Raw genomic sequence first — 56,751 nt, forward strand, 5'->3', positions numbered from 1 at the left:
GGGTTCGGGCTTTTCCGAGGCGCTGATCAACGAGGTGGGCCAACTGGTTGGCCAAGCCGGCGGAAAGACGCCTAGTGCTCATGTTCCCACCAAGGACACCGACCTTCGCTCGGCCACGTGGTTTGAGCCGAGGTTCGTGGTGGAGGTGTTTTATCGCGGCATCGGCGGGCAGCAACTGCTGCGCCAGGCCTCGCTCAAGGCGGTCAGGCGAGACAAGGATGTGGCCGATTTGGCGGACTCCGACAGGGCTGCCGCAGTCGAAAAGCCCGTCGACGCCTCCAAGCTCAAAAGCCTTGGCAAGCAGCTCAAGAGCGATTCAAAGAACGGCAATGCTTCAAAGCACAGCACGGCCCCGACAGGAACCCAAGGCCGCACGCCCCCTCGGCTGTCCAGTCCGACCAAGGTGATCTTTCCTGACACCAAGGCCACCAAACAGGACGTGTGGGATTACTACACCGCCGTGATCGACCACGTGTTGCCCGAGGTCATCGGCCGCCCCTTGTCGATCATCCGGTGCCCCAGCGGTACCGCCAAACCGTGCTTCTTCCAGAAGCACCACACCGCCGGCCTGGAGCTCGTGGATGCGGTGCGGCTGAAAGAAGACAGCGGGATCAACGCCCACTACCTGGTGGTCAGGGACGCGGCAAGCCTGCTTGAGCTGGTGCAGTTCAACGCGCTGGAGTTCCACCCGTGGGGCAGCCACGCGGAAGCGCCTGACCGGGCCGACCGCGTCGTCTTTGACCTGGATCCCGGCCCTGACGTGCCCTTTTCCGAAGTCAAAAAGGCAGCCGTGGATATCCGCAAGCTGCTCGAACAGCTGGAACTGGCGTCGTTCCTGCGGGTGTCAGGAGGGAAGGGGTTGCACGTGGTGGTGCCGTTGAACCCGGGATGCGATTGGGACCTGACCAAGCGCTTTGCCAAGGGGTTTGCCGACGCGTTGGCACAATCGGAGCCGACCCGTTTTTTGGCCACGTCAACCAAGAGCCTTCGCAACAAACGCATTTTTGTGGACTACCTGCGTAACGGCCGCGGGGCGACAGCGGTCGCGTCGTATTCCCTGCGCGGCCGCCCTGGCGCCCCGGTGGCCATGCCCATCGCCTGGAGCGAGCTTGCCAAGCTGACCCGTGCGGACGCGTTCACCATGAAGGACGTGCCGGCGAAGTTGGCCAGACGCAAGAAAGATCCTTGGGCGGACATCAACACGATCCAGCAAAACCTGGCCCGGTGGGCGCAAGACGCCTGACCTGGCCGCCTGCCTCGATACTGATTTGGGAGAGAAACCGATGCGTCGATCCATCCTATCCGCTGCGGCAGCCGTCGTCCTAACCGCGTGCGGGGGCGGAAACACCGAGTCCAGTGTGCAAGCGCCCGGAGCGGAGGAAACGGCCAAGACGAAGGCCCTGGAAACGGGCGCAGCAGTGATGCAGGATCGGCCGCCGATCGATGCCGTCAACGCCTACCTGGACGGCTTTCATTTCTACAATGGTCAGATGAAGGCGCAGATGGAGGCGCATCACTACTGCTCAATCCTCAATGAGGATGTCATCCAGTGCACCATCTACGATGGCAATGTGAAAGACGCCAAGCTCATGGGCGTGGAGTACATCATCAGTGAGAAGCTGTTCGCGGGCCTGCCTGAGCAGGAGAAGGCGCTCTGGCATAGCCACGTCCAGGAAGTGACATCGGGGCAGCTGGTCGCGCCAGGGATCCCGGAGGTGGCCGAGCATGAGCTTATGGAAAAGCTCATCCGCACGTACGGGAAAACCTGGCACACCTGGCACACCGACTTGGACAAGGACCTTCCGCGAGGCATGCCGCAGCTGATGATGGGCTTCACTGCCGATGGTCAAGCAAACCCGGAGATGGTGGCCACTCGCGATGCGCGGCTTGGCGTCAGTAGCGAGGACAAGCGAAAGCGTCGCGCCGATATCCCCGTGCCGAACATAGATCCGGGGGCAGACGCCTGGCAACAGGGGACGGTGATCCAAATCCAGGACCCAAGCAGTGGACACGCGCACGGAGCCGAGAGTCGGGATAAGCAGCCCTCCGATCAGAAGGAGAACGCGACGTCCAATGGTTCGACCCACCGGTAGCTGTGGAGGCCTGGGCGGGCGTGGTCGGCCACACCCGGCGCACGCTCCGCTCGCATGGTGCTTGCAGTCTGTTGATAGGGGCCGCTGGGTGACGCGGGTCCTCGCCAAGCCCGGACCATCGTGCATGAAGCGGATCTCGTAAACGCGGCTCTTCTGCGCGTTTTATCTACCCCTGCTGGCCCCGGCAAAGTGACAAGACAGGGACATGTGGATGATCAGCAAAGCGGGACGGCCTGACTCCCTCAATCGCCCGTCTGGCTGTGCGGGGCGGCCAGTGGTTTTGACTGAGGCGAGTCCTTCTGGCGTAGGAAGATGGTCAAGATGACCAATGAAAGCACAGCCAAAAATTCGCTTTGCCAGTTCTGGAAGGACTCGAACCAGAAGCTGCTGCTCCAGAGGTGTTCCCAGCACGTGGGGGCGGGCTGTCCAAGCGCCACCTGCTCATCCACTTCCGCACGCCAGCTGCCTGCCAGGTGCAAGGAGAAGCTCATGAGGAACAGGGCCCCGAAGGCAATTGCCAGGGAATGACCATACAAGGTCTTCCAGATCCCACCTTTGCGAACGGCCCAAGGCGTCGTTCCAGCCTCGATGCGCTGTTTTTCCTGAGCTTCGTCCAAGGGGCGTGATTCAGCCGAGCCCTTCTGGCGGAGGCTGACGGTCAGCAGGACATACATGCCCATCTGAAGAAACTCGCTTTCCCAGTTCTCGAAGGTGGCGCTGACGAAGTGCCCGCTGTGCAGGTAGTTCCACAGATCCAATGTTGCACGGTGTGTATCAGCGAGTTCTTGATTGTGTGCCAGGAAGCCGGTCCACACCTGGCCTGCAAAGAAGCAGAGAAGCAAGAAGAGGAGCACGATCGATAAGCCATTTCGTTTCCACATGCCCATACGCCCTAGAGGTAAAGCGAGCGATCCTACGTTAGTCCCGCCAGCGCAGGAATTCGTGAAGGAGCGGCATCGCGTGCCGCCCCTCAACGGGCACGCCGGGATCTGGGAACCCTGCCGCGTTGATCAGGTCGGTGAGCATGGCGGGCTTGGGCAGGAGCGCCCATCGGTGGCGGCCGGGACAGGCGACATGCGACGACACCGAGGCAACCAGGGAGAGGACTCGGAAAATGTCGAAAAAAGCGGCTGCCACGGCCTGTTCCTGCGCGATGATGAGCCAAGTCGCAACTCTGGTGGGCCCAGAAAATCTGGGCCCACTTCGGCTCGGTCAGAACTCCTTCCAGCCTGCACTGTCCGTTGAGCCAGTGAGTGACTCGAATTGGCGCGGTGCCTGATGCGGGAGGCGTTTTGCAGGTGTCTTCAAAAGCGCTGCCGTCTTCTTGCTGCCTGGGTTGGCGAAGACGGTTTTAGGGGGGATTGCTTGGACCCGACGAACTGTCTCATTGTCGATCTTGAAGATCGCCACGGCCTCGGTCAGCTGGGTGGCTTGCTCTTCCATGGCGCGGGCTGCAGCGGTCGCCTCCTCGACCAGTGCGGCGTTCTGCTGGGTCGCTTCATCCATCTGCGTCACGGTGGTGTTGACCTGCTCGATGCCGGCCGACTGTTCCTGCGAGGCTGCAGAGATTTCGCCCATGATGTCGGTCACGCGCTGCACGCTGGCGACCACTTCGGTCATCGTGGTTCCGGCGCTGCGCACCAGGGCCGAGCCTTCCACGACGCGCTGCACCGAGTCGTCGATCAGGTCCTTGATCTCCTTGGCCGCGCCGGACGAACGCTGTGCCAGCGTACGTACTTCCGAGGCGACCACGGCGAAGCCGCGGCCTTGCTCGCCGGCCCGCGCCGCTTCCACGGCGGCATTCAATGCCAGGATGTTGGTCTGGAACGCGATACCGTCGATGACCGAGATGATGTCGGCGATCTTCTTGGACGACGCCTCGATACCACTCATGGTTGCGACCACCTGGCCGACGACTTCGCCGCCCTGGGATGCCACGCCTGCGGCGCCGATCGCCAGCTGGTTGGCCTGGCGCGCATGTTCGGCGTTCTGGCGCACGGTGGAGGTCAGCTCTTCCATCGAGGCAGCGGTTTCTTCCAGGTTGGCCGCCTGCTGTTCGGTGCGGTGGGACAGATCCTGGTTGCCTGCCGCAATCTCGCCCGCAGCAGAGCTGATCGTGGTCACTGAGTGTTGGATACGGCCCACGATAGTCGCGAGTTGCCCGGCAGTTGCATTGGCATCGTCACGCATCTTGGCGAAGACACCGTTGAATTCACCATCTATCCGCGCCGTGAGATCGCCGTGTGCGACTGCCTCAAGAAGCCCGGACAGCCTGGCCAGGTTGGTATCGCTGATATGCATCATGGAATTCAGGTCGTCGATCATGACTTGGAAGTCGTGCTGGAACCGATCCCTGTCACCCCGTGCAGCAAAATCGCCGTTGGCCGCAGATTGGGCCAATCGCTTAATTTCCGTATTGATCGCAAGCAGGCTGGCTTTGGCTGCATCCATGGATTCATGCAGAAATGCTCGCGAGGCGGGCAAGCGGCGCGCATCCCGGCGAAGATCTCCGCGTGCATACTCTTCAAGAACCGCTATGGCGTCGACGATCGCGTCGAGGTGCTCAAACATCATTGTATTGATGCCTTGTGCAAGCTCTCCATATATCCCCGGAAAAGATTCAGGCATCCGGTGGCTGATGTCCTCGCCCGCATGCTTGTGAATCATTAGCGTTGTTTGATGAGAATAGCGTTGTAGCATCGCCACCATCTCGTCAGAGGCTCGCAGCATTTGGCCGATCTCATCTTGAGTTGTGTCATTGCTCATGACGCTCAGGTCGCCTCGCGCGACTGCGTTAACCGAAGCAAGTGCCTGGGAGAGTGGCTTCGTCAGACTCTGCGTGATGATCCAGGCTGTCAGGCCGCCCAACAGCAGACTCAAGGTGCCAAACACCCAGATCATTGTGTTGCTGCTCTGATTGGCGTCGTTTGCCTGTGCAGCTGATGCGGCAATCGCCTTTTTTTGCTCCGCGACGCTTTCGGCGATGGCTTGGTTCCATGCCCGCATCGCGGGCCTGGCTTTTTCCAGGGTGATAGCGACCGCACTATCGTAATCACCAGCTGCCAGCCGCTCGCCGATTTGACGATTGATTGGCATTGCGATTGCGCGCATTTCCTCGATACGCGTGCGCCGAGCCCGGGCAGCTGCGTCCGGCGCTGGAAACTTTTCGTTGTAGTCCTTCCAGGTCAGCTCGTAGCGCTCAACCAGCCCCTTGATGCGGGCCTGGTAGTCTCCGAATTTTTCGGGATCGCGGAGCAGCGTCATCTCGCGACGCGCCACAATCATGTCGTTGTTGATATCCAATAGCGTTGTGAGTGCCACCATCTTGGCCAAACTCACATCTACAACCTTGTTGAGCTCTTTGTTCTGTGTCCTGTTGCCTTGTAGCGCAACGATGCTGATCAATGTGATGAGGGCGAGGAGTAAGCCAAAACCGGTCGCCAGTCGCGCTCCGATCCGGAGGCGGCGTGTGAAGTTCATTAAATGAAATCCCAATGCAGGTAGGGGAGGGGCGGTCGACCCTGGCCCGGGCCAGGGACACGTCAGTCAACGCTTATGCGGTCGCGGCATGCGTAAGGCGTATACGATAATCGGCCTACGTGTGATTATCTTTAACGCATGCATGACGGTTCAGAAAGGCGTGGTTACGCCGGCAAGCATTATGATGAGGTGTTTTGATTCAGCGAAGGAAGGCGTCGCGTAGTTCAACCAGGCGGCGGTGCAGATGGAGAAGACGCCCCGGTAAAATGCAGCGCTGGTGAAGAAGCGGCAGTCGCAGGCTGGGCTCACGCGCCGACGGTGACGCAAAAAACAAAGCCTTCGGCAATGGCGAAGCGGATCGAGGTCTACACACTCAAACGTGCGGCGCGTGTCGCAGAGTGTGCTCAGACGGCGAAGGGACCTGTTTGCGTTGCGTACGCATGGCGTAGACCCGGATGACAGGGGGGGGGAGTGCTGGCTGACAGATCGCGCAGCCGTGGGACGCGGTCTGGCCAGCGCATGGATTGATCCGCGACGCGCTGGAGATCGCCGAACCAGATGTCGTGGTCGCGCTGATAGCGCGCTCCATCAAGCACGCCATCGAGCAAAGCGAAGCCACGCTCGCGCGAGCGTTGCACCGCAGTGGACCATCGATAGAAAGACTCGGGTAGCCGGGACCTCCATCTTCAGGCCGGAGGCACCGCTCAGGTCACGCGAGGGCTGCCTCGGCGCCACGAGCTCTGGCGCGCTGCAAGCGAGCGTCCCGGCCATAAATTGTTCATGAAATGATCAAGATCAGCGGCTTGGACGACTGGGCACCGCCTGCTTCGTTGAAGCGGCAGCTCCGGGTACAAAGAGCGAAGGGCTGCTGTGCGCGGGCTGGATATCTGCCCACTTGCGGTTTCGATTGCATGGGCAGGGCAAGGCGACATGCACAGCATCCACCGTTGATCCGCTTGTTGGTTTCGACGGGGCGTAAACAGGGCGTGTAGCACAGTGGCCTTACCAGCCATAAAGCCAGGAACCGCATGAACCCGCCCGTCGAATACCGCCCCGATTTGGAAACGCCCAGCGTCAGTGAGCAGGAAACCATCCGTTCCCTGGAAGCGCTGTTCGTTGACATGGCAACGACCGTGGCTGAGAAGGAGGGGCATGCGCACCGCGCGGTCCATGCGAAAGGGCAGGGCCTGCTGACCGCCAAATTCACCGTGCTCAACGATCTGCCGGAAGAGCTACGGCAAGGCCTGTTCGCAGAACCCGGGCAATACGATTCATATATCCGCTTGTCATCGCCGCCTGCAGAACAGTTGAGCGATGCGGTTTCGACTCCGCGTGCGTTGGCGTTGAAGGTATTGGGCGTGAGTGGCGAGCGCGTGCAGGGTGGAGACGAAAAGCACAGTCAGGATTTTTTGATGGTCAATGGCCCTTCCTTCACCACGCCGGGTCCTGACGGTTTTCTGCGTAATTTTCGTGTTCTTGCGACGACCACTGAGAAGGCGCCGCGTGCGAAGGCAGCGCTCTCAAAAGTGCTTCGAGGGGTGGAAAACAGCCTTGAGAAGATCGGCGCTGGAAGTGGCAGCATCAAGCAGCTGGGCGGGCAGCCGCAGATTCATCCGCTGGGCGAAACCTTCTTTTCGCAGGTGCCGTATCTCTACGGCCGCTATATCGCCAAGTTCTCGCTTGCGCCGGTGTCCAGCAATCTCCTCGCACTGGATGGTGAAGACGTGGGCGACTCCCAGGACGCGCAACGCGATGCCGTTCATCACGCCATCAGCACCCTGGACAGCCCCGCCGAGTGGGAGCTGCGCGTGCAGCTGTGCCGGGATGTGGACAAGATGCCGGTCGAGGATGCCTCGACGGAGTGGCCGCAATCCATCAGCCCCTTTGTCGCAGTGGCGCGTGTGGTCGTCGAGCGCCAGGCCGGCTGGGACGGGGAGAACTCGCAACGGCTGGAAGACCGCATCGCCTTCTCGCCGTGGCATGCCTTGGCCGCTCACCGGCCGCTGGGTGCCATCAACCGGGCGCGCCGTGTCGTGATGGCAGCATCACGCCGATTCCGCGCCGAGTTCAATCGCTGCCCGATCCACGAGCCAACTGGCGTCTAGCGCGGTCGTTGCTTGACCTTGCCGTGTGGCCCGATGCCTCCGCGTGGTCTGCGTGCCCCGGACTGCAGCTGCCAGCCAGGAGTGTTTGAGAACTCGCAAAAGATGGACGACGACGTCAGTCCACGTGGTGTGCCGGGGTTGGCCCGGCCCCCGTAGCAAGGACGTTGCTGGTGATAGCCCCTCTCCACCAGCGCTGCCGGTCGCGTCCAGCTGAATGCTAGACCCATCCGGGCTGTCAGATCGGGACGCCACTATCAAGAAGGACCGATCGCTGCCGCTAGGGACGCATCCCTAACGCAAGTAGCAGAGGTCGCCATGTTTTTCTCCGACAGCCACAAGGTGGACGCGCTGACCAAAGCGGTTGATGCCACGTTGAACGGCGGCACTGCGCAATGGCCGAACAACGGGCCGGCTCTGCTTCTCAGGAAGCTGGCCGAGTCGCTATATGCGGCGCAACAGGAGCGCGATCTGGCACAGGCCCGGGCGGAAGAGGCGACGGCCGCGTTGCGCCATCTGGAGGGGCGCTTCGAACTGGTCGCCAGCGGCACCACTGACGGGCTCTGGGATATCGGCGTCATCGGCGGAGATCCCACGCACCCGGACAGCCCGGTGTGGTGGTCGCCGCAGATGCGCCGGCTGCTGGGTTTTGCGTCCGAACAGGATTTCCCCAATGTCCTGGACAGCTGGGTCGCGTGCCTGCACCCGGACGACAAGCAGCCGACGCTGGATGCCTTCGCGGCGCACCTTGCCGATCGCAGTGGTCGCACTCCCTACGACGTGGAAAACCGCCTGCGCCTGAAGTCCGGCGAATACCGCTGGTTCCGCGCATTCGGCACGACCGAGCGCGATGCGCAGGGCCTGCCGCTGCGTGTGGCCGGGTCGCTCACCGACATCACCGAGCGCCGTGACCGGGAGCAGTTCCTCGACATCACGCTGACGCGCTTCGAGCTCGGCTCGCAGATGCTCAGCGATGGGTTGTGGGACATGAGCGTGATCGCGGGTGACCCGATCAATCCAAGCAACGAGTTCTGGTGGTCGCAGCAGTTCCGCCACCTGCTTGGCTTCGAGTCCGAGCAGGAGTTCCCCAATGTGCTCGATAGCTGGGCGTCACGGCTTCACCCGGAAGACAAGGCGCGTTCTCTGAATGCGTTCGCAGCGCATCTGAACGACCGCAGTGGCCGCACCAACTTCGACATCGAGTATCGCCTGCAGCTCAAGAACGGCCAGTACCGCTGGTTCCGCGCACGCGGTCTGACCAAGCGCGCGGCAGATGGCACGCCACTGCGCGCGGTGGGCGCGTTGATGGACGTGGAAGCCGGACGTCAGTTGGGCGAGGTGGCAAACACGCTCAGCAACGCGGCAGGCGATATCGTGCGCAGCAACGATGACCTGTCACGGCGCACGGAACAGCAGGCGGCCGCCCTCGAGGAGACCGCAAGTTCCATGGAGGAGATGACCAGCATCGTTCGCAAGAACGCCGAAGGCGCGCGTCAGGCCAATTCGCTGGCGAGCCAGGCCGCAGAGACCGCGCTGCATGGCGGCGAGCTGGTCAATGGGGTGGTCAGCACGATGGCAGCGATCCAGGCGTCATCGCGCAAGATCGGCGAAATCATCACCGTCATCGACGGCATCGCGTTTCAGACCAACATCCTCGCCCTGAATGCGGCCGTGGAAGCAGCGCGGGCCGGCGAGCAGGGACGCGGCTTTGCGGTCGTTGCTTCTGAGGTGCGTAGCCTTGCTCAGCGCTGCACCATGGCCGCCAAGGAGATCCGCGACCTGATCGCCGATTCGGGTGCGAAGGTGGGGCAGGGCGCGGAGCAGGTCAACGTGGCGGGCAAGGCCATGGAAGAGCTGCTGTCGTCGGTGAGGCAGGTCAACGACATCATGGGTGGCATTGCGGCGGCCAGCCACGAGCAGAGCGCCGGCATCGAGCAGATCAATCAAACGATCTCCCAGATGGATGCGGCCACGCAGCAAAACTCCGCGCTCGTCGACACCATGGCATCGTCGGCCCGCGCACTGGAAGATCAGGCGACCGCGCTGGTGGAGAGTGTTGCGAACAGTTCACGCAGCGTCAGTGGCAAGGCGAAACTCGCACTGGCTGCATGACGCATGCAGCCAGCGCGCCGCCCTGCGACCTGGTGACGCCGGGATGCAGGGCGGTGCGCTGAAAACCAGAATGCAGTCGCTGGCTTTTTTACGCTCGGCCTGAAAAGGCGCACGGTGCAAACCGCTCGCCTGGGATGTTTCATCGCGCAGGTGCAGTGGCAATGCGTGCGCCGGTAGCGAATGAGGCCCTCTGGATTTTTCCATCGGCCACCTCGTAGATGCAGAGCATCTCAACAAGACTGGTCCCGTCAGCAAGGTTGCGGGTGATCAGCTCCGAATCGGCGACGATGTTGCCGACGACGGTCCGCGACAACAGCCGCGCATGCAGGTCCGGCTCTTCAAAGCGGGCGAGAAAGCGCTCGCGAAGCATGGCGTGTCCTTTCGCCAGTCGGGGGCCGTGCAAGGTGTAATGCTCGGCATCGTCGGCATAGGTCGCCAGCAATGCGTCGATATCCTTGGCGTTGTAGGCGTCCAGCTGCGCCTGAACGATCGAGAGCACGTTATCGGTGGTCATGTCTGGGCAATCTTCTCGTGTCGGGAAGGCAAGTCGCCACCGCACAGCAGGTGCGGACGACGTGGCAAGGACTCCTGGCAGTCAAGCACTGGAGCAAGCGGATCAGGGTGCGTGCTTCCTAATACCAGCCCAGGTACAGCGTCGCAATGCCCCAGGTATCGATCAACCCATGCGCCAGGACCGTCGCCCACAGGTTGCGTCCTGATCGCAGGTAGACATAGCCAAACAAGGCGCCGACAAGCCCGGTCAGCAGCACCCCCGAGATGCCTTGGCTCAGGTGCATCGCGCCGAAGAGTGCTCCCCCTGCCACTGCCGCCATCACCTGGCCCCCACGATAGCGGCCCAGCACGTGATCGAGGTGGTGCATCAAGAACGCACGGAAGACCAGTTCTTCGCCCAGCGCGGCGCTGAGCCAGGCACCGCCTGCCAGCTGGGCGGCCGCGTTGAAGTTGCCACGCAATGCACCGTAGCCGCTGTAATCGGCCTTGGTCCCGGTCAGGGCATCGATCAGCGGTTGCACGAACGGATTGACCAAGCCGATGACGAGCGCGAGCAGCAGCAGTGTCCAACCAAGCCAGGCGCGAAAGGGCCGGCGCTGCAGTCCGCAGGCACCCAGCGAGCGCGTTTCCAGCCAGACCAACGCGATCCCGAGTACGCCGACCACCGGCATCCGCCAGGGAAATTGCAACCAGCGGTAGTGCGCCAGCGCGAGGATGACTGCGATCGCTGCGATGCGTGCCAAAGGATGTCCCAGCGCAGGACTGCCCGGGCGGTGATATGCGGTTGCGTCGCCTTGTTGAAACATGCTGGAAGGAGGATCGAGTAGGTCCTTGAACGGTAGCAACAGGAGCGACAAGCGTCCTGTGCCAGAGGGCATGGGCTGCTATCTGCGAAGAGGGATGGGGCATGGACAGGGTCTCGGCCATGATCCGGTCACCGTCATGGGGCCGGCCAATGACGCAGGCAGTCAGCCGGCGTCGATCATCAACACGCCCGCCCGGTGTAGCACTGGCATGTATCTCTTCGTGCGATGGGTCTATGCCGCAGCGACTGCGCCGGCCACCGGCGCCTGCAGACGTATGTCGGGCCAACGCCCTGCTTGAACCCCGCATCACCTTGCTGGTTCAGCTGTGTTTGCAACGAGGAACACATGGCGCCACCAATAGCCTGTGGATCCGGATACGCTATGCGCTTCCCACAGCGTTGTTGACAGGTATGGAGCAGTTGAACGAGCAATGGATGACAGCGGTTGTGGATGCATTGAGCGACCTGCAGGCAGCAAGGGTGGCTCAAGGTGCGGTGCTTGAGGCAGTGGTTGCTTCGCATCCATCTCCCGTGCTGCTCATGCGTTGCTGGGATCGCCTTTCTTCGTCGTTGATTGCAACTGCTTCACAACATAAAGCCGCGTCGACAATGGCAAAGCCCATCGAGGCGTATACGCTCGAGCAGCTGGCAGCGTGGACGGATCGAATGGAGCGCTGTTTTCCCCAGGCCAGAGGTCAATCCTAGCTGGGATCGCGACCAGGCCGCGCTTGCGATGCCCGTGCTTGATGCACGGCACTTGGCGACGCGGTGCATAGCGGAGCCGTACGTCGCGCTTGGATCGGCGAAGGCAACGGTGAGCAGCTACTGCAACCGTGTGCCGATCAGGCTCCTGCCGGCCGGCAAGCTCCCATTCCGTGCCTTGATGGACTATTTGCAGTGCCAAGCATCGCGGGCAACCTGCATTGATGGCCTATCTGGTTGTCCCCAAGGCCCAGATCGAACGTTTCACCGATGCAGCCGGGCAGCTTGGCGGTGTGGGATCCTTCGTGTCACAGGCCACGGTCGCCGAGTTCATGGAGCAAGGGCACTTCTCCCGTCACTTGCGCAAGATGCGTGCGCTCTACAGTCAGAGGCGCAGCTATTTGGTCGATGCGCTCACCGATATCTTTGGTTCCCGCATGGCGATCCAGCCCCAGGCAGGCGGACTCCAGGTGCTGGCCTATCCCGCGACAGGGCAACATGATGAGTTGCTGGCGCAGGCCGCCCAATCCCACGGACTGCCACTTCAGGCATTGAGCAGGTGGCGAATCCGGCCCTCATCGACGGGCGGTTTGCTCATGGGATTCTCGAGCTTTGCAACGCGAGAGCAGGCATATGCCTCGGTTCAACGGCTACGAGCAGCGCTGGATGACGTGCTGGCACCTGTAGGACCCCGTGTTCGTGCTGCATCGCCAAGGGTCTGAAGTAGTGTGATTAACGGCCACCCTGAAAGCGGAAGGTGAAGCGCATGGCCGACGTGGAGGCCGTTGCCGAGTCTGCTGGTGGAGCAGTGGCGTCGACCAACGTCAACTGGCCATCGGCGACAGGCACCGGCACGCCAAGCGTGAGATCGATCTGTTTGGACCAGCCCCCGCCGAGCACGGTTGCCCTGACGATCAACCGGCCCGCCACGACGCACTGCACCTCGGCCGGGCAACGGCTGTCTTCGATGACGCGGTCGGGACGTACCCTGGGGCCATCGACCGCCGCGATGTCTCCCAGCCGTACAGGACCTTCGATGGGCCGGGCAGTGATGGGGCCAGCCGCCGCGCATCCGGCAAGTGAAACGGCCAGAAGCGTTACAAGTACTGGTCTGCGGAAGAGGCGGATACGTTGCATGGCGGTCATGCTCGCATGTTGTCCAAATAAAAGCTGATGTTCGGCGAGCTGCACCTGGGTAGCAATCACATCACGGCGATGTGGCGTCACTTCGCCGTGGTGCTCTCGCGCAGGCGCCAGCAGTGTGCGAGCGCTGGCAGCGAAGGCGGGCCGACTGATCTGTGCACCTGGCAACGACACTGTGTGACCCGGCGAGCCGGGATGTCATGAACCAGCGCATCAGCGGCCGATCCACCTCGTCCCGGCATCCCCGTGCGATTGCCGTTGTCGTTTTCCCCCTTTTCCCGAGCGGCCATCCGGCGCCGGGCGGCGCAGGTTGGCCGATCACCAATCGCTGCACGTCGGCTCTGGTCCGGACCGGCGGCAGGCCACGCTATCCGCCCGGTTAGATCACCGACGCATTGATCTTGAATACCTCGACCGCCCGCGTCAGTTGCGTCGAATGCGCTTCGAGCGAACGTGCGGCGGTGCTCGCCGCTTCGACCAGGCTGACGTTCTGCTGGGTGGTTTCGTCCATCTGGGCGATGGTCCGATTGACCTGTTCGATGCCGCCGGCCTGTTCCAGCGAGGCGGCGGAGATGTGGCCCATGATGTCGGTGACGTGCTGGACGCTGGTGACGACCTCGCCCATGGTGGTGCCGGCCTTGTGCACCAACGTTGCACCGTCGGCGACGCGTTGCACGGAGTCGTCGATCAGGCGTTTGATCTCCTTGGCGGCGTCCGATGAGCGGTGCGAGAGGGTGCGCACTTCCGAAGCCACCACGGCAAAACCGCGGCCTTGTTCGCCGGCGCGTGCGGCCTCGACGGCGGCATTGAGGGCGAGGATGTTGGTCTGGAAGGCGATGCCGTCGATGACCGAGATGATGTCGGCGATACGCCTGGACGAGGCCTCGATGCCGGACATCTGTTCGATGACCTGGCCGACCACGTCGCGCCCTTCCGAGGCGATGGCGGCGGCGCCCAGCGCGAGCTGATTGGCACGGCCGGCGTGCTCGGCATTCTGCTTGACGGTGGAGGTCAGCTCTTCCATCGAGGCGGCGGTTTCTTCCAGGCTGGCGGCCTGCTGTTCGCTGCGGCGGGACAGTTCCTGGTTGCCGCTGGCGATGTCTTCGGTGGCGAAGCCGATGCTGTTGGAGGTGGTCTGGATATGCGTGACGATGTCGGTCAGGCGATGCACGGTGCTGTTGGCATCGTCGCGCATGGAGGCGAACACGCCGTGGAAGTTGCCGGTCATGCGCACGGTCAGGTCGCCATCGGCGATGCACCGCAGCAGGTCTGAAAACCTGGCCAGGTTGGTGTCGGAGGTGGCCATCATGGTGTTGAGGTTTTCGACCATGAGGCGGAAGTCGTGCTCGAACTTTTCCGGCTGGCCGCGCAGCGCGAAGTTGCCGGCGCATGCAGCCTGGGTGAGCTGCTGGATCTGCGCGTTGATGGCGCGCAGGTTCTGCTTGACCTGCTGCATGGTGGCGGTGATGGCGGCCTTTTCGCCGGGGTATTGCTCGATTTCCGGTGCCAGGTCGCCGATGGCATAGCTGCCCATGACCTCGGTCATGCGCAGCTGGGTCTGCACGTGCGCATGCACCAGGGCGTTGGTGTCCTGCACCATGTGCCCGTATTCACCGGGGAACTGCTGGGCGTCGGTGCGGTAGCTGATCTCGCCGGCATCGTGGCGGGCCGCCATGCTGCGTTGGGCGGAGATCACATCCTGCAGGCGGCGCTGCATCTGCTGCATGGCGCGCAGCAGCTGGCCGGATTCGTCCTTGCCGGTGGGCAGGTCCTGGCTGCGCAGGTCGCCGTCATTGATGCGCTCGGCCAGCCGCAGCGATTGCCGCAACGGCAGCACCACGCTGCGGGTCAGCAACAACGCAATCGTTGCGCCCAGCAGCAAGGCGATGACGGTGGAGACCACCATCAGCATCGCAAAGCCGCGCGCAGTGGTGACCGCATCCTTGGCAGCCGCACGGTTCTTGGCTTCCTGCAGGTCGATGAAGGCGTTGATGCTGGCCAGCCAGGCGACGAAGGCAGGGCGCGCCTGCTGCAGCAGGCGTTGTTCGGCATGCGGCTTGTCGGCACCATCGCGGAACGCACGCACCTGCGCGATCAACGGCATGGTGCGCTGCTCGATGGCCTTGATCCGCTGGAGGATGGCCTTTTCTTCCGCGTCCGTGGAGGCCGCGATCATGTCGTCCAGCGGCTTGGCGGAGCGGGCGTAGTCCGCGGCGAGCTTGTCGATCGATTGCTCTGCCGTGTGCCGGTCTGCCGGGTCGTCCAGCAGCACGACATCGCGCAGGGCGATCGCGCGGTCGTGCACGCTGCCGCGGAAATTGATCGCATAGCGTTGCTTGACGCTGTTCACTTCGTTGATGGCGGTGAGCTGCTGGTCGATGCTGCGCACGCGCTGGATGCCGACGACGGTGAGGATCACCATCAGGACAATGATCGCGAGGAAGCCGAGGGCCAGGCGCTGACCGATACGCAGATTCGAAAGCAGGGACATAGGGAGTTTGATCGGTGATCCGGCGAGCGGAAGAGCGGGGAGAATCCCAGCAACAGCTGGGAGGCGATGCGCCCGGGACACCGATGGGGCCGGCAGCGTTGCCGCTGCACGAAGGATGTCTCGACCTGTTCGTTAGCGGCTTCGGCCATCGGAAATGAAACCGTCTGGCCGGAGGGATTCATCCACGGTTGGCCTCGCGCTGGCGCCGGGCCAGGGCGGGCGAGGTCGCAAGCGGCGGGCATGGCCGAAGTGACGCGCTGCGGCGCCTCTCAGTCCCAGGAGATACGCCGATCCAGCTCGATGAGGTGTGGCGCGGGGAGGCGGCCGCTGCGAGGGAACTGCGGCCGATGGCCGGTGTTGAGCTCAGCACGCGCACTGCCGCCATGGCAGCGCAGCCACTGATCCATTTGGTTCAGTCGTAGTGCGACAGGTCCGGCGCCTGCATCGACGGCGTCATCAGCTTGGTGGCGATGTTCTGGATGCTGGGTTGGCTGGCAAATTTCAGTGCGCCGTGCAGCAGCTGGATGCCAAGCCGGCTGTGCGGATTCATCAGCCGTGGGCCGATCTTCGGCACGCCCTGGCCCTTGTCGACCATCGGCCGCATGGCCGCGGCGTAGGCGGCAAACGCCTGTTCCAGCGTCTGGGCGCGTGCGATCTCATTGGCCAGCACATAACCACCGGTGACTGCCAGGGTGGCGCCGATGCCGGCCAGCGGGGTTGCGCACCAGGCCGCGTCGCCGGTGAGCACGACACGGCCGGCGTGCCAGCGCGGCATGCGGACCTGCCGCAAGGCGTCGAAGTAGAAATCCTCGGTGCTGTCCATGCCGTCCAGCACCCGCGCCGCCTGCCAGCCGGCATCGGCGAAACGTTCGCGCAAGTAAGCCTTTTGGGTCGCCACGTCCCAGTCCTGTTCGTCCTCTGAGGCTTTCTGCAGCGAGAGCATGGCGCGCGTGGTGCCGTGCCGGTCCGGGCGCAAGGAGATGCTGCGCCCGCCGGTGGTGTGATACCAGCGCCACAGGCGGTCATCGTCGGCGGTGCGTGCGATGGTGAAGTAGGCGATGGTCAGATCCATCCAGCGCGGCGCGTTCTCGCCGGGAAACAGCAGCTCGCGCGTGGCCGAGCCGACCCCTTCGGCGACGATGACGGCATCGAAGCGCTCGCTGTGCCCGCTCCGGAAGTGGACGGTGGCGGCATTGCCGTCGTCGGCGATGCTGGCGATGCGGTCGCCGAACCGATACTCCGCGTGCTGGCGGGCGGCCGCATAGAGCAGGCGGGCGAGGTCGCCACGCAGGATTTCCAGTTCCGCGGTCGGGCCATCGCCGTCGATGTCGTCGGTCTTGAAGGTCGCCACCGCGTGGCCGTGGTCGTCGACCCAGGCGGTGCCTTCCTCGCCGGTGCCGTGGTCGAGTGCGGCCTGCTCCAGGCCCATGCGCCGCAGGACCTCGCGGCCGACGCCGCGCACGTCGATGTTCTGGCCGCCATCGCGAAACTGTTCAGCCTGCTCGACGACGGTGACCTCAAGGCCTTGTTGGGCCAGTGCCCACGCCACGGTGTTGCCGGCGACACTTGCGCCGGTGATGAGGATGCGACGCGGCATGACAGATCACCCGAAGAATTAATATCAGGGGTGATATTACATGCCCTGGTCGCGCTGCTCCAGGTTGGCGATCAGGCGCTGCATGAACGCGACGGTCTGCTGCGCCTCCTCGGGGGAGAAGTCTTTCAGCGCATCGGCATTCAGATCGGTCAGGATCCTGCCGCCGATCTCGGCGATCCTGCGCCCGGCAGGCGTGAGCGACACCACCGCGGCGCGGCGGTCCTGCGGCGTTGGGGCGCGCTTGATCAGCTTCAGGCCCTCCAGCTTGTCCAGCAGGGCCACCATTGCCGGCTGCTTCACGGCCGAGGCGATCACCAGGTCGCGTTGCAGCATTGGCCCTTTCCAGGACAGCAGCATGATCGGCCCGATCAGTGCCAGCGACATGCCGTGCGGCCGCAGTTGCGCATCCACCAGGCGATTGAAGACCCGCGCAGCATGGTTGGCCAGATACCCCGGTGCTACCGCTGCCAGGGGGTGAATGAGTACGTCGCGATCCTGCATCTGCGTTACCGTGCCACGCCTTTTGGGCCAGCTGGCGATTTTATCCGGGCACCCGCGCCACGGGGCACTGCCTGCGCGCCATGGCGAGGTCTCCCAGCCAAGCATGCCGGGCAGCGACGCGCGCGGTGCGGTGGGCCGGTGCGCAGTCAGGTCACGTCAGCCACCTGGGTGTTGTAACGTAGGCGGGCGCTGCACGCTGCGCGCGGTGCCGACGGCGATGCCGGAGGGCGTTGCGCTGGCAGGTCAGGCCGGCATGTCCGACCCTGCCGGCCGGCGATGCGCGGCGTTGGCCCCTGATTCCTCTTCAATGGTTTTGTCAAAGATGCTTGTTTGGGTGACTGGTAAGCTGGCCGCACACCGCGTTGCGCGCTGCATGCATGACGCCTGCCGCTGGACGGCAGCACGCCCGGGCGCCGCATGAGCGCGCCGTTTCCTTATGGCCAGAGCGCCATGGCCCAGGCCGTGCGCGCATACGACTGGGCCGCAACCTCGCTAGGGCCCACCACGCAGTGGCCGTCGCCGTTGCGCAATGCCGTCAGCCTGATGCTCAGCTCGCCGGAAAGCATGTATGTGGTGTGGGGCGATGCGCTGACCTTTTTCTACAACGATGCGTATGCGCCCATCCTGGGGCCGCGGCAGCCGCACGCCCTGGGTGCGCCGTTGCGGGACTTGTGGGCCGATGCCTGGGAGGCCGTGCGTGCGCCGATCGAGGCCGCGTTCGCCGGGCGCGCCTCGCGCTTCGATGAAGTGCCGATCGGCATGAACCGCTACGGCACGCCGGAAGACACCTGGTGGACGTTCTCGTTCTCGCCGATTTATCTGGACGATGGACGCGTGGGCGGCGCGTTTTGCGTAACCAACGAAGTGACCGCCCGCAAGGTGGCGCAGAACCGGCTTGCCGATGAACACGAGCGGCTGATCCGCTTGTTCGAGCAGGCGCCGATGTTCATGGCGTTCCTGAGCGGTCCGCAGCATCGGGTGGAGTTTGCCAACCCGTGCTATTCGCGCCTGATCGGCCACCGCGACGTGATCGGCAAGCCCCTGGCCGAGGCCTTGCCCGACCTGGTCGAGCAGGGGCATCTGCGTCTGCTGGACGAGGTGTATCAGTCCGGGCGCGCCTACACGGCCAACGCGCTCGCCTACAACGTGCAGGCGGAGCCGGGCGGCGCGGTGGAGCGGCGCCTGCTGGACCTGGTCTACCAGCCGATCGCCGGTGCCGACGGCACCGTCTCCGGCGTCTTCGTGCAGGGCCTGGACATCACCGATCGCATCGGCCTGGAACGCGCGGTGCGCGAAGCCGAAGTGCGCAACCGGCAGATCCTGGACAGCGTGATGGACTACGCGATCATCGCCACCGACCTGTACGGCCTGGTGACGTCCTGGAACGAGGGCGCGCAGCGCATCCTGGGCTGGAGCGAGGCCGAAATGCTCGGCCAGACGCTGGAGCGCACCTTCACCCCGGAAGACGTGGAGCGCCGGCAGATCCTGATCGAGGCGGCGGCGGCGCTGGAAAGCGGCAGCGGCATGGACGAGCGCTGGCATGTGCGCAAGTCCGGCCAGCGCTTCTGGGCGAATGGTTCGCTGATGGTGCTGCGCGACGAAACCGGTGCGGCGATCGGCTTTGTCAAGGTGTTGCGCGACCGTACCGCCGAGCGGCTGGCCAGCGAAGCCTTGCGCAAGAGCGAGCGCCGGCTGGATGCGTTGGTGCGCGCGTCCTCGCAATCGATTTTTTCGGCCACGGCCGATTGGCGCGAGCTTCGCCAGCTGGTGGGCGAGGGCGCGCTGAGCGATGCGCTCTCGTCGAGCCTGAACTGGCAGCAGGAGATGGTGCACCCGGACGACCGCGCACGGCTGTCCGAAGCCATTGCGCATTCGATCGTCAACAAGTCCGGGCTGGATCTGGAATACCGCGTGCTGGATGCCGATCAGCAGGTGGGGTGGACCCTGATGCGCGCGATCCCCTTGCTGGACGAGCGCGAGCAGATCGTGGAGTGGTTCGGCACCGCTGCCGACATCACCGACAAGCGGCTGGCCGAACAGCAGCTGCGCCAGCTGACCGAAACGCTGGAAGAGCGTGTGCGCGAACGCAGCGCGGCGTTGTTGCTGGCCGAAGAGAAGCTGCGCCAGAGCCAGAAGATGGAGGCGGTTGGCCAGCTGACCGGTGGGCTGGCGCACGACTTCAACAATCTGCTGACCGCGATCAGCGTCGGCCTGGAGCTGTTGCAGACGCGGATCGAACAGGGCAAGTACGACCGCCTGGAACGCTATGTGGAGATGGCCCAATCCAGCGCCGCGCGCGCCACCGCGTTGACCCAGCGGCTGCTGGCGTTTTCGCGCCGGCAGACCCTGGCGCCCACCGCGCTGGAGGTGCAGGCACTGGTGCACGGCATGCACGACATCATCGCGCGCACGCTGGGGCCGTCGATTGCCTTGCGGCTGCGCCCCGCACCCGATGCCTGGAAAGTGCTGGTGGATGCGCCACAGCTGGAAAACGCGCTGCTGAACCTGTGCATCAATGCGCGCGATGCGATGCCCGATGGCGGCGAGCTCACCATCGGTATCGCCAACCGGGTGTTGGAGGCCGAAGCCGCCCAGCAGCTGGACCTGCCGGTCGGCGAGTACGTGTGCCTGAGCGTGCAGGACACCGGCACCGGCATGAGCGCCGAGGTGATGTCCAAGGTCTTCGAACCGTTCTTCACCACCAAGCCGATCGGGCAGGGCACCGGTCTTGGGCTGTCGATGATCTACGGATTCACCCGCCAGTCCGGCGGGCACGTGCGGATCGACTCGGAGGTGGGCGTGGGCACCACGATGGCGCTGTACCTGCCGCGCTTCAACGGCGCGCTGCCGCAGGACGAGGCGGTACCGGCGAGCGAGCAACCGGTGCACTCGGCGGCGCAGAGCTGCACGGTGCTGCTGGTGGAAGATGAAACCGCGATCCGCGTGCTGATGTCCGAAGTGCTGGGCGAAGCAGGCTACCGCGTCATCGAGACCGCCGAAGGCAGCGCGGCGGTGGAACGCCTGCGCTCGCAGGAAGCGATCGACCTGCTGGTGACCGACGTCGGCCTGACCGGCGGGTTGAACGGACGTCAGGTTGCCGACGCGGGCCGGCAGTACCGGCCGACACTGCCGGTGCTGTTCGTCACCGGTTATGCGGCAACGGCGGCGGTAGGCGCCGGGCAGCTGGACGAGGGCATGGAAGTGTTGACCAAGCCATTCCTGGCGGTGGACCTGGAGCGCCGTGTGGCGCAACTGCTGGAGCGCAAAGCGCCGTGACGCGGAGGTGGAGCACGTTGCGGGCGGTTGGGTGCGCCTACAGCGCGGTGCGCACGATGCCGAGCAGGTCACGCAAGGAAAATGGTTTGGTCAACAGGCGCATGCCGGTATCGAGAAAATCCGCGCGCTTGGCAATGGAGCCGGCGTAGCCGGTCATGAACACGATGGGCAATGCGGGATACAGGCGGCGCGCGCTGTCTGCAAGGTCGCGCCCGTTCATGCCGGGCAGGCAGATATCGGAAAGCAGCAGATCGAACGGGCACGACCGGTTGAGCTGCTCCAGCGCCTGCTCGGCATCGGGCGAAGCGGTGACCTGATAGCCCTCGTCACCCAGGATATCGGCGGTCATCGCACGAATGGCATCGTCGTCTTCGACCAGCAAGATACGGGCGTTACATGATGCGTGATTCACCGCAGTCCTCGAGCGATCGCAACCACGCGATGCACTTCAGCTGCAACGCTAGGCCTGCGCGCGTGACGAACGTGTCGGAACTGTCATAAAGCGCGGCACCGATCACGGCACGATGCCGGTAGTGCAGGTGCGCAGGTGCACCAAGCAAGCTGATCGATTCACGCGCGCGCAGCGGCGCATGACGCGCCCGTGATAAATTTAGGTCCATGGGAAATCTGAAGCCGATGATCGCAAACCGCATTACGACTGGTACGACAGGGCTTGACACCATCTTGCGCGGCGGGCTGCCGCCCAACCGCCTGTACCTGCTGGAAGGCCAGCCGGGCTCGGGCAAGACCACAGCGTCGCTGCAGTTCCTGCTCGATGGCGCGGCCAAGGGCGAGAGCTGTCTGTACGTGACCTTGTCGGAAACCATCGACGAGCTCAACGAGGTGGCCACCTCGCACGACTGGTCGCTGGAGGCGCTGCATATCTTCGAGCTCGCTTCGGCTGAGGCGTTTCTGGGCGATGGACGCCAGCAGTCCATTCTGCACCCGTGGGAAATGGAGCTGGACGGCACCATCAAGCTGATCCAGGCCGAGGTGGACCGGGTCAAGCCGACGCGTGTGGTCTTCGATTCGTTGTCCGAGTTGCGCCTGCTGGCACAGGATTCGCTGCGCTACCGGCGCCAGGTGCTGGCGCTCAAGCAGTTCTTTGCGCCGCGCAATATCACCGTGTTTCTGGTCGATGACCTCACCGGCGAGAATGGCGAACGCGACGCGCATCTGCACAGCCTGTGCCATGGGGTGATTTCGCTGGAACGCATGACGCTGGATTTCGGTGCGGCGCGTCGGCGCATGCAGGTGCAGAAATTGCGTGGCGTGGATTTCATCGCCGGCTATCACGACATCACCATCACCACCGGCGGCATGCGAATCTATCCGCGTCTGATCGCCTCCGACCACCACGTGCCGTTCATTGGCGATGCGGTGTCCAGTGGCGTCGAGCGAGTCGATGCGCTGCTGCACGGTGGGCCGTTGCGCGGCACCAGCACGCTGTTGACCGGGCCTGCCGGGTCGGGCAAGACCAATATCGCGCTGCAGTACGTCACCGCCGCCTGCGAGCGCGGCGAGCATTGCTGCATCCTGGAGTTCGACGAGCGCACCGGCACCTTGCTGACGCGTGCCGAGAGCCTGGGCATGGATCTGCGCAAGTATCTGGACGCGGGCCTGCTGGAACTGCATCAGATGGATCCGGCCGAACTGACCCCGGGCGAGTTCGCCTGGGCGGTGCGCGCCAGTGTGGAAGAGCGCGATTGCCGCTTGCTGGTGATCGACAGCCTCAACGGCTATCTCACCTCGATGCCGCAGGAAAAGCAGTTGATGCTGCAGATGCACGAGTTGCTTTCCTATCTCAACCAGAGCGGCGTGACCACCTTCCTGGTCAATCCGCAGCATGGCCTGGTCGGCACGATGTCCACCGGCAACCTCAACATCTCCTACATGGCCGATACCGTCATCCTGTTCCGCTTCTTCGAGGCGCAGGGGCGCATCCGCAAGGCCTTGTCGGTGATCAAGAACCGCAGTGGCGCGCATGAGGATTCGATCCGCGAGTTGCGCATCGGGACGAGCGGTATCCATCTGAGCGAGCCGCTGGAGAAATTCCACGGCGTGCTGACCGGTACGCCGCACTTCGTCGGGGACGATACGCCATTGCTGGATCGTCCCCTTGACTACCTGTGACCCGGATGGATCCATCGTCCACATCATCGCGCCATTCGGCCGCGATGCGGAAAGCATTGCCGGCATCGTCGGCCAGCGCGGACTGACACGCCGGGTGTATGGCTCGCTGGCAGCGCTGGCGGACAACCTGCTCGATGCCTCCGGTGTGGTGGTGTTGACCGAAGAAGCGGTCGGCGGCGATCTGCAGCGGCTCTCGTACATCCTGCAGAGCCAGGCTGCCTGGTCGGATATTCCGTTCGTGCTGCTGCGTGCACCCCGCGGCGCCCACGGCGGGCGCCAGGCCACGCTGCCGCCGGAAGTGACCAATGTCATCGAGCTGGAACGGCCGCTGAGTTCGTCGTCGTTGCTGAGCGCCATTTCCACTGCATTGCGCTCGCGCCAGAAGCAGTTCGTGATCCGCGACCAGATGGCGCAACTGGCCGAAAGCAAGACCGCACTGATGTCGAGCGAGGCCGAATTGCGCCGGGTCACCGATGCGCTGCCGGTGCTGATCGCCTTCATCGACAAGGACCTGGTGTACCGCTTTGCCAACCGCTCGTACGAGGACTGGATCGGCATCCCGCCTGCAGAAGTGATCGGGCAGCCCTTGGTGGACGTGGTCGGACCTGCGGTGGTGCAGGAGCGTCGCGCCTGGATCGAAGCCGCGTTGGCCGGGCAGGCGTTGACGGTGGAGGCGAGTTGGCCGCACGCCGACGGGCGCCGGCGGGATGCGGAGATCCGCTACATGCCGCGCCTGGATGCGGACGGCAAGGTGGACGGCTTTCATGTATTTGCCACCGACATCACCGCGCGCGCGCTGGCGCTGGAATCGATCCAGCAGCAGGCCAGTCTGCTCGAGATCAAGGTGGCCGAGCGCACCGCCGAGCTGCAGCAGCAGATGCTGGCGCGCGAGTCCAGCGAGGCGGCATTGCGCCAGGCGCAGAAAATGGAAGCAGTGGGCCAGCTGACCGGCGGCATCGCGCACGACTTCAACAACATGCTGACCGGCATCCTGTCGGCGCTGGATCTGGCGCGCCTGCGCATCGACCAGGGTCGCACCGAGGGGCTGGGCCGCTTCCTGGATGTGGCGTCGGCATCGGCCCTGCGCGCGGCTGCACTGACGCAACGGCTGCTGGCGTTTTCGCGCCGGCAATCGCTGGAAGCGCGGCACCTGCATCTGAACGATCTGGTGGTGTCGCTGCAGGAGTTGCTGGCGCGTACGCTGGGCGAATCGGTGCGCCTGGACACCGACCTGCAGGCCGACCTGCCGCAGGCGTATGTGGACGAAAACCAGCTGGAAAGCGCGCTGCTCAACCTGGCGATCAATGCCCGCGATGCGATGCCCGACGGCGGGCAGTTGCGCATCGCCACCCGCCAGTTGCAGGTCGAAGGGCAGCCGCTGGCACTCGGGCGCGGGGTGACGCTGGCGCCGGGCAATTACGCGGTGGTGTCGGTGACCGACAGCGGCGCCGGCATGCCGGCCGATGTGCTGGAGCGTGTGTTCGAACCGTTCTACACCACCAAGCCGATCGGGCAGGGCACCGGCCTGGGCATGTCGATGATCTACGGCTTCATGCAGCAGTCCAACGGGCAGGTATGGGTGGAATCCGAACTGGGGGTGGGCACCACGGTGAGCCTGTATCTGCCGGCTGGTCTCCATCCGCAGGCGGTGTCGCCGCAGCCGCAAGCCGGCGCGGTGGTGGCCGGGCGCGGCCAGCAGGTGCTGGTGGTGGAAGACGACGAACAGGTGCGGCTGCTGGTGACCGAGCTGCTCAACGAGTTGGGCTATCAGGCCGATGTGGTTGCCGATGCCGATGCGGCGCTGCCGATCCTGGCCTCACCGCGGCGGATCGATCTGCTGGTGACCGATGTGGGCCTGCCTGGACTGAACGGACGCCAGCTCGCAGAGATCGCGCGGCAGTCGCGCGGCGATCTGCCGGTGATCTTCATGACCGGCTATGCGGAAACCGCGCGCGATCGCGGCGAGTTTCTTGCCGAAGGCATGAGCATGATCGCCAAGCCATTTACGCTGGGCGAGTTCAGCGGAAAGCTGCACGAGGTGCTGGGGCCGTCGGCCTGAGTGGGTTGTGCGGGCGATCGCACCCGCTGCCATGGCGGCGCTGCGGTCGGCTGGCAGCGTGGTGTCTTTGAACGCGGACACAGTCCGCAGCTGGCTTCAGGGCGCTGCGCGCCTGGATTGCCGCGCGCTTGCCAGCGCTTCGGCCACGGCGATCTTGTCGGCCACCGCTTTCTGCATCGGCGAGCCGGCGTCGAGCAAGCCATGCAGATGGCGCCAGTGCGCACTGGCCGCGCGGTAGTCGTGCTGCTGAAAGTCGCTGATGCCCAGCAGCCACAGGCCGCGTTGATGATCCGGCTCGCGTGCGACCACCTGTTGCAGGCGGGCGCGCGCGTCGGCGTCGATGGCGAAATCGCTGCGCGTGGCCATGTCCGCAGCCACCCAGCCGACCAGGGCAGCGCTGAGATCGGGCGCGATCTTCAGCGCTTGCGCATAGGCTTCACGCGCATCGGCGGGGCGGTTGTCCTGCTCGTGCGCTTTAGCTTGCTGCATCAATGCTTCCAGCCTCTGCTCCTGCGCAGCGTCAGCGGGATCGTCGGCCTGGGCGGCCCGCGTTTGCTCAGCACCGGCAATGGACGGCGGCGCGGCGGCCGGTTGCGCCAGGGGCTGCGCCGCCGCGTACACGCGCCGCGCGATCGCCTCCGGCGTGCCCACCAGCCGATACAGACCGGCCGTGGCGATGGGCACACCGAGCACCAGGGCAATCGGCAAGATGTAGCGTGCGTTGCCATTGCGTGTGGGCCGGCGCAGCAACGGCACCAGCAACAACAGCAAGGCAACCACCACCAGCGCGGCGCTTGCGACATAGAAACCCGTCATCACCACTCTTCCTCCGCCTGCGGCGCCATCGGGGTGCCGGCACGCGCACGTTTGCGCACGGTATGGATCACCACGCCCGCACCGGCGCCCAGCAGCAGCAACGGACCGAACCACAGCAGCCAGGTGCCGCGCTTGACTGGCGGGTCGTACAGCACGAAATCCGAATAGCGATCGACCATGTACTGCTTGATCTGCGCATCGCTCCTGCCGGCCTGCAGTTGCGCAAACACCTGATGGCGCAGGTCACGCGCCAGTGCGGCGTTGGAGTCGGCCAGGTTCTCGTTCTGGCACACCAGGCAGCGCAGCTGTGCGGTCAGGCGCTGGTAGCGCGCTTCGTCGCTGCGGTTCTTGAACGGCAGCGGGTCCACCGCCTGCGCCGCCAGCGGCGGTGCAAGCAGCGCGCCCAGCAGCAGCAACAGCAGCAAACGCAATGGCCGGCCCTGCATGCGCCAGTACCAGCGCCATGCGCGGCGCGCCGCCATCACGGCGTGGTCCTGGGCAATGCGGCGATGGCGGGCAGCAGCGCGTCGTCGATGACCTCGGGCGTGAGCACGCCGATGTGCTTGTAGCGGATCACGCCTTGCGCATCGATCAGGAAACTTTCCGGTGCGCCGTAGACGCCGAAGTCGATCGCGGTCTGGCCGGTTTCATCGGCGATGACCAAGGCATAGGGGTTGCCATGTTGCGCAAGCCAGGCGGTGGCGTCGGCAGGCGCGTCCTTGTAGTTGTAGCCGATCAGCGGCACCCCGAGCCGGCTGGCGCGGGCCATCAGCACCGGATGTTCGTGCACGCATTCGGCGCACCAGCTGCCGAACACATTGAGCACGTAGGCCTTGCCCAGCAGCTGATCGCGGCTGACGCGTTGCCCGGGCTGATCCAGCAGCGGCAGCGAGAACGCCGGCGCCGGCTTGCCGATCAACGGCGAGGGCACCTCGCGCGGGTTGTGCTGCATCGACCAGTAGATGCCGAAGCCGAACAGCGCCGCCAGCAACAGGAAACCCAGCAAGGGCAGCAGGCGGTTCATGCGTGCGATTCCTGTGCGGTGACCAGGGCGCCGTGTGCCGGTGCCGTGGCCGCCGTGCCGGCGAGGGCCGGCGCACGGAAACGGCGGGCGCAGGCGCTGACAAAACCGCCCAGCATCATCAAAAGGCCGCCGGCCCAGATCCAGCGGATGAAGGGTTTGTAGTACAGCCGCAGCGTCCAGTCGTATTCGATGTGTTGATCGTCCAGCGGCTCGCCGAGTGCGACATACAGATCGCGCGTGATGCCGGGGTCGATCGCCGATTCGGTCTGGATGCGCTCGCTGCTGTACAGGCGTTTTTGCGGATGCAGTTGCGCCACCACCTGGCCATCGCGGCTGACCTGCACGCTGCCTTGTTCGGCCTTCCAGTTCGGCCCGTCGATCAGTTGCACGCCATCGAAGCGGAATGCGTAGCCGGCGATCTCGGCGGTCTGCCCGGGTGCCAGACGCACGTCGCGTTCGACCGACAGGCTTTCGGACACCAGCACGCCGGCCACGAACACCGCCACGCCCGCATGCGCGAGCAGCATGCCGGCCATTTCCGCAGGAAAGCGCCGGCCGGGCGGCATCTCGCGCCAGCGCTTGTGCATGTACAGCGCGGTGCCGGCTGCTACCCATGCGGCGACCCCGATCCCGGCAATCGCCTTGACCTGGCCATCGGCAAACAGGCTGCCGACCAGCGCACAGGCAATCGCGGCGATGCCGGCGCGCGTGCCCAGTGCCCGCAACGGCGCCGCCTCGGCCTTGCCCCAACGCAGGTACGGGCCGAACGGCAGCAACAGCATCACCGGCACCATCAGCAGCGGGAACAGCAGGCCGAAGTAGGGCGGCCCCACCGACACCTTGCCCAGGCCGAAGGCATCGGCCACCAGCGGAAACAAGGTGCCCAGCAACACCATCGCCGCGGCCACGGTGAGCAGCAGGTTGCCGATCAGGATCGCGGTCTCGCGCGAGGCGGCGGCGAACGGTTTGCCGCTGGCGATCCTGGGTGCGCGCAGCGCGTACAGCAGCAACGAGCCGCCGACCACGGCGATCAGGAAGATCAGGATGTACAGGCCGCGGCGCGGATCGGCGGCGAAGGCATGCACCGAGGTCAGCACGCCCGAGCGCACCAGGAAGGTGCCCAGCAACGACAGCGAGAACGCCAGGATCGACAGCAGGATGGTCCAGGCGCGCAGGCTGCCGCGTTTTTCGGTGACCGCCTGGGTGTGGATCAGCGCGGTGCCGACCAGCCACGGCATGAAACTGGCGTTTTCCACCGGGTCCCAGAACCACCAGCCACCCCAGCCCAGTTCCGCGTATGCCCACCAGCTGCCGGCAACGATGCCGGCGGTGAGGCAGGCCCAGGCCACGTTGGTCCACGGCCGCGCCCAGCGCACCCAGGCCTGCTCCAGTTCGCCGCCGAGCAGGGCCGCCACCGCGAACGCGAACGCCACCGAGAACCCCACATAGCCGGTGTACAGCACCGGCGGGTGGAAGGTCATGCCCGGATCCTGCAGCACCGGATTGAGTTCGTTGCCATCCAGCGGAATTGGCGACAGCCGCCCGAACGGATTGGAGGTGAGCAGGATGAAGGCCAGAAAGCCCAGCGACACCAGCCCCAGCACCGCCAGCACGCGCGCGGCGAACTGCTGCGGCAGATGCCGGCTGAAGGCGGCCAGCAGCACCGTCCAGGTCGACAGGATCGCGATCCACAGCAGCAGCGAGCCTTCGTGCGCACCCCACACCGCGGCGAAGCGGTAGTACCAGGGCAGGGCGGTGTTGGCGTTGTCGGCGACATAGCGCACCGAAAGATCCAGCGACAGCAGCGACCAGGCGAGCAGGCCGAACGCCATCCACACGAACAGCGCCTGGCCGACCGCGGCAGGCCGCGCAATGCCCATCAACGCGGTGTTGCCGCGCCAGGCGCCGACCAGCGGCAACACGCCCTGGGCCAGCGAGAGCAGTAACGCCAGGATCAGTGCGATCTGGCCGAGTTCAGGCGTCATGGGCAAACCGCATCGTGCAGCGAAGAGAGATCATCGATTGCTGGAACACCGTGCGCGCCGCATCAGCGCGGCGCAGACAGCGGCACGGCGGTGGCGGGCATCGGCTTGCCGACATGGCCTTCGGCCATCGCGTCCTTCAGTTCCTTCGGCATGTAGGTTTCGTCGTGCTTGGCCAGCACTTCGTTGGCGACAAAGCGCCCGCCCTGCATGCGCCCGTTGGCGATCACCGACTGGTTGTCGCGAAACAGGTCCGGAAGAATGCCGGTGTATTCGACCTGCGTCGCGGCGTGCTTGTCGATCACGGTGAAATGGACGGTGAGGCTGTCGGTGGCGCGCTGGATCGAGCCAGCCTTGACCATGCCGCCGAGGCGGAACTGCTGATAACTCGCCGCTGCGCCAGCATGCACCTGGCTGGGCGTGAACAGATAGCTCATGTTCCGTTGCAGTGCGAGCACGATCAGCGTGACGGCCAAAGCGGCGGCGGCGAGTGCGCCGAGCACCAGCCACAGGCGTTGCTTGCGGGTGGCGTTCATGGGGCCTCACGCTCCAGCGGCGCTGCAGACGCCACATCGCGTGGGCGCCGCGGCGTCTGCCGTTGCAACTGGCCGCGCAGTTCGCGCGGCAGGCGGCGCCGACGCAACCACGGCGATGCCAGATCGGCCAGCAGCACCAGCACGAACACGGCGTACGCGGTCCACACGTATTGCCCGTAACCGCCCATGGCCAGCAAGGTGGTCATGCGGTGCGCCCGGTCAACACGATGCGGCGTGCCCAGTCCTTGCCACTGTCCAGGGCGAGCAGGTCCACGCGCACGCGGCCGAACAGGCTGGCCACGTAGTAGCACTTGGTGGCCAGCAGCATCGTCAGCAGCGGCCACAGCATGTCTGCGCTCATCGTGGAGGGGCCGAGCAGGCGCACGGTGGAGCCCTGGTGCAAGGTGTTCCACCACACCACCGAGTAATGCACGATCGGCAGATTGACCAGGCCCACCAGCGCGAGCAGCCCGGCCGCGCGCATCGCCTGGCGGCGCTCTTCCACTGCGTGGTACAGGCCGAGCACGCCCAGATACAGGAACAGCAGCAGCAACTCGGAAGTCAGCCGTGCATCCCAGGTCCACCAGGTACCCCACATCGGCTTGCCCCACAGCGCGCCGGTGCACAAGGTGATGAAGGTGAAGGCCGCGCCGATCGGCGCCGAGGCCATGGTCACCACCTCGGCCAGCTTGATCCGCCATACCAGCGCGATGAACGCCGCCACGCCCATCGCCGCGTAGATGAAAAGACTCATCCAGGCGCTGGGCACGTGGATGAAGATGATGCGGTAGGCATCGTGCTGCTGGTAATCCGGCGGCGCCAGCACCAGCCCACCGTAGACGGCCACCGCACCCAGCAGCAGCGCCAGGCCCAATGCCCACGGGCGCACGCGTCCGGCGACGCGATAGAAGACGGGCGGCGAGCTGAGTTTGTGCAGCCACAGGGGAATCCACTTGGCCATGCCGGTGTCGTCAGTTGGGATGTCGGGCGGGAGGCGCCAGTGCCTGCACGGCGGCGCCGGCGTTGACCTGCAACTGGCCGTCGGAGATCTTGCTGGTGCGCTGCATCAGCTCGCGCAGTGCCTTGGCATCGAGCGAGGGCGACAGCGACAGCAGCAACGCGACCATGCCGCTGACATGCGCGGTGGCCATCGACGAGCCGGAGGTGAAGTCGTAGCGGCCGTTCGGCTGGGTGGTCAGGATGTCCTTGCCGGGGGCGCTGAGCACGCCGGGCATGGCGGCGCTGGAACTGCTGCTGCGGACCACCAGCACGCCCGGCACATCGTTGGGAAAGCCGTCCAGGCGCCCGTTGGGCGGCATTGCGGTGACCACGATGCGCCCTTGCTGCACCAGGTGCTGCAGCATCTTGCTCAGCAGCGGGTCGGCCGGGCCACCCAGGCTCAGGTTGATCACGCGCGCGGAGCTGTTGTTGATCGCCGCCAGCGCCTTGGCCAGGGTGAAGGTGTTGCAGCGTGCGGTGGCGCCGACGCTGGGCGCATACCAGCAGGCCTTGTAGATGCTCAGCATGGCCTTGGGCGCCATGCCGACGATGCCTTGATGGTTGTTGCTGCCGGCGGCGATGATGCCGGCCACTTCGGTGCCGTGCGAGTCGCTGCTGGTCATCACCGGCGCGTCGTCGACCAGGTCGTGCACATCGCGGATGCGTGTCTTCAGGTCGGCATGGGTGGTGTCCACGCCGGTATCCACCACCGCCACCACCACGCCGCGGCCCTGGGTGACGGTCTGCGCGCTGGCCGCATCGGTGGCGATGAAGCCGCGTTGCAGATCCACGTACGGGTCGTTGTAGCCGGACAGCGCGGTGGTCTTTTCCGACGCGTCGGCGGAAAACACCGAGAAATCCTGCACCGGCTGCACCAGCTCCACGCCGTCGTCGTCGGCCAGCGCAGTGACCAGTTCGTCGCGCGACACGCCCGGTGGCGGCTGCAACACCGCGCAGTACAGGCCCAGCGAGGTGATCGGCCAGCCGGCGACTTCGCGCAGCTTGTAGCGCTGCTTGAGCGCTTCCATGCGCGCGGCCGCCTTCTGGCCGGCGCCGTAGTAACTGGAGGCGTAGCCGATCAGGCTGGAACCGGCGCGCGCCGGCGGCGCACTGAGCGGGTTGGCCACCGCCAGCAGGATGTCGCGGCTGCTGTCGGGCGTCTGCGCATCGGCTGCCGGTGGCGTGCTGCTGCTGGCGGCGGCGACGTGCGCCGGCTCCTGCGGTGCGGCCTGCACGCTGGTGTGCGTGCCAAGGCCGATGCATGCGGCGATCACGCCGATGGCGAGCATGCGCTTCATGGCGCGGACACGATCTCGGCCATCCGGATGCCGGGGTTGGCGCGCAGCTGTTGCACGGTCCGCTGCGGCTGTGCCGGCGGTTGCAGTGCGGCCGGCACCACGGTGTAGGCGCCCATGTCGTTGGGCCCGCCGATCACCTGTAACTGCTGCGCATGCAGCAGGCGGTCCCAGTCGGCCACGGTCATCCTGGCGTCCGGCACCACCCGGATGGCGCCTTGCGGCACCGGCTGGGCGGTGGCGCTGCTGAGCGTGCGGTAGTCGTGCGAGGGCGCCGGCGCGGCCAGCTTGACGCCCATGACGCCCAGGCCGATCGCCTGCACCAGGGCCGCGGCCGCCAGGGCACGGACCGTCCAGCTGCCGGAGCGGCGCGCTGCCGGCGGCGGCGCAGGCGCGCTGATCTGCTCCGGCGCATCCAGCCGGCCGAGCAGGCGCTGCAGGCCGGCGTCGGGGTCCAGCTTCACCGCCGACGGCAGTGCCAGCGCCTGGCGCAGGCGGTTCTGCTGGGCGAACTCGGCACTGCACGAGGCGCACTTGGCCACATGCGCGATCAGCCAGGTGTTCTCTTCCTCGGTGGCGCTGTCGAGCAGGACCGCGGGCATCAGTTCCCAGGCGTGCGAGCATTCCTTGCCAGGCGCGATGAAAAACGTCTTCATTGCATGGTCTCCGTATAGGGGGCGCCGCCGGCCAGGCCGGGCAGCACATTGCGTAATTTGACCCGCGCATGGAACAGCCGGGCCTTGATGGTGCCCACCGGGCACTGCATGATCTCGGCGACTTCTTCCAGCTTGTGGCCGACGCCATAGACCAGTTCGATCACCAGGCGCTGGTCCGGCGACAGCCGTTCCATGCCCTTGTCGAGCCAGTCGCGCAGTTCGCGGTCGTCGTTGTCGTCGGCGCTGGGGGCGTGGTCTTCCACCATGGCGGTATCGTCGATGGCCTCGCCGTCGTGCTGGCGCAGGCACTTGAGGCCGCAGCGGTAGGCAATGCCCATGATCCAGGTCGAGACCTGCGAATCGCCGCGGAAGTCGCCGGCCTTTTGCCAGGCGATCCAGAAACAATCGTTGATGGCTTCCTCGATGATGTCCGGGCGCCGGGTCAGGCGCGACAGGAACCGGCACAGCCGGCCGTGATAGCTGGTGTACATGGTGGACAACGCGGCGCGATCGCCTGCCGCCATGCGGCGCAGCAGCATGCGATCGGTGGCATCACCCAGGGTGTCGGAATCATTCATCAAGGCACGCACGGCAGAGGACACATCTAGGTGCCCGGGAGCGGGCAAAAGGTTGCGGGTGGATCAGAACGCGCGCGACACCATGCCCACCCACGGCGTTTCGCCGGGGCCGCCCTGCGCACGCGGGGTGTTGCTGCTGGTCAGCACCCGGTCCAGCTTCACGGTCCATGCGGCGTGGTTCCATTTCAGGCCCAGTTGCCCATACCGATAGCGGCCGGAACTCTGGGCGCCGTAGGTCATGGCCGGGAAGTCGGAGATGCCGGCGCCTGCCGAGAGGCTGACACTGGCCGACAGCGGCACGCTGGCGGTGACATCGATCACCTTGTTCCAGGGCGAGCGCTGCGCACGCGGGAAATTGAAGGTGGACAGCGAGAACGTGAGCATGTCGCGGTAGGACCACGCCAGGCTCGCTTCCTGGCGGTCGAAGGTGCGCGACTGGCGGTCGGCGGGGTAGGCGTAATACAACAGGCTGGCCTGCATCTGCCAACGGTCGTCCAGCATCCAGGCGCGTGCGCCCTGGGCAGTCACCGCCACTGGCCGGCTCAGCGAGGGCGACTGCAGTGCCGTGGACACCGAGACCGACCAGCCGGGGGAGGGCAGCCAGTAGCCGGCTGCCTGCAGGGTGACGCGGTTGGGGGCGACCGAGATGCCGCGGTCGATCAGGGTCGAGGCCACGGCGACCGCGCCGCCAAGGTTATCCGCCAGCGCGTTGCCGCACGGGCCCAGCACCAGCGCCAGCAACAGACTGCGGCGCAACGGCGCGCGGTGGCGCCGCCCGCAGCGCAGAGACGTGCAAGGCAGGCCTGGCGACAAAAACACGGCGGACAGCGTCGGGCGAGCACCGATCGCGCCCCACGGCTGCCCGCCGCAGGCGCATCGGCGTCGCGGTCGTAAGGGGGCGTGCTGGGCGGGTGACACGGTGGGCAAGGGCGTAGGACGTCGGCACAGGGCGGGGCGGGATAGTCACCCATCACGCAGGACGAGACCGCCGCGGCTGCGACGGTTTCGTCCGTATACGCGAAGGGACCGGTTCAGGCAACGCGGCCCGGCACACATGTGCAGTGCTGGTCCGGGGGGCGGTGCTGGACGCGGACACTGCGGCCGGCCGGCTGTACGCTGCTTGAAGCGGGCATCCCTCTCCACCGGCGGCGCCGTCAGGCCGGTGCCGGGACCGCCCTGGGGCAGGCATCCCGCGCCGCGGTGCCGGCGCGGCCGGTCCGTCGCCTGCCGGACGGTCTCAATGCAGGGTAGCGAGGTAGGCGATCAGCGCGTTCAGTTCCTTTTCGTCCTCCAGCCCTTCGTACTTCATCTTGGTGCCGGGCAGGGCCTTCTTGGAGTCCTGCTTCAGGAATGCCTTCAGGCTGTTTGCATCCCAGACGCCCTTGTTCGGCATCAGGTCCGTCGAGCGGCCCTTGAGCACGGCCGAATAAGCTTTGAGGTCGGGCGAGTAGCCGCTGAAATCGGCCACGCTGCCGGGAGGGCGGTTGACGATGCCAAACAGGGACGGGCCCTTCTTGTTCTTGCCCTGGGCGGCGCTGTGGCATTCGGCACATTCGCTTGCGAACACGCTCTTGCCATCGGCGGCCCGCGCCGGGGCGGTCAGGGTGGCGCCGGCCAGCAGCAGGCCGGCCAGCGAAGCGCACAACAGGGTCTTGGGAAATGAAGGCATGGGAGTCCGTACGGTTGCGTGCAACAGGGGAAATCAGAACGCCAGGTTCACCGACAGCGTGAAGCTGTCGAGGTCGCGCGGATTGGTGATCGGCGGTCCGCGGAACACGTTGGAGGTGCTGCCGTTGAACTTGTCGAAGCGGAACCAGCCAGCCGACACGCGCAGGTTGGCGTTGGTGGTGTAGGTGCCTTCGCGCCCGAACGGGCTCCAGTACACCAGGATCAGATTGCTGGTGGTGTCGGGGATGCCGACCGGCGAATAACGCGCTGCATCGAACGAACCGGTGTTGATCATGTGCGCGGCCAGCACGCCGTAGGTCTGCTTGAACGCGTAGTTCATGCTGATGGTCTGGTCGCGCACGCTGCCACGGTCGAGCGCGGGCATGGTCGGGTCGGACGGAATCAGCGGGCTGCCGTATCTGCGGCGCTCGTAGATGTTGACGTAGGCCAGCGACAGCACGTGTTCGCGGGTGCCGAGGAATTGATAGGTCAGGTCGTAGCCGAAATCGGTGAGGTCGTCGCTGGGCCCGTTGCGCGGACGCTGGCGGCGCGTGTTGAGCGCGGTCAGGCCCACCGAGAAGAACTGCCGCTTCATGTCCTTCATGTACGCAAGACGCGCATAACTGGTGTCGCTGAGCTTGCCCGGGTCGCCATTGATCGGCCAGCCGAGCCGATCCTGCGCCGAGGGCGACAACGCGCTGTAGCTGCCCACTTCGCCGTACCAGTTCTTGTCGTACAGCCCGTACACGCTGGCACCGATGACGCGGTTGGACAGGGACGAGGAGCTGAGCATGGTGGACGCGCCGCCATTGGATGCCGGCGTCAGGGTGGACGCATTCGGCAACACATGCACCGGGTCGGAGATGCCCGGATTGTTGTTGACGCTGACGCCGAGCATGGTGTCCTTGCCGGCCATCTGGAACGGTTTGCTGACAAAGCGCAGGTCCACATCGTCCAGGCGCGTATCGAAGGTGGCATTGCCGCTGTTGTTGGAGCGGATCTTGGAGTAGCCGCCGATGTTGTCGTTGACCCGGCCGGCCAGATACAGGTCGGCCTGGGTCAGCCGCGCGGTGCTGTCGCCGCGGCTGGGATTGTTGCGCGCCCAGGTCAGCTGGCCGGACACCGGAATCTTGGTGCCTTCGCCATTGGTATCGGTGAAGCCACCAAGCTTGAAGCGCATGCCGTAAGGCGTGAGCGACGGGCCGTAGGAACCGATGTGGCAATCCGCGCAGGACGAGCCGGTCTGGCGCGCGAACGAGGGGATCGCCTGGGCGTGCGTGCTGGCCAGCAGCAGCAACGGGCCGGACACGCACAACAAGGACGTCAGGGAGGCGGGACGCGTGGCGGTGCGACGCGGAGCGGGCTGGGGAGCAGGCATGGGAAGTCCTTGTTCGACAGTGCGGGATGCAGCGGTGCGGGAACGGGCGAGGAAACGGGTCACAGAGGGCGGCATGCGGCGGCTCATGCGCGCTTGCCCGGCAGCACGCGACGCAGCAGGCCGTCGCGCAAGACCAGGTGATGCCAGAGCGCGGCGCCGATATGCAGCAGCACCAGCGCCAGCAGCGCCCAGGCGGCATTCAAGTGCCACATGCCCAGGGTGTCGCCGAGGTCACCATCGGGTGCGACCAACGCGGGCAGCGGGATGCCGAAGAAATACACCGTCTTGCCGAAGGCACCGCTCAGCGCCCAGCCCAGCAACGGCAACGCGAGCATCAGCCCGTACATCGCCACATGCGTGGCACCAGCGGCCAGGCGCATCGGCAGCGAGGCGGGCGGGCCGGGTGGCAGCGTGCGCAGGCGCAACCGCAAACCGACCCGCAAGGCGAACAACACCAGTACCAACAGGCCGAAGTGGCGGTGACCTTCCAGCAGCCACTGGCGCAGTGCGCGGCCATCCAGTTCGGCGCGCAGCAGGATCAGCGTGGCCGCCATGGCCAGGCACAGCACGGTAAGCCAGTGCAGGACACGCATCGAGGTTGGCAGCGGCAGCACGCGCGCGGCTGCCGGCGCCTGTTCCGGCAATGGCATGGGGCCTGCGCCGCTGGCGGACGCGCTGGCGGGCGGCTGGGGGGATGGACTCATCTGATCTGTCTTCCGGTGGTGGTCGTTGGTTCCGGCAGTGCGCTGCCAGGCCTGGCTCCCCACGCCGGCCGAACGGCGGCCAGGTGAACGTGCACCGATATGTGCGGCGATGTCGGAGAAAGGTTGCGTTGCAGTCGGCATTTCGCTCGCATGCGCCGCACATCGCGGTGCTGCGGCGTGCGCAACTGCGCTTGTGCGCACCTGGCTTCGCAGCGCCGTGACCGCGCGCAACCTTTCGCGCATCCCGGCGCACTCAGGCATGTCGCACTACGTGCAGTCAGCGGTTACGCCCTTCCGATCATGGCCATCGAACGCATCCAGTTGCATACCCACGGCGACGATCGCGGACTGCTCATTTCGTTGGAGCAGCAGCGCAATGTCCCGTTCGAGATACGTCGCGTGTATTACCTGTTCGGCACCCGCAACGGCGTCCATCGCGGACAGCATGCACACCGTCAGCTCAACCAGCTTGCGGTGGCCTTGCATGGCTCGGTGACGATCCTGCTGGACCAGGGCGATGGCCACGGCCAGCAGGAAGTGGTGCTGGACGATCCATCGCAAGGCCTGCTGCTCGGCCGCATGGTGTGGCGCGACCTGCATCGCTTCAGCCCCGACTGCGTGCTGATGGTGCTGGCCGACCAGTTCTACGATCCCGCCGACTACATTCTGGACTACGACCAGTTCCTCAGCGAGGCGCGCGCTGGCAGCGGCCTGGAAGCACGCAGGTTGGAAGCATGAGCGTGCACAAGCCATTGGTGATCATTGGCGCAGGCGAGTTTGCGCAGATCGCCTGCGAGTATTTTCAGCACGACAGCGACTACACCGTGGTGGCCTTCAGCGTGGAGCGCGACTTCCTGTTGCGGCCCACGCTGGCCGAGCTGCCGGTGGTGGCCTTTGAGGAGCTCGAACAGCGTTATCCGCCCGCGCAGTACGAGGTCTTCGTGGCCATCCCGGCCACGCGGCTCAACCGCCTGCGGACGCGCTTTTTTCAGGACATGCTGCGGCGCGGCTATCGCTGCGCCAGCTACGTCAGTTCGCGTGCGTTCGTCTGGCGCAATGCGCAGATCGGCGCCAACTGTTTCCTCTTCGAGGGCAATGTCATCCAGCCGTTCACCCGGATCGGCGACAACTGCATCCTGTGGAGCGGCAACCACATCGGTCACCGCACCGTGGTGCAGGACAATGTCTTCATCGCCTCGCACGCGGTAATTTCCGGCTATTGCGAGATCGGGCGCGGCAGCTTCATTGGTGTCAACGCCACGCTCAGCGACAAGGTGCGCATCGCCGCGGACAACATCATCGGTGCCGGCGCGCTGGTCACCCGGCATACCGAACCCGAGCGCGTCTACGTGGGCTCGCCGGCGCGCGCGGTGGCCGGCAGGTCCAGCTTCGACGTGGCGCTGTGAGCATGTTTGCCTGGACCAAGCGCGGCCTGGTCTTCGACGTTGCGCGCGATGGCGTGGGCGGCTGGATGCAGCACGCCGCGCTGACGCCGACGCCGCACCGGCTGTCTGCGCAGGTGCTGCGGGTCTATGCAGGCTTTCGCGATGCACAGGGGGTGAGCCGGATCGGCTATGTGGACGTGCGCGCCGATGCGCCGACGCAGATCGTCGGCGTGAGCCGGCAGCCGGTGCTGGATATCGGCCGCGATGGCTGTTTCGACGACAACGGCATGATTCTGGGCGATGTCGTGGCCGGGCCGGATGGGCTGTACATGTTCTACGTCGGTTTTCAGCGTGTGGCCAAGGCCAAGTTCCTGGCCTTCACCGGGCTTGCGGTGTCCCGCGATGGCGGCGAGCGTTTTGAGCGCCGGCAGGACACCCCGTTGCTGGATCGCGCCCCCGGCCGCAGCACGATTGCCGCGGTGCATTCGGCACGTTTCGAGGATGGGCGGTGGCGGCTGTGGTACGCGGTGGGCGACGATTGGGAAACCATCGGCGGCCAGCCGTATCCGCGCTACCACATCCGCTATGCGGAGACCGAGGATCTGCGCCATCTCCCTGTCGAGGATGTGGTGTGCCTGCGTCCGCAGGGCGACGAATACCGCATCGGCCGTCCACGCGTGTATCGCCTGGGCGGGCGCTATCTGATGTATTTCACCCGCGGCGACACCCACGGTGGCTACTTCCCGGGTATCGCCTTCAGTGGCGACGGCGTGCAGTGGCAGCGCGATGACAGTCAACTGGGGCTGCAGCTGTCCGAGCACGGCTGGGATGCGCACACGCTCTGTTATCCGGCCTTGATCCAGCAGCATGATCGGGTATTGATGTTCTACAACGGCAATGCAATGGGGCAGGCCGGCTTCGGCCTGGCCGATGCCGCGTTGCCGTCGGAGCTGCAGGGACGCCATGTTTTCGGTTAGGCCGTACCAGGCCAGTGATGCGCCTGCCTGGGACGCGCTGGTGGCGTCCTCGCGTAATGGCAATATCCTGCATCGACGCGGCTACATGGACTATCACGCCGACCGCTTCGTGGATGCGTCATTGCTGATCGAGCGCGGTGGCGAAGTGGTGGCGGTGTTGCCGGCGAACCTGGAAGGCGACTGCGTCAGTAGCCACGCCGGCCTGAGCTATGCGGGCCTGCTGTCGTCGCGGGCCTTGCGCGCGGGCGCCACCTTGCAGGTCTTCGAACAGATCGCCGCGCACTATCGCGCGCAAGGGGTGCGCGAACTCGTGTACAAGCCGGTGCCGCATATCTTTCACGCATATCCGGCCGAAGAGGACCTGTATGCCCTGCATCGCGTGGGCGCCCAGCTGTACCGGCGCGACCTGTCGTCGGCAATTGCATTGCGCGAGCCGTTTGCGTTCAGCGCCGAACGCCGACGGTCGCTGGTCAAGGCGGGCAAGGCCGGTGTGCAGATCCGGGTCGGTACCGGGCTCGATGAATTTCATGCCCTGCTGACCCAGGTATTGCAGCGCCATCAGGTGGCACCGACCCATCGGCTGGACGAGCTGCAATTGCTGCAACACCGGTTTCCGCAGCAGATCGTGCTGCACGAGGCGCGTGCCGACGGGGAGCTGTTGGCGGCAGCGCTGGTGCTGGATTTCGGTCGCAGCGTGCATACCCAGTATCTGGCGGTCTCCGCGCGCGGTCGCCAGCTGGATGCGCTGAGCCTGCTGCTGGCCGAACTGATCACCCAGGTGTATGCGCAGCGCCATTACTTCAGCTTCGGTAATTCGACCGAACAGGCTGGCCGGGTGCTCAACGACGGTCTGGTCGAACAAAAGGAGCGCTTCGGCGCGCGTGCCGTGGTACAGGACTTCTATCGATGGATGCTGTAATGGATGTGCCGTTCCTGGATTTGCGCGCGGTCAATGCGCGCTATGCCGATGCGCTGAAGCTTGCTGCGGCGCGGGTGATCGATGCCGGCTGGTATGTGCTCGGGCAGGAGCTGGCGGCATTCGAGGAAGAATTCGCCAGTTACTGCGGCGCGGCGCAGGCGGTGGGTGTGGGCAACGGGCTGGATGCGTTGTCGCTGATCCTGCGCGGCTATCGCGAGCTGGGCGTGTTGCGCGAGGGCGATGAAATCATCGTGCCCGCCAACACCTTCATCGCCACCTTCCTGGCGATCAGCCAGAACCACCTGGTGCTGGTGCCGGTGGAGCCGGACCCTGCGACCTTCAACATCGATCCGGCCAGCGTGGAGAAGGCGATCGGCCCGCGGACGCGCGCCATCATGGCGGTGCATCTGTATGGGCAGTTGGTCGACATGCCGGCGCTACAGACGCTGGCGCATCGCTACGGGCTGCTGCTGATCGAGGATGCCGCGCAGGCGCATGGCGCCAGCGCGCAGGGGTGCCGTGCCGGTGCCTTCGGCGATGCGGCGGCCTTCAGTTTCTTCCCGACCAAGAACCTCGGAGCGCTCGGCGATGCTGGCGCGGTGGTGACCTCGGATGCGCGCCTGGCCGAGCGTATTCGCGCGCTGCGCAATTACGGTTCGCAGGTGAAATATCACCACCTCTGTCAGGGCGTGAATTCACGCCTGGACGAGATGCAGGCGGCGTTCCTGCGGGTCAAGCTGGGCTATCTGGATGATGAAATCGCCCGGCGCCGCGCGGTGGCGCAGCGCTACCTGCACGGCATCGACAACCCCTTGATCACGCTGCCCACGGTGGTGGCCGAAGCGCAGCACGTCTGGCATCTGTTCGTGGTGCGCAGCACCCAGCGCGATGCCTTGCAGGCGCATCTGCTGCGCGCGGGCATCCAGACCCAGATCCATTACCCGGTGCCGCCGCACCGGCAGCCGGCCTACACCACCTTGGGCGATGCCTGCCTGCCGGTGAGCGAGCGGCTGCACCGCGAGGTGCTGAGCCTGCCGATGGGGCCTGCGCTGGACGATGCCTCGGTTGCGCGTGTGATTGCCGCATGCCAGTCGTTTGGCACCGCTGCATGAATCTCGTGCGCAGCAGCGCCTACACCGGCGTTGCGACGCTGGCCAAGCTGCTGGCCGCGCTGGTGGTGGTGAAGCTGGTGGCGGTGCACGCCGGCCCGCAAGGGGTCGGCCGCCTGGGCCAGTTCCTCAATCTGATGTCGGTGCTGGCGGTGCTGGCAGGTGGCGGCATCAGCGCGGGCATCGTCAAGTACGTGGCCGAATATCGCGACGATGCCGCTGCGCTGACACGTCTGCTCAGCGCGGCGCTGTGGTACGCCTTCTGCGCAGCTTGCGTGATGGCGGTGCTGGCGTTGCTGTTCAGTGGCGCCATCGCCGAACGCCTGCTCGGCGATGCGGCGTACCGGCCGCTGATCTGCGTGGTGGCCGTGGCGCAGCTGGGCATCGCACTGGTCAACTACATCCTGGCGGTGATCAACGGCTTCATGGACGTGCGCCGCCTGGCGTTGGTGCAGGTCAGCGGCGCAGTGCTGAGCGTGGCACTGGTGGCATGGCTGTCCAGCCGGGCACAGTTGCAGGGCGCATTGCTGGCGCTGGTGCTGGGCCAGGTGCTGTGGTTGCTGGCCGGCGTGCCGGCGCTGTGGCGCAGCCGTTATTTTCGGCGCGACATGTTGCGCATGCGCTTCGATGCGCAGATGACGCGCAGGCTGGCGGCCTTCTCGGTGATGACGCTGACCGCCACGCTGGTGCCGCAACTGGTGGCCATCCTGGTGCGCGACCATCTGGCGCTGCAGTTCGGCTGGCAGCAGGTGGGTTACTGGCAGGCGGTGAGCCGGGTGTCGGATGCGTATCTGCTGTTCTTCACCACCGCCATCAACGTGTATTACCTGCCCAAGCTGGCATCGCTGCAGCAGCGCGCAGCGCTCGGGCGCGAGCTGCGGACCGCGTATCGCCATGTGATGCCGGCGGTGATCGTCACGGCGCTGGGCGTGTATGTGTGTCGCGATTGGGTGACCTGGCTGTTGTTCGACGCCCGGTTTGCCCAGGCCACGCCGCTGTATGCCCCGCAGTTGCTGGGCGATGTGATCAAGATCGCAGCCTTCGTGCTGTCGTACGTGATGCTGGCCAAGGCGATGACACGGCTGTTCGTGATCTCCGAATGCGTGTTTGCCGCCAGCTACCTGGCGCTGGTGCACCTGTTCACCGCCCAATGGGGGCTGATCGGTGCGATGTATGCCTTCGTCGCCAACTATGTGCTGTATCTGCTGTTCAACATCGTGGTGGTGCGTCGTTATCTGGTGCAGCCGGCATGAGCGATTCCACCCATCCCATCCGGCGTGCGCGCTGGCCGTTGGTGTCGGTGCTGATTCCGGCCTTCAACCACGAACGCTTCGTGCAACGCTGCCTGGACAGCGTGCTGGAAGACCCGTACCCGTGCAAGGAACTGGTCATCATCGACGATGGCTCCAGCGACGCGACCGGCGAGAAGATCGTGCAGTGGATCGCTTCCCACGGCCACCGGCTGCCGGTGCAGTTCGTCCAGCGCGCCAATCGTGGTGTGGCGGCCACGCTCAACGAGTTGGCGCTGCGCGCGCGGGGCGATTACCTGCGGCTGGGCGCAAGCGACGATTATCTGCTGGCCGGCGGGCTGGACGCGCAGGTGCGCTACCTGCGAGCGCATCCGCAGAAGCTGGCCGTGATTGGCGATGCCTGCGTGGTCGATCAGCATGGGCAACTGCTGCACGCCAGCGCCATGCGCGACCTGCATCGTGTGGATGTCGATCTGTACCGCTCCGCGTCCGGCATCCGCCGCGCGGTGATCCAGCAGTGGGCGGTCGGCGGCGCAGTGGCGTTGCTGCGCCGCAGTGCCTTCGATGCGCGCGCCGGCTGGGACGAATCGTTGCGGATCGAAGACTGGGACTTTTTCCTGCGCCTGGCCGCACGTGATGCGCTGGGCTTTATCGACGTGCCAGTGTGTGCCTACCGCCTGCACGGCAGCAATCTCAGCAAGACCGCGGACGTGCGCACGCGGATTGCCAACTTGTGCGAATCGCGTCAGGTGGCAGTGCGCTGTGCGGAGTTGTTCGACGCGCCCGAGCGCAGCTTGCTGCGCGCACAGGCGCACTACATCGCGGCCAAGGTGGCCTTCCTGCAGCGCCGGCCGCACAGGGTGATCGGGCACCTGCTCGCCTATACCTGGTCGTCGCTGCCAGCCAGGTGGCGGCCCGGGCAGGCGCGCGGCGTAGCGAAGCCGGCATGAGCACGCTATTACGCCGGCCGGCGACCTATCTGGCACTGCCGATGCTGCTCAGCTGCGCGCTGACGCTGCTGACCTACAGCTTGCCCGGCGGTTATGCGGACGGCATCGCGCTGCTGGCCATCGCCGCCGCTGCGACCTGCGTGCTGGACGCCAGGCTGCGCATACAGTTGCCTGCGGTGGAGCGCTTTCGCGCCTACCGCTATGCCGGCGCCCGCGACGCGTTCGTGGTGATGACGCTGGCGGCGGTGGTGACGGTGTTCTGCATCGTGGATGTGGCGCTGTTTCCGATTCCGCTGTTCAGCGATCCGTCCTCCTATGCCACCTTGAGCCCGTTGCGCGCGCATGTGCGGCACATCTCCAACATGTGCTGGATCCTGCCGCCGATCGCGCTGCTGTGCGTGCGCCATCGCGGGCTGCGCGCGGCGATGGTGGTGCTGGGATTCGTGTTCCCGATCGTGGTGATCGACCGCAACCGCATCTTTGCCGGGCTGTTTTCGTTCGTGCTGGTGATGCTGTTGCGCCGCGACCCGGCGCGCCGCCTGCCGTGGAAGACCATCGGCCTGCTGGTGCTGGCCGGCGGCGGGGTGTTTTCCATCCTCGGCGCACTGCGTTCCGGCTCGCTGGCCACGGTCGCCCTGCCGTTCAGTGCTGTGTATCGCGCCATGCCGCAGGGCGTGCAGTGGTTGCTGCTGTACATCAGCGCCGGGCCGTACAACTTCGGCGCGATCCTGGCCAAGGGGTATGTCAACGCCAGCTTCCTGGTCAATCAGCTGGTGCCGTTCAGTGGCTCGATCGCCACCGCCGGCACCGGCATCCCGCTGGATGCGCCCAACATCAATGTGGGGACCGAGTTCTTTCCATTCCTGATGGCCTGGGGCGCGCCCGGCGTGTTGCTGGCGCTGCTGGCGTTGTATGCCGGCCTGCTGTGGAGCGTGCGCTTGCTCGACAGCTGCCTGTCGATCTTCCATGTGCTGATCTTCCTGCGCATCGCCTATGCCTGCCTGATGTCGCCGTTCGCGCCGCAGGCCTTCACCTGGACCAATTTCGGCTTCATCGCGCTGTGCCTGGTGCTGCATGCCGGCACGGTGCTGCTGCCCAACCGTAATGCCGCACCCACCGCTGCTGCGTAATGCGCGGCAGCTTCGTTTTCACATGTTCCAGAGCCGGTGCACCATGACTCAACACGACGACATCTATCTGATCGACCTGTGGCGCATCCTGCGTCGCGAATGGCGCTGGGCGCTGGCCGCGCTGGTGGTGGTGCTTGCACTGACCGTTGCCTTTACCCGCCTGGCCAGGCCGCAGTGGGAAGCCACCGCCTGGATCCAGGTCGGCGAGATCGGCCCCACGCCGGCCGGGCGCGATCCCAAGGTCGAACCGTTCCAGCGCGTGATCGATCGCATGAAGACGCGGCTGTTCCAGGACGCGGTGTTGCGCCAGGCCGGCGTGCCGCTGAAAAGCCGCGCGGCGCAGTTGTATCGCGGCAGCCTCAAGCCGGATCCGGACCCGTATGCCAACCTGATCGGGGTGACCATCCGGGCCGAATCGTCGGCGCAGGCGCGCAGCCTGGCGCTGGCGACGGTGAGCGCCTTGCAGGGCCTGCATGGTGATACCAACGCAGTGGCGCTCGCACTGGCGCGCACGCGCCTGCAGGGCCTGACCGACGATCTGCGCGTGGCCACCCGTAACCGCGATCAACTGCAGCAGCAGGTGCAGGCCGGGCAGGGCGCCGCTGCGGCGACCCCGGCCCAGGTCCTGGCAGGCGTGCTGCTGACCGACAGCAACGCCACCGTGCGCGCATTGAAGAGCGAGCGCGACGATCTCATTGCCCGCCTGACTACGCGCTACACCTATCAGACCTCGCTGGCATGGCCGTTGTACGTACCCGAGCAGCAGGCGTTTCCGAATGCCGTCACCGCCTGGGCCGCCGGCCTGCTCGGCGGGGCGGGGCTGGCGGTGCTGGCCGCGGTATTGCGCAATGCCTGGCGGCGGCGTACCGGCGCCGCGCCGCAGACTGACGGCTGAGCCGCTCCGCGGCGCGCGGCACGGTGGACATCGCTGCCCGACGCTGCAACCAAACCGTCGGCGCGCGGCACTCACCGGTCAATCAAGCGATGCCGCGTCGGCCGTGTCGCGCCTGGAGAGTGTGGTGAGAACAGCTGGATCGGGGTGGGAGGCTGCGCATGTCGGTGGCCAATGAGCATGCGGCGCGCGGTGGCACGGTGGCCCCGGAGCGCCTGCTGGAGACGCAACGCGCGTTCGACAGCGTGGCGCCGGACTACGACGGCCCACGCGGCAACAACGCGTTGATCCAGCGTATGCGCACCACGCTGTGGGACACGGTCGCGGCCGAGTTGCCGGTGGGCTCGCGGCTGGTGGACCTGGGGTGCGGCACCGGCCTGGATGCCGGCGAATTCGCACGTCGCGGTTACCGCGTGCTGGCCACCGACTGGTCGCCGGCAATGGTCGAGCGCACCCGCCAGCGCGCGGCCACGCAAGGCCTGGAAGAGCGCCTAAGCGCCGCCCATGTCGGCATCCAGCAGCTGGACCAGCTGGAGGGCAGCTTCGACGGCATGTATTCCAACTTCGGCCCGCTCAATTGCGCGCCGGATCTCCCGGCGGTGGCGGCCGAATGCGCGCGCCTGCTGCGCGCCGATGGCTGCCTGGTGTTCTCGGTGATCGGGCGCATCTGCCCCTGGGAAATCGGCCACTACAGCGTGCGCGGGCGGTTCAGGCGCGCCGCGGTGCGGGCCGCGCGCGGGGTCACCGCCGTGGGCATGAACGGCCACACCATCTGGACCTGGTACCACCTGCCGCGCGAGTTCTACCGCGCCTTCGCCAAGCACTTCGTACTGGACCGCTATCGCGCCTTGAGCCTGTTCCTGCCGCCGCCGTACCTGGTGGATTTCTGCGAACGGCATCCGCGCCTGTCCGAGCGTCTGGGCCGGTGCGACGACCGCCTGGGCGGGCTGCCGCTGCTGCGCGACATGGGCGACCACTTCCTGATCGTGCTGCGCAAGCGCTGAGTGGAGATGCCGATGTCCATGGCCGATGTCTGCCTGCAGCGCGCGCGCGCGATCACCCTGGCGGGCCCGTCGCGCGCGCCGTTGACCATCCGCGCGGGGCGCTTCGGCGGCACGCTCGGCACCGGCAGCCTGCGCCTGGACCTGCAGGGGCATGTGCTGGCGCCCGGCCTGATCAACGCGCACGATCATCTGCAGGTCAACTGCGTGCCGCCGCTGCCGCAGGGCGCAGCCTTTCCCAACAGCTATGCGTGGATCGAGGCATTCCAGGCGCATTTCCGGCATCCCGATGTGGCCGCCGCCCTGCGTGTGCCCAAGGCGGTGCGTCTGCGTCATGGTGGGTTGAAGAACCTGCTGGCCGGCGTCACCTGCGTGGCCCAGCACGACCCGTGGCACGCCACGCTGGACGAGCCCGGCTTTCCGGTTGGCCTGCTGCGCGAGTTCGGCTGGAGCTATGCGCTGGGGTGGACCGGCTATGGCCCACCGGTGCAGGGCAGTTTTGCCGCAACCTCGCCCGAGCATCCCTGGATGATCCATCTGGCCGAAGGTGCCGATGCGGTGGCGGCCGCCGAACTGGAAGAACTGGACCGGCTTGGTTGCCTGGCGCCCAACAGCGTGCTGATCCACGGCGTGGGCATGGGCGAACGCGATATCGAGCGGGTGATCGCACGTGGCGCGGCGGTGGTGTGGTGCCCATCGAGCAATCTTGCACTGCTGGGCCGCACGCTCGATCCCTGGCGTCTGTGCATGGCGGGCCGGCTCGCGTTGGGCAACGATTCGCGTGTCAGCGGTGCGCGCGATCTGCTGGAAGAACTGCGCATCGCTGCCAGCAGCGGGTTGGCTGCGGATCTGTTGCTCGGCCTGGTCACCCATCAGTCGGCGCGCATCCTGCGCATGGCCACGCGTGGACGCCTGGCGCCGGGGGCGGCGGCGGACCTGGTGATCGTGCGCGACCGCGGTGGCGAGCCCGCGCTCAGCGTGGTGGGCTGCGCACGCGGCGACCTGCGTGCGGTGATACGCGATGGCGCCCCGCGCATCGCCGACCCGGATTTTGCCGACTGGTTCGACGCGGCCGGCATCCGCACCGTCCCGGTGCTGCTGGACGGACGCTCCAAGCTGCTCGACGCCACGCTGGCCGATCCGGCGGTACTGGCACTGGAACCCGGCCTGCAGCGCGTGCCCCAGCCTGCACACCAACCTGCGCGCCAGCCCGGCGTCGCCATAGCCGCCAGCGGTGCGGTGTCGTGAGCGCAGTACCGATCCTCGAGCCGGCAGCGGCGTATGCGCTGTGGGCGCAGGCGTATCCGCCGCACGCGCACAACCCGGTGATGCTGGCCGAAGAGCGCGCCATGCTCGCGTTGATGCCGAACGTGTTGCAGGGCCAGCACGTGCTCGACGCCGGTTGCGGCAGCGGGCGCTACATGCTGCATGCCTTGCGGCGTGGCGCGCTGCAGGTGACCGGCGTGGATCTGTCGCCGCAGATGCTGCAGCGTGCGCGCGCCGAGCTGGCGCAGGACTGGCCATCGGCACGCATGCGCCTGCAGCAGGGCAGCCTGGAGCAGCTGCCGCTGGGCGACGCAGTGGCCGATCTCAGCGTCTGCGGTCTGGTGGTCGGCCATCTGCAGCAGCTATGGACAGCGCTGGAAGAACTGCACCGCGTCACCCGCATCGGCGGCCTGGTGCTGTGCAGCGACGTGCACCCCATCGGCCATGCGCTGGGCTGGCAACGCGACTTCAAGGCCGACGGCCGGCAGTACGCGGTGCGGCATACGCAACATCTCTACAGCCATTGGCATGCGGCCTGCGTGGCACTGGGCATGGAGATCGAAGCGGTGGCCGAGCCGATGCTGGACCCGGCCGACATCGCGCCCGGTGCGCGCTTCGATCAGGCCGCGCTGCGGGTGCCGGTCGCGCTGGTGCTGCGGCTGCGGCGCATCGCGTGACCAACGTACTGGCCATGGGGGCGTGTGCATGCAGCATCTCGGTGGCAGGCGAGCGGTGCCGTTTGCGCGCGGTGCAGTGCGCGGCACGTGGCCTGGTCAGCATGGCAGGGCATGCAATCCGGGCGCGGTCGGTGCCATGAGCCTGCAGGTGGCGCAGCTCAATCTGCTGCCGACTCCCGCCGGCCTGACTGCCGAGCAGGTGTTCGCGCAGTGGCCATCGCTGGCCGATATCGCCGAGGCCGTCGCCAGTGCCGGGGTGCGCGTATCGGTGGTCCAGGCTTCTGCACTGAAGCTGCGGCTCAGCCGCCAGGGCGTGGATTACCGCTTCGTCGAGCTGGGCGCGCGCGGCAGTGCGCAGCGCGCCGGTCTGCTTGCTGCGATGATGCGCGAGATCGGTGCCGATGTGGTCCACATCCACGGCCTGGAATTTGCCGGCGATGCGCGCCGTCTCGCCCGCCTGCTGCCGCAGACGCCGATCCTGCTGCAGGATCACGCCAACCGCCCGCCGCGCTGGTGGGCCCGCAGTGGGTGGCGCCTTCGCTACGCGGCAGCCGCCGGGATCGCGTTCACCGGGCAGGAGATGGCGCAGCCGTTCGTCCAGGCGCGCCTGTTCAAGGCGAAGACGCAGCTGTTTGCGGTTCCCGAATCGAGCAGCCGCTTTTCGCCGGGCGATCGCCTGCAGGCACGCGAGCAGACCTGTCTGCATGGCGACCCCTGCGTGTTGTGGGTCGGGCACCTGAGCGCGGCCAAGGATCCGTTGTGTGTGCTCGATGCCATCGCCATGGCCGCCCGCGTGTTGCCCGGGTTGCGGTTGTGGTGCGTGTTCGACCAGGCGCCGTTGCTGGAGCAGGTACGGCAGCGCCTGCGTGCCGATCCGCTGCTTGCACACTGCGTGCAGCTGCTGGGCAGGGTGCCGCATGCCCGCGTGGAAACCCTGTTGCGTGCCTGCGACCTGTTCGTCTCCGCCAGCCACGCGGAAAGTTGCGGTTATGCCGCGGTGGAAGCCTATGCCTGCGGCACGTTGCCGCTACTGACCGATATCCCGTCCTTCCGCGCGCTCAGCGATGGCGGGGCGGTCGGCGCGTTGTGGCCGGTCGGCGATGCCTCGGCCCTGGCGGACCTGCTGCTGCGCGTCGTCCGGGAACGCCCCGATCGCGCACAGGTGCGCGCGCATTTCGATGCACGGCTGTCGTTTGCCGCCGTGGGGCAGCGCTGGAAGCGAGCGTACACCCAGCTGCTGGCCGCCGCGCCGAGGCGAACCGCATGAAACTGGCCCTGGTGGTTCCGGGCGGCGTGGATCGCAGCGGCGAGGTCCGCGTGATCCCGGTGTTCCTGACCCTGATCGAATGGCTGGCGCGCCAGCACCAGGTGCATGTGTTCGTGCTGCACCAGGAGCCGCTGCCCGGCACCTGGGCACTGCGTGGCGCCACCGTGCACAACATCGGCGCGCGCCGCACCCGCACGCGTGCGATCGCCGCCATTGCCGACGAACATCGTCGTGCTCCGTTCGATGTGATCCAGGCCATCTTTTCCGGCTATTGCGGTCTGGTCGCCGTCGCCGCGGCAAAGCTGTTGCGGCGTCCAAGCGTGGTGCATATCGCCGGTGGCGAGCTGGTCGCGTTGCATGGCATCGGCTACGGCGGCCGGCGACGTTGGCGCGGTCGCCTGCGCGAGGCGGTGATCCTGCGCCTGGCCGACCGCGTCACCGCGGCCAGCGCGCCCATCCTCGCGTCGCTGCAGGCGCTCGGCATCCATGCGCAGCGGGTGCCGTTGGGCGTGGATCTGCGTGCCTGGCCGCCGGCCGCGCCACGTGCACGCACGGGCGGCATCGCCCGCTTGCTGCATGTGGCCAGCCTCAATCCGGTCAAGGACCAGACCACCTTGCTGCAGGCGATGGCAGCGCTCAAACGTGCAGAGGTCGCCTTTACCCTGGACATGGTCGGCGTCGATACGCTGGATGGCGCCATGCAACGCCTGGTGCAACAGCTCGGCCTGGACGCGCAGGTGCGTTTTCTCGGTTTCAAGACCCAGCGCGAGCTGCGCCCGATCATGCAATCGGCCGACCTGCTGGTACTGTCGTCCCTGCACGAAGCCGGGCCGCTGGTGCTGCTGGAAGCGGCGGTCACCGGTGTGCCCACCGTCGGCACCGCGGTCGGGCACCTGGTCGAATGGGCACCGGTGTGCGCACTCGCGGTACCGCCGGGCGACTGGGCCGGGCTGGCAGAAGCCGTCCGCCAGGTCTTGGCCGACGACGAGCTGCGCTTGCGCCTGGCCTGGGCAGCGCAATGCCGTGCGGTCCGGGAGGACGCGGCGTTGACCACGCGGCTGTTCGAGCAGCTGTATCGGCACCTGTGCGAGGCGCGGTCGCTGCGCTGACTGCGGCGCAATGACGCAGATCGCATCAGCCGCAAGGCAACGCGCGTGGTGCAGCAACGAGGCTGCCAAACAAAACGTGGGGACGTGATCGCAACGGTGATCGGCTGCACAAGCGCCAGCCTGCGCGCCTGCTGCGGGCCTGCGATCACCGACAAAGCTGCTGCGAGCAGCCGATGGCTGGGTGCAGGCAGCGCGCCCGGACTCGGACGCTGCGGCGGACACCTGCCGACTCCGGGCAGGCCGTGCCGACCTGATGCTGAGCGCAGCAGTGCTGTCAGCCGCGCTCAGGCCGGCTGCAGATAGCCGTCCAGCGCTGCACGCACCACATACAGCATGTCGGTGCGCGGCACCGGCCGGGTCAGGCGCGTCATCACCCGGCGCAGCTGGGTCTGCCGCACCCAGGGCTGGCCCTGGAGCCACAACTGGGTCTGCAGCATGTCCGCCCGTTCCTTGCGGCTCTCGGCCGTCGGCACCACGCGATTGCGCAGGTACTGTCGCGCCTCGCCCAGCGAGCGTGACCATTCGATGCCGGGCAGGGCGGACAACCACAGGTTGGAACACGAGGCGGTGGTCAGGGTCTGGCGGGCCGCACGCATGCGCAGCAGGCGCGGGCAATCGGCCTGCAGCCGCGCCATCACTGCCGGCGGCACCACGCTGCGGTAATAACGTTGCAACAGCAGCAGCGGTGGCAGCGCCCACCATGGCGCCACGGCCGGGTCGTCCCACAACTGGTCCCAGTCACGCGGCCCCATGCGCGTGGCCAGCAGTGCCAGGTCATGCAGATGCATCAGGCGGATGCTGCGGTGGCAGATGCCGCCGGCCGCATGTAGCAGCAGATGGCACATCAGCGCGCCGACCGACGGGTAGGGATTCAATCCCGGCTGCGGTCGCTCGGGCAGGATGCACGCGGTGATGTCCACGCTGCGCAGCGGCAGACGTTCCTGGATGCGGGTATGCAGCTCGAGATTGATCGGCGCATCGCGATGCTCGCCCAGTCCCGCCACCGCCTCGCCATGCAGCGGCTTGAACACCTGGTGCTTCCATTGTTCGAAGCAGGCCACGTAACCGAGTTCGCACAGCAGCGCCGCCGCCGCGGGCGCATCTTCCGGCGCCACCAGCAGATCGATGTCGGCCATCGGCCGATCGCCGGGCAGGTAGACGCCGAGCCGATGCAAGGCGGTGCCCTTGAGGCCGACCAGGGCGATGCCGGCCGCACGCGCTGCCGCGTCGATGCGGGCCAGCAATAGCGCGATGCGCCGATGGCGGTCTTCGACATGGTTGCGTTGCTCACTCAGGAACGCGGTCCAGTCGGCGTCCTGCCACAACGAGCGGCGTTGCAGCAACGGCGACACGCCATGCGCTGCAGCCGCTGCCGCAGCCAGTTGCCATTGCAGCCGGTCCCACTGCGGCACCGCTGCGCCGGGCTGCGCCAACTCCCTGGCCAGCCGTTCGGTGGCCGTGCGCAGGCCGTGCTTGATGGTGCGAAGGGAAGGCTGCATGCGGCTGTGATCCGAAGGGCGAGGTGAGGGGGGAAGCGAGATCGGCGCGTTGCGCGCTAGCCGACCAGCACGCTGGCCAACTGGCGCGGTTGGCGTTCGGCAGCGCCGGCAAGCGGCGCGGTGCGGTGCTGCCGTTCGCTGGCGATCAAGGCGGACCAGCGCGCTTCCAGCGTCTGCGAGGCCTGTGCAAACGCATCGGCGCCCAGCGTGGCACGCGCCTGCTGCAGGTCGACCTGGGTGTGCAGCAGGTCGCGCACGCTGCGGTAGAACTCCGAGTCGTAGGCGCCATGGAACATCATCGCCAGGTCGTCGCTGTCCTGCCAATGGGTCTTGCCGCCCAGCTGGTTCTTCACTTCCTCGTAGAACTTGGTGCCGGGCAGGGGATAGGACACGCTGACGCCGATGATGTCCGGGTTGGCCTGCGTCACCAGTGCGCGCGTGGCCAGGATGTCTTCGAGTTCTTCGCCCAGGTAGCCGAGTTGAATGAAGAAGCCCACACGGATGCCGTGCGCGCCCAGGCGCTGGCGTGCGGCGATCACCTCGCCAACCTCGGTGCCCTTGGTCATCCTGTCCAGGATGCGCTGGCTGCCGCTCTCGGCACCCAGCCAGGCCTCGGCGCAGCCGGCGCGCGCAAGCGCAGCGGCCATGCGCTCGCTGGCCAGGTCGGCACGGGTCTGGATGGTGAACGGGATCGCGCCATCGGCCTCGCTCAGGCGCTGCGCAAAGGTTTCCACCCAATCGATATGGAAGCCGAAGATGTCATCGGCCATCCACAGGTGATCGGGCTGGAAGCTGCGCTTGAGATGGATCATTTCGGCAGCCACGTCGTCCGCAGCGCGGCGCGTGTAGTGATTGCCCCAGATCGGTTTGGCGCACCAGTTGCAGCGAAACGGGCAACCGCGCGAGGCGGCCATGTTCAGGCTGAAATAGCCGTGCCGCTGCTGCCAGAAACGCCGATAGCGCGGCATGTCGACCAGGTCCCAGGCTGGCAGGCCGCTCAGGCGCGCGTCCGGTGGTTGCGCGCCGGGATGCACGCGCGTGGCGGCAGGTTGCGCGGTGGCGATCCGTGCCACACCGGCCAGCCAGGCGTCGCGGTCGATGTCCGGATCGGCTTCCAGCCGTTCCATCAGCGTAAGCAGCGGTGCGATCCCTTCGCCGACCAGCACCGCATGCGCGCCGGCGTCCAGGAATACGTCCGGGTTGTCGGACGCATCGGAGCCGGCGACCAGCACGCGGCAACCGGCGGCACGTGCCTGCGCAATCATGCGGCAGGCGGCCTCGCGCATCCGGCTCAGGCACATCTTGGTGAGGAAGTTGAAGTTGTCTTCGTAGAACACCACCACATCCGGCTGCGCCTGGTGCAAGGCGCCGTCATACTCCTGCACGTCCTCGGCCAGCATCGCGTCGAACAGACTCAGGGCATGCCCACGCTCACGCAGCAGCGCCGCGACCTGCAGCGTCGCCAGCGGTGGATAGGGTTTGCCGCGCTCCCATTGCTTGGGGTCGTAACGCAGGAAATACGAATGACTGACCTGGATCTTTAGCATCTGCACAAGGCTCTCGTTCTGTCGCCAGGTGGACGCAGCGGTGGCGTGCGCAGACACCGGCATTCGGCTCGGCAGTAGGTGCGGATGCAGGCCGCTTTGGTTGTGCGGATGCGCGCCCGGTTGCCGGCTTGCGTCGGGTATGCGTGTCGATGCCGGCCAGGCAACCTTTCCGTTGCCGTTCGGCACATACCGGCTGATCGATGCAATGGATGAAACGGCATGCCGCAGTCGGCTGCGTTGGCGCAACTCCTGCCGGTGGGCGATGACACACGTTCCGGCACGCCGGATGCGACGGCAGCAGATCCCTTTGGCGAACATCGGCCGCGTCGGCATGGCGTGCGCCGGCAGATCCTCGGCGCGCTGTTTCACTTCGAAAGCGACAGCGAGGCGCTGCTGGCGTTGGTGGACCACGCCTACGCGGGCCTGCCCGCGCATCGCTTGCCGGGTGCGCCGGAGTTCCATGTCACGCTGGATCTGGTGGCGCGCGGGCACGCGCCACCCGGCGCAGAACCGCCGCCGGTGCGCACCCATGCCAGCGGCGGCCTGCTGTGTGGCGTCATGGATGCCTGCAATTACCTGATGCTGTCGGTGCCCGCGCGCCGGGCCATGCTGGTGGTCTCCGACGACATGCTCGGCCACGCCTATCACGTGCGGTATGAGCTGATCGAATTTTCCGTGTTCCTGCTGGCCGCGCGCGGCATGGGCCTGGTGCCCCTGCATGGCGCATGCGTGGGCCGGCACGGACGCAGCGTGCTGTTGCTCGGTGCCAGCGGCGCCGGCAAATCGACCCTGGCGCTGCACAGCCTGTTGCATGGCCTGGACTTCATCGCCGAAGACGGCGTGTTCGTGGCGCCGGAGAGCCTGCTCACCACTGGCGTGGCCAACTTTCTGCACCTGCGCGCCGGCGCGCTGGGCCTGGTCGACGCGCAGACCCGCGCCTGGATCAGCGCCTCGCCGACCATCCGGCGCCGCAGCGGCGTGGAAAAGTTCGAAATCGATATTCGCCACGGCCGCGCGCAGCTGGCGCACGCGCCCCTGCCGTTGTCTGCGGTGGTGATGCTGTCGGCGACGCCGGCGAGCGATCCCGCGCAGTTGCTGCTGGCGATGCCGGCCGAACGCATCGCCAATTGCCTGACAGGCGATCAGCCGTATGCGGCCGGTCAACCGGGCTGGCCGCGCTTTGTCGAGCAGGTGCAGCGCATCGGCATGTTCACGTTGCGCCGCGGTTTGCATCCGCAGGCCTCGCTGCACGCGCTGCTGCAGGTGTTGCGGTGAGCGCATGCGCGCGGCCGCCGCGCGCATGCGTCTGCAGGGTCAACGCCATGCGGCATGCCGCATGCCACCGTGCGCCCCACACGTGACTGAGATACGCGCCGCCGCAGAGCGCAGGCCCATGCGCGCGATGTGGCGCGATTTCGTCGGCACGCTGGTGCCGGCGGACGTGCCGACCATCGCGCTCTACGTTGGCGTATCGCTGCTTGCCGCACTGGCCGGCAGCTTCGTCGCGGTCAGCCTGGTGCCGCTGGTGCAGCCCGGGCACGCCGTCCGCCTGGCCGGCTACGCGCTCGCCTCACCGCAGGGCCTGGCGATGCAGGTGGCGCTGTTCGTAGCTGTGAGCCTGGTGTTTGCCGCACTGCGTTGGCATGGCGCAGGGCTGGCCGCGCGGCTGACCAGCCGCTACGCGATCGGGCTGCGCCAGCGCGTACATGCCACCTTGATCGATGCGCCGCTGCCTGCGCTGTCCGGCGCCAGCTCGGCGGAAATCGCCAATGTGCTGACCTACAACATCGAAATCGCCACCCAGGGCTTCGGTGCGGCATTGCAGCTGCTGGTGGCCGGCATGACCGCCCTGGTGAGCCTCTGCATCGCGGTCATGATCGCGCCTGCATTGCTGCTGGCGGCGCCGTTGCTGCTGGGGCTGGCGTGGCTGGGCCTGCGCATCTCCAGCAGCGACAAACAGGCGCGCATCAGCCGCGATTATGTGGCCGACATGACGCAGCTGTTCTGGTTGAGCGAAGACTTCCCGCGTCGCCTGCGGCATGTGCGCTCGTTCCAGCGCGAAGCGCTGGAAACGCGCCATTATGAACGCATTTCCGCACGGCTGGGGCAGGGCTATGCGCAGCAGCAGGCGCTGGTGGCAGGCAGCCGGCTGCTGCTGGAAGCCACCGCGGTGGCGGCAATCGCCGCCATCCTGGTGCTGGCCAACCTCTGGCAGGGCGCGGACCGCGCTGCGCTGATCACCGTCAGCCTGCTGCTCGGGCGCCTGCTGCCGTATCTGGTCAGCACCCGCCAGAGCGTGCAGCAACTGCGCTCGGCCTGGCCGGCGTTGCAGTTGTGGCGGCGCTATGTGGCGCTGGGCGCGCCGCGCGCGCGCACGGCGGCCGCGCCGGCAGCACCGCTGCCGGCAGCTGTGCATCTGGAACACATCGGCCTGGCGCCGCCATTGCCCAAACTCGATCTCGCGCCGATGCTGCTGCTGCCCGGCGAACTGACCCTGGTGGTCGGGCCCTCCGGCGTCGGCAAGAGCAGCCTGATGGACGTGCTCTCGGGTCAGACTGCGCCGGCGCAGTTCACCGCGCACATGGGCGGGCGCCGGCTGGATTTTGCCGCGTATCGCGCCCTGGTGCGGCATGGCGCCTACCTCGGCCAGGGGGTGCGGCCGTGGCAGCGCACGGTCCGCGCGTGCCTGGACTGGGCCTTGCCCGGCGCCCCCGATGCGCGCATGTGGGAGGTGCTGGGCGACGTCGGCCTGAGCGCGCGTCTGCGGCGCGACGGGCAAGGCCTGGACAGCCCGATCAACGGCCAGGACGGGCGGCTGTCCGGCGGCGAGTCGCAGCGCCTGCTGCTGGCCCAGGTGCTGTTGCGCCAGCCGGCCCTGGCGGTATTGGACGAGGCCACCAGCGCACTGGATGCAGAGGCCGAACAGCAGCTGTTGTGCATGCTGCGGCAACGCCTGCCGCAGACCGTGCTGGTGGTGGTCTCGCATCGCACCAGCCTGGCGGCGGTGGCCGATCGCACGGTGGCCCTGAGCGTTGCGCCTGCCGCGCAGCCCGCCGTCCACGGTGATGCGCTTGCAAGCTCAGGCGCGTAATACCACCTGGCTGGGTTGGGTCGGCACCACGCTCAACCG

General features: G+C 66.3%; 53 protein-coding genes (1 of these 53 only partly in view). 25 read left to right on the forward strand and 28 right to left on the reverse strand.

Features of this window, described 5'->3' with window-relative positions:
- Together ligD and EO174_RS02270 are read left to right on the forward strand one after the other, a co-directional pair.
- The coding region (ligD, locus tag EO174_RS02265) for a non-homologous end-joining DNA ligase (protein WP_206515030.1) at positions 1–1,243 on the forward strand (1,243 nt) is incomplete at its 5' end.
- 40 nt (positions 1,244–1,283) lie between these two features.
- Positions 1,284–2,093, forward strand: a complete 810-nt coding sequence (locus EO174_RS02270; RefSeq protein ID WP_126941997.1) for an OBAP family protein — start codon at positions 1,284–1,286, stop codon at positions 2,091–2,093.
- A gap of 242 nt (positions 2,094–2,335) precedes the next feature.
- On the opposite strand, the gene EO174_RS22850 is transcribed toward EO174_RS02270, so the two are convergent.
- From EO174_RS22850 to EO174_RS02285, 3 genes are all read right to left on the reverse strand, one after another.
- Positions 2,336–2,974, reverse strand: a complete 639-nt coding sequence (locus tag EO174_RS22850) for a DUF6766 family protein (protein ID WP_164739322.1) — start codon at positions 2,972–2,974, stop codon at positions 2,336–2,338.
- Positions 2,975–3,011: 37 nt separating this feature from the next.
- Entirely contained in the window at positions 3,012–3,230 is a 219-nt protein-coding gene (locus tag EO174_RS02280; RefSeq protein WP_126941999.1) for a hypothetical protein, read from the reverse strand.
- 75 nt (positions 3,231–3,305) lie between these two features.
- Positions 3,306–5,573, reverse strand: a complete 2,268-nt coding sequence (locus tag EO174_RS02285; protein WP_126942001.1) for a methyl-accepting chemotaxis protein — start codon at positions 5,571–5,573, stop codon at positions 3,306–3,308.
- 1,028 nt (positions 5,574–6,601) lie between these two features.
- Between EO174_RS02285 and EO174_RS02290 the strand changes: the two genes are divergently transcribed.
- Both EO174_RS02290 and EO174_RS02295 read left to right on the forward strand, forming a co-directional pair.
- Entirely contained in the window at positions 6,602–7,678 is a 1,077-nt protein-coding gene (locus EO174_RS02290) for a catalase family protein (protein WP_126942003.1), read from the forward strand.
- Positions 7,679–7,993: 315 nt separating this feature from the next.
- Entirely contained in the window at positions 7,994–9,787 is a 1,794-nt protein-coding gene (locus tag EO174_RS02295; protein ID WP_126942005.1) for a PAS domain-containing methyl-accepting chemotaxis protein, read from the forward strand.
- 139 nt (positions 9,788–9,926) lie between these two features.
- Here EO174_RS02295 and EO174_RS02300 read toward each other — a convergent pair whose 3' ends face one another.
- Both EO174_RS02300 and EO174_RS02305 read right to left on the reverse strand, forming a co-directional pair.
- On the reverse strand, positions 9,927–10,301 hold the full coding sequence (locus EO174_RS02300; protein WP_104582838.1) for a nuclear transport factor 2 family protein: 375 nt from the start codon (positions 10,299–10,301) through the stop codon (positions 9,927–9,929).
- A gap of 118 nt (positions 10,302–10,419) precedes the next feature.
- A complete protein-coding gene (locus EO174_RS02305) occupies positions 10,420–10,971 on the reverse strand; it encodes a CPBP family intramembrane glutamic endopeptidase (protein ID WP_104648573.1) in 552 nt (183 codons plus the stop codon).
- A gap of 545 nt (positions 10,972–11,516) precedes the next feature.
- Here EO174_RS02305 and EO174_RS02310 point away from each other — a divergent pair.
- Positions 11,517–11,810, forward strand: a complete 294-nt coding sequence (locus EO174_RS02310; RefSeq protein ID WP_104582839.1) for a hypothetical protein — start codon at positions 11,517–11,519, stop codon at positions 11,808–11,810.
- A gap of 221 nt (positions 11,811–12,031) precedes the next feature.
- Positions 12,032–12,529, forward strand: coding sequence for a hypothetical protein (locus EO174_RS02315; RefSeq protein WP_206515031.1), 498 nt, complete (start codon positions 12,032–12,034; stop codon positions 12,527–12,529).
- A 10-nt stretch (positions 12,530–12,539) separates the two neighbouring features.
- Here EO174_RS02315 and EO174_RS02320 read toward each other — a convergent pair whose 3' ends face one another.
- The 4 genes from EO174_RS02320 to EO174_RS02335 form a co-directional block, all read right to left on the reverse strand.
- Positions 12,540–12,944 carry a hypothetical protein gene (locus EO174_RS02320; RefSeq protein ID WP_126941819.1) on the reverse strand — a complete coding sequence of 135 codons (405 nt, stop codon included), beginning with the start codon at positions 12,942–12,944 and terminating at the stop codon, positions 12,540–12,542.
- A gap of 385 nt (positions 12,945–13,329) precedes the next feature.
- Entirely contained in the window at positions 13,330–15,441 is a 2,112-nt protein-coding gene (locus tag EO174_RS02325; RefSeq protein WP_126942007.1) for a methyl-accepting chemotaxis protein, read from the reverse strand.
- A gap of 412 nt (positions 15,442–15,853) precedes the next feature.
- A complete protein-coding gene (locus tag EO174_RS02330) occupies positions 15,854–17,038 on the reverse strand; it encodes an FAD-dependent monooxygenase (protein WP_104648491.1) in 1,185 nt (394 codons plus the stop codon).
- A gap of 36 nt (positions 17,039–17,074) precedes the next feature.
- Complete coding sequence (locus tag EO174_RS02335; RefSeq protein WP_104582845.1) at positions 17,075–17,539, reverse strand: MarR family winged helix-turn-helix transcriptional regulator; 465 nt, start codon at positions 17,537–17,539, stop codon at positions 17,075–17,077.
- Positions 17,540–17,956: 417 nt separating this feature from the next.
- On the opposite strand from EO174_RS02335, the gene EO174_RS02340 reads away from it, so the two are divergent.
- The gene (locus EO174_RS02340) at positions 17,957–20,815 is read left to right on the forward strand and encodes a PAS domain-containing protein (protein WP_126942009.1); all 2,859 of its coding nucleotides are present in this window, start codon (positions 17,957–17,959) and stop codon (positions 20,813–20,815) included.
- Positions 20,816–20,852: 37 nt separating this feature from the next.
- Here the strand turns inward: EO174_RS02340 and EO174_RS02345 are convergent, their stop codons facing one another.
- Positions 20,853–21,197 carry a response regulator gene (locus EO174_RS02345; RefSeq protein ID WP_104648493.1) on the reverse strand — a complete coding sequence of 115 codons (345 nt, stop codon included), beginning with the start codon at positions 21,195–21,197 and terminating at the stop codon, positions 20,853–20,855.
- A gap of 10 nt (positions 21,198–21,207) precedes the next feature.
- A complete protein-coding gene (locus EO174_RS02350; RefSeq protein ID WP_164740048.1) occupies positions 21,208–21,468 on the reverse strand; it encodes a hypothetical protein in 261 nt (86 codons plus the stop codon).
- Between EO174_RS02350 and EO174_RS02355 the strand changes: the two genes are divergently transcribed.
- On the forward strand, positions 21,434–22,948 hold the full coding sequence (locus EO174_RS02355; protein ID WP_104582848.1) for an ATPase domain-containing protein: 1,515 nt from the start codon (positions 21,434–21,436) through the stop codon (positions 22,946–22,948). The two genes, EO174_RS02350 and EO174_RS02355, sit on opposite strands and share 35 nt — an antisense overlap.
- Positions 22,935–25,007: a PAS domain-containing protein gene (locus EO174_RS02360; RefSeq protein WP_126942013.1), complete on the forward strand. Its 2,073-nt coding sequence runs from the start codon at positions 22,935–22,937 to the stop codon at positions 25,005–25,007. Before EO174_RS02355 ends, EO174_RS02360 begins: the two co-directional genes overlap by 14 nt.
- Positions 25,008–25,103: 96 nt before the next feature.
- On the opposite strand, the gene EO174_RS02365 is transcribed toward EO174_RS02360, so the two are convergent.
- The 14 genes from EO174_RS02365 to EO174_RS02430 form a co-directional block, all read right to left on the reverse strand.
- Positions 25,104–25,829: a C-type cytochrome biogenesis protein gene (locus EO174_RS02365; RefSeq protein WP_206515032.1), complete on the reverse strand. Its 726-nt coding sequence runs from the start codon at positions 25,827–25,829 to the stop codon at positions 25,104–25,106.
- Entirely contained in the window at positions 25,823–26,305 is a 483-nt protein-coding gene (locus EO174_RS02370; RefSeq protein ID WP_164740049.1) for a cytochrome c-type biogenesis protein, read from the reverse strand. Before EO174_RS02370 ends, EO174_RS02365 begins: the two co-directional genes overlap by 7 nt.
- Entirely contained in the window at positions 26,305–26,847 is a 543-nt protein-coding gene (locus EO174_RS02375) for a DsbE family thiol:disulfide interchange protein (protein ID WP_126942017.1), read from the reverse strand. The genes EO174_RS02370 and EO174_RS02375 overlap by 1 nt, the downstream gene beginning before the upstream one ends.
- Positions 26,844–28,832: a heme lyase CcmF/NrfE family subunit gene (locus EO174_RS02380; protein ID WP_126942019.1), complete on the reverse strand. Its 1,989-nt coding sequence runs from the start codon at positions 28,830–28,832 to the stop codon at positions 26,844–26,846. The genes EO174_RS02375 and EO174_RS02380 overlap by 4 nt, the downstream gene beginning before the upstream one ends.
- A gap of 62 nt (positions 28,833–28,894) precedes the next feature.
- Positions 28,895–29,365: a cytochrome c maturation protein CcmE gene (gene ccmE, locus EO174_RS02385; RefSeq protein WP_104582854.1), complete on the reverse strand. Its 471-nt coding sequence runs from the start codon at positions 29,363–29,365 to the stop codon at positions 28,895–28,897.
- A complete protein-coding gene (gene ccmD / locus EO174_RS02390; RefSeq protein ID WP_104582855.1) occupies positions 29,362–29,571 on the reverse strand; it encodes a heme exporter protein CcmD in 210 nt (69 codons plus the stop codon). The genes ccmE and ccmD overlap by 4 nt, the downstream gene beginning before the upstream one ends.
- Positions 29,568–30,326: a heme ABC transporter permease CcmC gene (gene ccmC / locus EO174_RS02395; RefSeq protein WP_115676752.1), complete on the reverse strand. Its 759-nt coding sequence runs from the start codon at positions 30,324–30,326 to the stop codon at positions 29,568–29,570. Before ccmC ends, ccmD begins: the two co-directional genes overlap by 4 nt.
- Before the next feature lie 10 nt (positions 30,327–30,336).
- Positions 30,337–31,662, reverse strand: a complete 1,326-nt coding sequence (locus tag EO174_RS02400) for a S8 family serine peptidase (protein WP_126942021.1) — start codon at positions 31,660–31,662, stop codon at positions 30,337–30,339.
- Positions 31,659–32,315, reverse strand: a complete 657-nt coding sequence (locus EO174_RS02405; protein WP_164740050.1) for a zf-HC2 domain-containing protein — start codon at positions 32,313–32,315, stop codon at positions 31,659–31,661. The genes EO174_RS02400 and EO174_RS02405 overlap by 4 nt, the downstream gene beginning before the upstream one ends.
- Positions 32,312–32,893: a sigma-70 family RNA polymerase sigma factor gene (locus EO174_RS02410; RefSeq protein ID WP_104582859.1), complete on the reverse strand. Its 582-nt coding sequence runs from the start codon at positions 32,891–32,893 to the stop codon at positions 32,312–32,314. The genes EO174_RS02405 and EO174_RS02410 overlap by 4 nt, the downstream gene beginning before the upstream one ends.
- Positions 32,894–32,956: 63 nt before the next feature.
- A complete protein-coding gene (locus tag EO174_RS02415) occupies positions 32,957–33,679 on the reverse strand; it encodes a hypothetical protein (RefSeq protein ID WP_104582957.1) in 723 nt (240 codons plus the stop codon).
- 451 nt (positions 33,680–34,130) lie between these two features.
- Positions 34,131–34,562, reverse strand: a complete 432-nt coding sequence (locus tag EO174_RS02420) for a c-type cytochrome (protein WP_126942025.1) — start codon at positions 34,560–34,562, stop codon at positions 34,131–34,133.
- A gap of 33 nt (positions 34,563–34,595) precedes the next feature.
- Positions 34,596–35,939: a cytochrome C gene (locus EO174_RS02425; protein WP_119132179.1), complete on the reverse strand. Its 1,344-nt coding sequence runs from the start codon at positions 35,937–35,939 to the stop codon at positions 34,596–34,598.
- Positions 35,940–36,022: 83 nt separating this feature from the next.
- Entirely contained in the window at positions 36,023–36,589 is a 567-nt protein-coding gene (locus tag EO174_RS02430; RefSeq protein WP_180497006.1) for a cytochrome b/b6 domain-containing protein, read from the reverse strand.
- 354 nt (positions 36,590–36,943) lie between these two features.
- On the opposite strand from EO174_RS02430, the gene EO174_RS02435 reads away from it, so the two are divergent.
- From EO174_RS02435 to EO174_RS02500, 14 genes are all read left to right on the forward strand, one after another.
- Complete coding sequence (locus tag EO174_RS02435; RefSeq protein WP_104582862.1) at positions 36,944–37,381, forward strand: FdtA/QdtA family cupin domain-containing protein; 438 nt, start codon at positions 36,944–36,946, stop codon at positions 37,379–37,381.
- Complete coding sequence (locus tag EO174_RS02440; RefSeq protein WP_104648504.1) at positions 37,378–38,049, forward strand: acetyltransferase; 672 nt, start codon at positions 37,378–37,380, stop codon at positions 38,047–38,049. The genes EO174_RS02435 and EO174_RS02440 overlap by 4 nt, the downstream gene beginning before the upstream one ends.
- Before the next feature lie 2 nt (positions 38,050–38,051).
- The gene (locus EO174_RS02445) at positions 38,052–39,005 is read left to right on the forward strand and encodes a hypothetical protein (protein WP_126942027.1); all 954 of its coding nucleotides are present in this window, start codon (positions 38,052–38,054) and stop codon (positions 39,003–39,005) included.
- A complete protein-coding gene (locus tag EO174_RS02450; protein ID WP_126942029.1) occupies positions 38,992–39,924 on the forward strand; it encodes a GNAT family N-acetyltransferase in 933 nt (310 codons plus the stop codon). Before EO174_RS02445 ends, EO174_RS02450 begins: the two co-directional genes overlap by 14 nt.
- Entirely contained in the window at positions 39,912–41,036 is a 1,125-nt protein-coding gene (locus EO174_RS02455) for a DegT/DnrJ/EryC1/StrS family aminotransferase (RefSeq protein ID WP_126942031.1), read from the forward strand. The genes EO174_RS02450 and EO174_RS02455 overlap by 13 nt, the downstream gene beginning before the upstream one ends.
- Positions 41,033–42,286 (forward strand): O-antigen translocase, encoded by a 1,254-nt coding sequence (locus EO174_RS02460; RefSeq protein WP_115676762.1) that lies wholly within the window; start codon positions 41,033–41,035, stop codon positions 42,284–42,286. The genes EO174_RS02455 and EO174_RS02460 overlap by 4 nt, the downstream gene beginning before the upstream one ends.
- Positions 42,283–43,233 carry a glycosyltransferase gene (locus EO174_RS02465; protein WP_126942033.1) on the forward strand — a complete coding sequence of 317 codons (951 nt, stop codon included), beginning with the start codon at positions 42,283–42,285 and terminating at the stop codon, positions 43,231–43,233. The genes EO174_RS02460 and EO174_RS02465 overlap by 4 nt, the downstream gene beginning before the upstream one ends.
- Positions 43,230–44,363 carry a hypothetical protein gene (locus EO174_RS02470; protein ID WP_126942035.1) on the forward strand — a complete coding sequence of 378 codons (1,134 nt, stop codon included), beginning with the start codon at positions 43,230–43,232 and terminating at the stop codon, positions 44,361–44,363. Before EO174_RS02465 ends, EO174_RS02470 begins: the two co-directional genes overlap by 4 nt.
- A 43-nt stretch (positions 44,364–44,406) precedes the next feature.
- Positions 44,407–45,258 carry a Wzz/FepE/Etk N-terminal domain-containing protein gene (locus EO174_RS02475; protein WP_126942037.1) on the forward strand — a complete coding sequence of 284 codons (852 nt, stop codon included), beginning with the start codon at positions 44,407–44,409 and terminating at the stop codon, positions 45,256–45,258.
- 158 nt (positions 45,259–45,416) lie between these two features.
- Complete coding sequence (locus tag EO174_RS02480; protein ID WP_104582869.1) at positions 45,417–46,259, forward strand: class I SAM-dependent methyltransferase; 843 nt, start codon at positions 45,417–45,419, stop codon at positions 46,257–46,259.
- Between the two features lie 12 nt (positions 46,260–46,271).
- Complete coding sequence (locus EO174_RS02485) at positions 46,272–47,504, forward strand: amidohydrolase family protein (RefSeq protein WP_164740051.1); 1,233 nt, start codon at positions 46,272–46,274, stop codon at positions 47,502–47,504.
- Positions 47,501–48,199 (forward strand): class I SAM-dependent methyltransferase, encoded by a 699-nt coding sequence (locus tag EO174_RS02490; protein ID WP_104648511.1) that lies wholly within the window; start codon positions 47,501–47,503, stop codon positions 48,197–48,199. The genes EO174_RS02485 and EO174_RS02490 overlap by 4 nt, the downstream gene beginning before the upstream one ends.
- A 136-nt stretch (positions 48,200–48,335) precedes the next feature.
- On the forward strand, positions 48,336–49,466 hold the full coding sequence (locus EO174_RS02495; protein ID WP_126942041.1) for a glycosyltransferase family 4 protein: 1,131 nt from the start codon (positions 48,336–48,338) through the stop codon (positions 49,464–49,466).
- Positions 49,463–50,575, forward strand: a complete 1,113-nt coding sequence (locus EO174_RS02500) for a glycosyltransferase family 4 protein (protein WP_126942043.1) — start codon at positions 49,463–49,465, stop codon at positions 50,573–50,575. Before EO174_RS02495 ends, EO174_RS02500 begins: the two co-directional genes overlap by 4 nt.
- A gap of 284 nt (positions 50,576–50,859) precedes the next feature.
- Here EO174_RS02500 and EO174_RS02505 read toward each other — a convergent pair whose 3' ends face one another.
- Together EO174_RS02505 and EO174_RS02510 are read right to left on the reverse strand one after the other, a co-directional pair.
- Positions 50,860–52,074: a nucleotidyltransferase family protein gene (locus EO174_RS02505; RefSeq protein WP_126942045.1), complete on the reverse strand. Its 1,215-nt coding sequence runs from the start codon at positions 52,072–52,074 to the stop codon at positions 50,860–50,862.
- 56 nt (positions 52,075–52,130) lie between these two features.
- Entirely contained in the window at positions 52,131–53,684 is a 1,554-nt protein-coding gene (locus EO174_RS02510) for a radical SAM protein (protein WP_126942047.1), read from the reverse strand.
- A 156-nt stretch (positions 53,685–53,840) separates the two neighbouring features.
- On the opposite strand from EO174_RS02510, the gene EO174_RS02515 reads away from it, so the two are divergent.
- Both EO174_RS02515 and EO174_RS02520 read left to right on the forward strand, forming a co-directional pair.
- Positions 53,841–54,896, forward strand: a complete 1,056-nt coding sequence (locus tag EO174_RS02515; RefSeq protein WP_126942049.1) for a serine kinase — start codon at positions 53,841–53,843, stop codon at positions 54,894–54,896.
- A 118-nt stretch (positions 54,897–55,014) separates the two neighbouring features.
- A complete protein-coding gene (locus tag EO174_RS02520) occupies positions 55,015–56,712 on the forward strand; it encodes an ABC transporter ATP-binding protein (RefSeq protein ID WP_164740052.1) in 1,698 nt (565 codons plus the stop codon).
- Positions 56,713–56,744: 32 nt separating this feature from the next.
- Here the strand turns inward: EO174_RS02520 and EO174_RS02525 are convergent, their stop codons facing one another.
- Positions 56,745–56,751, reverse strand: the 3' portion of a protein-coding gene (locus EO174_RS02525) for an MFS transporter (RefSeq protein ID WP_126942051.1). The gene runs 1,403 nt beyond the window's last position; 7 of the gene's 1,410 nt are visible here — the last part of the coding sequence; its start codon lies off the right edge, out of view; its stop codon occupies positions 56,745–56,747.

The sequence above is a fragment of the Xanthomonas sp. BRIP62418 genome, from assembly GCF_003993495.1.
In the GTDB taxonomy this organism is placed as follows: Bacteria; Pseudomonadota; Gammaproteobacteria; order Xanthomonadales; family Xanthomonadaceae; genus Xanthomonas; species Xanthomonas euroxanthea.

Bases quoted from the DNA above. Each gene is read 5' to 3' on its own strand.
- EO174_RS02335 (WP_104582845.1), bottom strand. From the start codon at position 17,539: ATGCAGGATCGCGACGTACTCATTCACCCCCTGGCAGCGGTAGCACCG.
- EO174_RS22850 (WP_164739322.1), bottom strand. From the start codon at position 2,974: ATGTGGAAACGAAATGGCTTATCGATCGTGCTCCTCTTCTTGCTTCTC.
- EO174_RS02370 (WP_164740049.1), bottom strand. From the start codon at position 26,305: ATGGCGGCGCGCCGCGCATGGCGCTGGTACTGGCGCATGCAGGGCCGG.
- EO174_RS02320 (WP_126941819.1), bottom strand. From the start codon at position 12,944: ATGCAACGTATCCGCCTCTTCCGCAGACCAGTACTTGTAACGCTTCTG.
- EO174_RS02430 (WP_180497006.1), bottom strand. From the start codon at position 36,589: ATGCCATTGCCGGAACAGGCGCCGGCAGCCGCGCGCGTGCTGCCGCTG.
- EO174_RS02420 (WP_126942025.1), bottom strand. From the start codon at position 34,562: ATGCCTTCATTTCCCAAGACCCTGTTGTGCGCTTCGCTGGCCGGCCTG.
- EO174_RS02325 (WP_126942007.1), bottom strand. From the start codon at position 15,441: ATGTCCCTGCTTTCGAATCTGCGTATCGGTCAGCGCCTGGCCCTCGGC.
- EO174_RS02300 (WP_104582838.1), bottom strand. From the start codon at position 10,301: ATGACCACCGATAACGTGCTCTCGATCGTTCAGGCGCAGCTGGACGCC.
- EO174_RS02515 (WP_126942049.1), top strand. From the start codon at position 53,841: ATGCCGCAGTCGGCTGCGTTGGCGCAACTCCTGCCGGTGGGCGATGAC.
- EO174_RS02350 (WP_164740048.1), bottom strand. From the start codon at position 21,468: ATGCGGTTTGCGATCATCGGCTTCAGATTTCCCATGGACCTAAATTTA.
- EO174_RS02380 (WP_126942019.1), bottom strand. From the start codon at position 28,832: ATGACGCCTGAACTCGGCCAGATCGCACTGATCCTGGCGTTACTGCTC.
- EO174_RS02425 (WP_119132179.1), bottom strand. From the start codon at position 35,939: ATGCCTGCTCCCCAGCCCGCTCCGCGTCGCACCGCCACGCGTCCCGCC.
- EO174_RS02520 (WP_164740052.1), top strand. From the start codon at position 55,015: ATGCGCGCGATGTGGCGCGATTTCGTCGGCACGCTGGTGCCGGCGGAC.
- EO174_RS02410 (WP_104582859.1), bottom strand. From the start codon at position 32,893: ATGAATGATTCCGACACCCTGGGTGATGCCACCGATCGCATGCTGCTG.
- EO174_RS02475 (WP_126942037.1), top strand. From the start codon at position 44,407: ATGACTCAACACGACGACATCTATCTGATCGACCTGTGGCGCATCCTG.
- EO174_RS02375 (WP_126942017.1), bottom strand. From the start codon at position 26,847: ATGAACCGCCTGCTGCCCTTGCTGGGTTTCCTGTTGCTGGCGGCGCTG.
- EO174_RS02510 (WP_126942047.1), bottom strand. From the start codon at position 53,684: ATGCCGGTGTCTGCGCACGCCACCGCTGCGTCCACCTGGCGACAGAAC.
- EO174_RS02450 (WP_126942029.1), top strand. From the start codon at position 38,992: ATGTTTTCGGTTAGGCCGTACCAGGCCAGTGATGCGCCTGCCTGGGAC.
- EO174_RS02405 (WP_164740050.1), bottom strand. From the start codon at position 32,315: ATGAAGACGTTTTTCATCGCGCCTGGCAAGGAATGCTCGCACGCCTGG.
- EO174_RS02295 (WP_126942005.1), top strand. From the start codon at position 7,994: ATGTTTTTCTCCGACAGCCACAAGGTGGACGCGCTGACCAAAGCGGTT.
- ccmE (WP_104582854.1), bottom strand. From the start codon at position 29,365: ATGAACGCCACCCGCAAGCAACGCCTGTGGCTGGTGCTCGGCGCACTC.
- EO174_RS02465 (WP_126942033.1), top strand. From the start codon at position 42,283: ATGAGCGATTCCACCCATCCCATCCGGCGTGCGCGCTGGCCGTTGGTG.
- EO174_RS02445 (WP_126942027.1), top strand. From the start codon at position 38,052: ATGTTTGCCTGGACCAAGCGCGGCCTGGTCTTCGACGTTGCGCGCGAT.
- EO174_RS02290 (WP_126942003.1), top strand. From the start codon at position 6,602: ATGAACCCGCCCGTCGAATACCGCCCCGATTTGGAAACGCCCAGCGTC.
- EO174_RS02305 (WP_104648573.1), bottom strand. From the start codon at position 10,971: ATGCCGGTGGTCGGCGTACTCGGGATCGCGTTGGTCTGGCTGGAAACG.
- EO174_RS02485 (WP_164740051.1), top strand. From the start codon at position 46,272: ATGTCCATGGCCGATGTCTGCCTGCAGCGCGCGCGCGCGATCACCCTG.
- EO174_RS02505 (WP_126942045.1), bottom strand. From the start codon at position 52,074: ATGCAGCCTTCCCTTCGCACCATCAAGCACGGCCTGCGCACGGCCACC.
- EO174_RS02480 (WP_104582869.1), top strand. From the start codon at position 45,417: ATGTCGGTGGCCAATGAGCATGCGGCGCGCGGTGGCACGGTGGCCCCG.
- EO174_RS02315 (WP_206515031.1), top strand. From the start codon at position 12,032: ATGGCCTATCTGGTTGTCCCCAAGGCCCAGATCGAACGTTTCACCGAT.
- EO174_RS02400 (WP_126942021.1), bottom strand. From the start codon at position 31,662: ATGAAGCGCATGCTCGCCATCGGCGTGATCGCCGCATGCATCGGCCTT.
- EO174_RS02330 (WP_104648491.1), bottom strand. From the start codon at position 17,038: ATGCCGCGTCGCATCCTCATCACCGGCGCAAGTGTCGCCGGCAACACC.
- EO174_RS02310 (WP_104582839.1), top strand. From the start codon at position 11,517: ATGGAGCAGTTGAACGAGCAATGGATGACAGCGGTTGTGGATGCATTG.
- EO174_RS02500 (WP_126942043.1), top strand. From the start codon at position 49,463: ATGAAACTGGCCCTGGTGGTTCCGGGCGGCGTGGATCGCAGCGGCGAG.
- EO174_RS02440 (WP_104648504.1), top strand. From the start codon at position 37,378: ATGAGCGTGCACAAGCCATTGGTGATCATTGGCGCAGGCGAGTTTGCG.
- EO174_RS02495 (WP_126942041.1), top strand. From the start codon at position 48,336: ATGAGCCTGCAGGTGGCGCAGCTCAATCTGCTGCCGACTCCCGCCGGC.
- EO174_RS02460 (WP_115676762.1), top strand. From the start codon at position 41,033: ATGAATCTCGTGCGCAGCAGCGCCTACACCGGCGTTGCGACGCTGGCC.
- EO174_RS02470 (WP_126942035.1), top strand. From the start codon at position 43,230: ATGAGCACGCTATTACGCCGGCCGGCGACCTATCTGGCACTGCCGATG.
- ccmD (WP_104582855.1), bottom strand. From the start codon at position 29,571: ATGACCACCTTGCTGGCCATGGGCGGTTACGGGCAATACGTGTGGACC.
- EO174_RS02355 (WP_104582848.1), top strand. From the start codon at position 21,434: ATGGGAAATCTGAAGCCGATGATCGCAAACCGCATTACGACTGGTACG.
- ccmC (WP_115676752.1), bottom strand. From the start codon at position 30,326: ATGGCCAAGTGGATTCCCCTGTGGCTGCACAAACTCAGCTCGCCGCCC.
- EO174_RS02340 (WP_126942009.1), top strand. From the start codon at position 17,957: ATGAGCGCGCCGTTTCCTTATGGCCAGAGCGCCATGGCCCAGGCCGTG.
- EO174_RS02435 (WP_104582862.1), top strand. From the start codon at position 36,944: ATGGCCATCGAACGCATCCAGTTGCATACCCACGGCGACGATCGCGGA.
- EO174_RS02285 (WP_126942001.1), bottom strand. From the start codon at position 5,573: ATGAACTTCACACGCCGCCTCCGGATCGGAGCGCGACTGGCGACCGGT.
- EO174_RS02270 (WP_126941997.1), top strand. From the start codon at position 1,284: ATGCGTCGATCCATCCTATCCGCTGCGGCAGCCGTCGTCCTAACCGCG.
- EO174_RS02455 (WP_126942031.1), top strand. From the start codon at position 39,912: ATGGATGCTGTAATGGATGTGCCGTTCCTGGATTTGCGCGCGGTCAAT.